This is a genomic window from Candidatus Rhodoblastus alkanivorans (assembly GCF_022760755.1).
Lineage (GTDB): Bacteria > Pseudomonadota > Alphaproteobacteria > Rhizobiales > Beijerinckiaceae > Rhodoblastus > Rhodoblastus alkanivorans.
This window is the reverse complement of record NZ_JAIVFP010000001.1, coordinates 413713-471383: the sequence shown is the minus strand read 5'-3', so window position 1 is coordinate 471383 and position 57671 is coordinate 413713. Positions and strand designations below refer to the sequence as shown.

Annotated in this window: 46 protein-coding genes and 1 tRNA gene (2 of these 47 only partly in view); 26 read left to right on the top strand and 21 right to left on the bottom strand. The window is 60.8% G+C overall.

The features are described from left to right. Positions 1-307 carry the 5' portion of a heme ABC exporter ATP-binding protein CcmA gene (ccmA, locus tag K2U94_RS02155; RefSeq protein ID WP_243065641.1) on the bottom strand. 377 nt of this gene lie to the left of the window's left edge, so only the first 307 of its 684 coding nucleotides appear in the window; its start codon is at positions 305-307; the stop codon falls past the left edge of the window. 162 nt (positions 308-469) lie between these two features. On the opposite strand from ccmA, the gene acnA reads away from it, so the two are divergent. Both acnA and K2U94_RS02145 read left to right on the top strand, forming a co-directional pair. Continuing rightward, positions 470-3196: an aconitate hydratase AcnA gene (acnA, locus tag K2U94_RS02150; RefSeq protein ID WP_243065640.1), complete on the top strand. Its 2727-nt coding sequence runs from the start codon at positions 470-472 to the stop codon at positions 3194-3196. Between the two features lie 328 nt (positions 3197-3524). After that, positions 3525-4046 carry a Cache 3/Cache 2 fusion domain-containing protein gene (locus tag K2U94_RS02145; RefSeq protein ID WP_243065639.1) on the top strand — a complete coding sequence of 174 codons (522 nt, stop codon included), beginning with the start codon at positions 3525-3527 and terminating at the stop codon, positions 4044-4046. 127 nt (positions 4047-4173) lie between these two features. Here the strand turns inward: K2U94_RS02145 and K2U94_RS02140 are convergent, their stop codons facing one another. Next, positions 4174-4833, bottom strand: coding sequence for a septation protein A (locus K2U94_RS02140; protein ID WP_243065638.1), 660 nt, complete (start codon positions 4831-4833; stop codon positions 4174-4176). Next, complete coding sequence (gene ftsY / locus K2U94_RS02135; protein ID WP_243065637.1) at positions 4830-6047, bottom strand: signal recognition particle-docking protein FtsY; 1218 nt, start codon at positions 6045-6047, stop codon at positions 4830-4832. The genes K2U94_RS02140 and ftsY overlap by 4 nt, the downstream gene beginning before the upstream one ends. A gap of 119 nt (positions 6048-6166) precedes the next feature. Here ftsY and K2U94_RS02130 point away from each other — a divergent pair, with 119 nt between their 5' ends. Continuing rightward, positions 6167-6946, top strand: a complete 780-nt coding sequence (locus K2U94_RS02130; RefSeq protein ID WP_243065636.1) for an RluA family pseudouridine synthase — start codon at positions 6167-6169, stop codon at positions 6944-6946. Positions 6947-7023: 77 nt separating this feature from the next. After that, the gene (locus tag K2U94_RS02125; protein ID WP_243065635.1) at positions 7024-8058 is read left to right on the top strand and encodes an aspartate-semialdehyde dehydrogenase; all 1035 of its coding nucleotides are present in this window, start codon (positions 7024-7026) and stop codon (positions 8056-8058) included. A 31-nt stretch (positions 8059-8089) separates the two neighbouring features. Here the strand turns inward: K2U94_RS02125 and K2U94_RS02120 are convergent, their stop codons facing one another. The 3 genes from K2U94_RS02120 to K2U94_RS02110 form a co-directional block, all read right to left on the bottom strand. Next, positions 8090-8452, bottom strand: a complete 363-nt coding sequence (locus tag K2U94_RS02120; RefSeq protein ID WP_243065634.1) for a hypothetical protein — start codon at positions 8450-8452, stop codon at positions 8090-8092. Between the two features lie 50 nt (positions 8453-8502). Continuing rightward, positions 8503-9198, bottom strand: coding sequence for a carbonic anhydrase (locus tag K2U94_RS02115; protein WP_243065633.1), 696 nt, complete (start codon positions 9196-9198; stop codon positions 8503-8505). 775 nt (positions 9199-9973) lie between these two features. Then, on the bottom strand, positions 9974-11260 hold the full coding sequence (locus tag K2U94_RS02110) for a DUF2325 domain-containing protein (protein WP_243065632.1): 1287 nt from the start codon (positions 11258-11260) through the stop codon (positions 9974-9976). 250 nt (positions 11261-11510) lie between these two features. Between K2U94_RS02110 and K2U94_RS02105 the strand changes: the two genes are divergently transcribed. The 8 genes from K2U94_RS02105 to K2U94_RS02070 all read left to right on the top strand — a co-directional run bounded on the left by K2U94_RS02105 (position 11511) and on the right by K2U94_RS02070 (position 19593). Then, a complete protein-coding gene (locus K2U94_RS02105) occupies positions 11511-12389 on the top strand; it encodes an HpcH/HpaI aldolase/citrate lyase family protein (protein WP_243065631.1) in 879 nt (292 codons plus the stop codon). A gap of 72 nt (positions 12390-12461) precedes the next feature. Then, positions 12462-14147 (top strand): hypothetical protein, encoded by a 1686-nt coding sequence (locus K2U94_RS02100; protein WP_243065630.1) that lies wholly within the window; start codon positions 12462-12464, stop codon positions 14145-14147. 69 nt (positions 14148-14216) lie between these two features. Beyond that, on the top strand, positions 14217-15842 hold the full coding sequence (locus tag K2U94_RS02095; protein ID WP_243065629.1) for a heme biosynthesis protein HemY: 1626 nt from the start codon (positions 14217-14219) through the stop codon (positions 15840-15842). A gap of 308 nt (positions 15843-16150) precedes the next feature. Beyond that, complete coding sequence (gene ffh / locus K2U94_RS02090) at positions 16151-17734, top strand: signal recognition particle protein (RefSeq protein ID WP_243065628.1); 1584 nt, start codon at positions 16151-16153, stop codon at positions 17732-17734. Between the two features lie 126 nt (positions 17735-17860). After that, positions 17861-18220 carry a 30S ribosomal protein S16 gene (rpsP, locus tag K2U94_RS02085; protein ID WP_243065627.1) on the top strand — a complete coding sequence of 120 codons (360 nt, stop codon included), beginning with the start codon at positions 17861-17863 and terminating at the stop codon, positions 18218-18220. A 49-nt stretch (positions 18221-18269) separates the two neighbouring features. Next, complete coding sequence (gene rimM, locus K2U94_RS02080) at positions 18270-18785, top strand: ribosome maturation factor RimM (protein WP_243065626.1); 516 nt, start codon at positions 18270-18272, stop codon at positions 18783-18785. A 1-nt stretch (position 18786) separates the two neighbouring features. Beyond that, positions 18787-19479 (top strand): tRNA (guanosine(37)-N1)-methyltransferase TrmD, encoded by a 693-nt coding sequence (gene trmD, locus K2U94_RS02075; protein ID WP_243065625.1) that lies wholly within the window; start codon positions 18787-18789, stop codon positions 19477-19479. 38 nt (positions 19480-19517) lie between these two features. Then, positions 19518-19593: transfer RNA gene (locus K2U94_RS02070), tRNA-Thr, on the top strand. A gap of 108 nt (positions 19594-19701) precedes the next feature. Here K2U94_RS02070 and cobU read toward each other — a convergent pair. The 5 genes from cobU to K2U94_RS02045 form a co-directional block, all read right to left on the bottom strand. Continuing rightward, complete coding sequence (cobU, locus tag K2U94_RS02065) at positions 19702-20229, bottom strand: bifunctional adenosylcobinamide kinase/adenosylcobinamide-phosphate guanylyltransferase (protein WP_243065624.1); 528 nt, start codon at positions 20227-20229, stop codon at positions 19702-19704. 147 nt (positions 20230-20376) lie between these two features. After that, positions 20377-21843 (bottom strand): chromosomal replication initiator protein DnaA, encoded by a 1467-nt coding sequence (gene dnaA / locus K2U94_RS02060; protein WP_243065623.1) that lies wholly within the window; start codon positions 21841-21843, stop codon positions 20377-20379. Between the two features lie 1022 nt (positions 21844-22865). After that, complete coding sequence (gene olsB / locus K2U94_RS02055; protein ID WP_243065622.1) at positions 22866-23813, bottom strand: l-ornithine N(alpha)-acyltransferase; 948 nt, start codon at positions 23811-23813, stop codon at positions 22866-22868. Positions 23814-23977: 164 nt separating this feature from the next. Next, complete coding sequence (locus K2U94_RS02050; RefSeq protein WP_243065621.1) at positions 23978-25672, bottom strand: response regulator; 1695 nt, start codon at positions 25670-25672, stop codon at positions 23978-23980. A gap of 88 nt (positions 25673-25760) precedes the next feature. Beyond that, positions 25761-27299, bottom strand: coding sequence for a YifB family Mg chelatase-like AAA ATPase (locus tag K2U94_RS02045; protein ID WP_243065620.1), 1539 nt, complete (start codon positions 27297-27299; stop codon positions 25761-25763). Positions 27300-27607: 308 nt separating this feature from the next. On the opposite strand from K2U94_RS02045, the gene K2U94_RS02040 reads away from it, so the two are divergent. Continuing rightward, a complete protein-coding gene (locus K2U94_RS02040) occupies positions 27608-29311 on the top strand; it encodes an ABC transporter permease (RefSeq protein ID WP_243065619.1) in 1704 nt (567 codons plus the stop codon). Positions 29312-29332: 21 nt separating this feature from the next. Then, positions 29333-30649, top strand: a complete 1317-nt coding sequence (locus K2U94_RS02035; protein WP_243065618.1) for an ABC transporter ATP-binding protein — start codon at positions 29333-29335, stop codon at positions 30647-30649. 11 nt (positions 30650-30660) lie between these two features. Here K2U94_RS02035 and mutS read toward each other — a convergent pair whose 3' ends face one another. Next, positions 30661-33435 carry a DNA mismatch repair protein MutS gene (gene mutS, locus K2U94_RS02030; RefSeq protein ID WP_425332497.1) on the bottom strand — a complete coding sequence of 925 codons (2775 nt, stop codon included), beginning with the start codon at positions 33433-33435 and terminating at the stop codon, positions 30661-30663. Between the two features lie 228 nt (positions 33436-33663). Between mutS and K2U94_RS02025 the strand changes: the two genes are divergently transcribed. From K2U94_RS02025 to K2U94_RS02000, 6 genes are all read left to right on the top strand, one after another. Next, complete coding sequence (locus tag K2U94_RS02025; protein ID WP_243065617.1) at positions 33664-35949, top strand: NADP-dependent malic enzyme; 2286 nt, start codon at positions 33664-33666, stop codon at positions 35947-35949. Positions 35950-36033: 84 nt separating this feature from the next. Continuing rightward, on the top strand, positions 36034-37275 hold the full coding sequence (locus tag K2U94_RS02020) for an argininosuccinate synthase (RefSeq protein WP_243065616.1): 1242 nt from the start codon (positions 36034-36036) through the stop codon (positions 37273-37275). Positions 37276-37372: 97 nt separating this feature from the next. Next, positions 37373-38698, top strand: coding sequence for a TAXI family TRAP transporter solute-binding subunit (locus K2U94_RS02015; protein WP_243065615.1), 1326 nt, complete (start codon positions 37373-37375; stop codon positions 38696-38698). Between the two features lie 215 nt (positions 38699-38913). Then, a complete protein-coding gene (gene typA, locus K2U94_RS02010) occupies positions 38914-40725 on the top strand; it encodes a translational GTPase TypA (RefSeq protein WP_243065614.1) in 1812 nt (603 codons plus the stop codon). A gap of 56 nt (positions 40726-40781) precedes the next feature. Beyond that, positions 40782-42101, top strand: a complete 1320-nt coding sequence (locus K2U94_RS02005) for an ActS/PrrB/RegB family redox-sensitive histidine kinase (protein WP_243065613.1) — start codon at positions 40782-40784, stop codon at positions 42099-42101. 112 nt (positions 42102-42213) lie between these two features. Continuing rightward, positions 42214-42750: an ActR/PrrA/RegA family redox response regulator transcription factor gene (locus K2U94_RS02000; protein WP_243068785.1), complete on the top strand. Its 537-nt coding sequence runs from the start codon at positions 42214-42216 to the stop codon at positions 42748-42750. A 32-nt stretch (positions 42751-42782) separates the two neighbouring features. On the opposite strand, the gene dnaQ is transcribed toward K2U94_RS02000, so the two are convergent. From dnaQ to K2U94_RS01980, 4 genes are read right to left on the bottom strand one after another with little or no spacing between them, the layout of a single operon-like run. After that, positions 42783-43490 carry a DNA polymerase III subunit epsilon gene (gene dnaQ / locus K2U94_RS01995; RefSeq protein WP_243065612.1) on the bottom strand — a complete coding sequence of 236 codons (708 nt, stop codon included), beginning with the start codon at positions 43488-43490 and terminating at the stop codon, positions 42783-42785. Positions 43491-43523: 33 nt separating this feature from the next. Continuing rightward, positions 43524-44114 carry a dephospho-CoA kinase gene (coaE, locus tag K2U94_RS01990; RefSeq protein WP_243065611.1) on the bottom strand — a complete coding sequence of 197 codons (591 nt, stop codon included), beginning with the start codon at positions 44112-44114 and terminating at the stop codon, positions 43524-43526. Further along, complete coding sequence (locus K2U94_RS01985) at positions 44111-44959, bottom strand: shikimate dehydrogenase (RefSeq protein ID WP_243065610.1); 849 nt, start codon at positions 44957-44959, stop codon at positions 44111-44113. The genes coaE and K2U94_RS01985 overlap by 4 nt, the downstream gene beginning before the upstream one ends. Positions 44960-44990: 31 nt before the next feature. Further along, the gene (locus K2U94_RS01980; protein WP_243065609.1) at positions 44991-45824 is read right to left on the bottom strand and encodes a pyruvate, water dikinase regulatory protein; all 834 of its coding nucleotides are present in this window, start codon (positions 45822-45824) and stop codon (positions 44991-44993) included. 412 nt (positions 45825-46236) lie between these two features. Here K2U94_RS01980 and hemE point away from each other — a divergent pair, with 412 nt between their 5' ends. From hemE to K2U94_RS01960, 4 genes are all read left to right on the top strand, one after another. Further along, positions 46237-47301 (top strand): uroporphyrinogen decarboxylase, encoded by a 1065-nt coding sequence (gene hemE / locus K2U94_RS01975; RefSeq protein WP_425332540.1) that lies wholly within the window; start codon positions 46237-46239, stop codon positions 47299-47301. A 1-nt stretch (position 47302) separates the two neighbouring features. Further along, complete coding sequence (gene hemJ / locus K2U94_RS01970; RefSeq protein WP_243065607.1) at positions 47303-47725, top strand: protoporphyrinogen oxidase HemJ; 423 nt, start codon at positions 47303-47305, stop codon at positions 47723-47725. Positions 47726-47785: 60 nt separating this feature from the next. Further along, positions 47786-49837, top strand: a complete 2052-nt coding sequence (locus K2U94_RS01965) for a M3 family metallopeptidase (protein ID WP_243065606.1) — start codon at positions 47786-47788, stop codon at positions 49835-49837. Positions 49838-49924: 87 nt separating this feature from the next. After that, positions 49925-51595, top strand: coding sequence for an acyl-CoA dehydrogenase family protein (locus tag K2U94_RS01960; RefSeq protein WP_243065605.1), 1671 nt, complete (start codon positions 49925-49927; stop codon positions 51593-51595). Positions 51596-51617: 22 nt separating this feature from the next. Here the strand turns inward: K2U94_RS01960 and K2U94_RS01955 are convergent, their stop codons facing one another. The 5 genes from K2U94_RS01955 to K2U94_RS01935 form a co-directional block, all read right to left on the bottom strand. Beyond that, on the bottom strand, positions 51618-51905 hold the full coding sequence (locus K2U94_RS01955; protein WP_243065604.1) for an RNA-binding S4 domain-containing protein: 288 nt from the start codon (positions 51903-51905) through the stop codon (positions 51618-51620). Continuing rightward, positions 51902-53095 carry a GNAT family N-acetyltransferase gene (locus K2U94_RS01950; RefSeq protein WP_243065603.1) on the bottom strand — a complete coding sequence of 398 codons (1194 nt, stop codon included), beginning with the start codon at positions 53093-53095 and terminating at the stop codon, positions 51902-51904. The genes K2U94_RS01955 and K2U94_RS01950 overlap by 4 nt, the downstream gene beginning before the upstream one ends. 233 nt (positions 53096-53328) lie before the next feature. Then, positions 53329-54483, bottom strand: coding sequence for a CobW family GTP-binding protein (locus tag K2U94_RS01945; protein ID WP_243065602.1), 1155 nt, complete (start codon positions 54481-54483; stop codon positions 53329-53331). Continuing rightward, complete coding sequence (locus K2U94_RS01940; protein ID WP_243065601.1) at positions 54480-55952, bottom strand: D-alanyl-D-alanine carboxypeptidase family protein; 1473 nt, start codon at positions 55950-55952, stop codon at positions 54480-54482. The genes K2U94_RS01945 and K2U94_RS01940 overlap by 4 nt, the downstream gene beginning before the upstream one ends. Before the next feature lie 233 nt (positions 55953-56185). Then, positions 56186-56482 (bottom strand): BolA family protein, encoded by a 297-nt coding sequence (locus tag K2U94_RS01935; RefSeq protein ID WP_243065600.1) that lies wholly within the window; start codon positions 56480-56482, stop codon positions 56186-56188. A gap of 320 nt (positions 56483-56802) precedes the next feature. Here K2U94_RS01935 and K2U94_RS20610 point away from each other — a divergent pair, with 320 nt between their 5' ends. Next, positions 56803-57156, top strand: coding sequence for a J domain-containing protein (locus K2U94_RS20610; protein ID WP_336606144.1), 354 nt, complete (start codon positions 56803-56805; stop codon positions 57154-57156). 205 nt (positions 57157-57361) lie between these two features. After that, a protein-coding gene (cobS, locus tag K2U94_RS01925; RefSeq protein WP_243065598.1) for a cobaltochelatase subunit CobS crosses the window boundary here: on the top strand, positions 57362-57671 show its 5' portion. It continues 686 nt past the right edge of the window; only the first 310 of its 996 coding nucleotides appear in the window; the start codon lies at positions 57362-57364; the stop codon falls past the right edge of the window.

The window sequence follows — 57671 nt, the reverse complement described above, 5'->3', positions numbered from 1 at the left end:
CGGTGAGCGCCGCCTTCAGCCCGTCCGCGTGACCGACATAATGGGCCTGCTCGGCGAGAGGCGTTTCGGACGCGCCGCCTTCAAGCCGAATTTCGCCGCCGCGCAACGGCAACAGTCCGGCCAGCGCGCGCAACAGAGTCGATTTGCCGGCGCCGTTGCGTCCGAGCACGAGCAAGGCTTCGCCCGCGCGCAGATCGAAATCGAGGTCGCGCAGAATCGCGCGTCCGCCGCGTTCGACGCGCAGACCTTGGGCGAAAATCCTTTTCACGGCTTGAGTTTCCGGCGGGCGGGCTTCGGATTGCGGCACAGAATCCTCGTGGTCGGGCGGCGCTGGGCAGGGCTCGTTTCGTGGGCTTCCGGCGAGCCCGCATGTAACTTTTGTTTGTGTAGCCTGCCAGTACAGATTTATCTATAAGCCTCTCATTCGCCCTTCTCGCCCCGCCACACTTTTCTTCGGGATCTCCCTGCGATGGCTTCACTCGACAGCTTCAAATGCCGCAAAACCCTTAAGGTCGGCGCCAAGACCTATCATTATTTCTCGCTCAAGGCGGCTGAGAAGAACGGGCTCCAAGGCATTTCCAAACTGCCTTATTCGATGAAGGTTCTTCTTGAGAATCTGCTTCGCAACGAGGACGGCCGCTCTGTCAGCAAGGACGACATTCTCGGCGTTTGCGAATGGCTCAAGAACAAGGGCAAGGTCGAGAAGGAAATCGCCTTCCGTCCCGCCCGCGTGCTGATGCAGGACTTCACCGGCGTCCCGGCGGTGGTCGATCTCGCCGCGATGCGCGACGGCATCGAAAAGCTCGGCGGCGAACCGGAGCTGATCAATCCGCTGGTTCCGGTCGATCTCGTGATCGACCATTCGGTGATTGTCGACGCCTTCGGCAGCAAGAGCGCGCTCAAGACCAATGTCGACCTGGAATATTCGCGCAACGGCGAGCGCTACAACTTCCTGAAATGGGGCCAGGGCGCCTTTTCCAATTTCTCGGTCGTTCCGCCCGGCACCGGCATCTGCCATCAGGTGAACATCGAATATCTCGCCCAGACGGTGTGGACCCGCAAGGAAAAGCACCAGCCGGCGCGCGGCAAGGCGGTCACGGTCGAGGTCGCTTTTCCCGACACCGTGGTCGGCACCGATTCGCACACCACCATGGTCAATGGCCTTTCAGTGCTGGGCTGGGGCGTCGGCGGCATCGAGGCCGAAGCCGCCATGCTCGGCCAACCGCAGTCCATGCTGCTGCCCGAGGTCATCGGCTTCAAACTCTCCGGCAAGCTCAAGGAAGGCGTCACCGCGACCGATCTGGTGCTGACCGTCACCCAGATGCTGCGCAAGAAGGGCGTGGTCGGCAAATTCGTCGAATTCTTCGGCCCCGGCCTCGACGCCCTGACCCTGCCCGACCGCGCCACCATCGCCAATATGGGTCCGGAATATGGCGCGACCTGCGGCTTCTTCCCAATCGATTCCGAAACCATCGATTACCTGAACAAGACCGCCCGCAAGCCCGCCCGCGTCGCTCTGGTCGAGAAATACGCCCGCGCCCAGGGCCTGTTCCGCACCCGTCTTTCCGCTGAGCCGGTTTTCACCGACACGATTGAACTCGATCTCGCCTCGGTCGTTCCCTCGCTCGCCGGCCCGAAGCGCCCGGAAGGCCGCATTGCTCTGGACGCGGTCGCGTCGGGCTTCGCGGCGGCGATGGAGACCGAATATAAAAAGATCGCTTCGATCGGCGAACGCTACAATGTCGATGGCGAAAATTTCGACATCGGCCATGGCGACGTCGTGATCGCCGCCATTACGTCCTGCACCAACACCTCCAACCCGAGCGTGCTGATGGGCGCGGGCCTCCTGGCGCGCAACGCCGCCGCCAAGGGCCTGACCGTCGCGCCCTGGGTCAAGACCTCGCTCGCGCCCGGATCGCAGGTCGTCGCCGAATATCTGTCCAAATCCGGCCTGCAGAAGTCGCTCGACAAGCTCGGCTTCAACCTGGTCGGCTTCGGCTGCACCACCTGCATCGGCAATTCCGGCCCGCTGCCGGAGAAAATCTCCAAGGCGATCAACGCCAATGGCGTGGTTGCGGCGGCGGTTCTTTCCGGCAACCGCAATTTCGAGGGCCGCGTCTCGCCGGACGTCCAGGCCAATTATCTCGCTTCGCCGCCTTTGGTCGTCGCCTATGCGCTCGCCGGCTCGGTGCGGAAGGATCTGACCAAGGAGCCGCTCGGCCACGACAAGAAGGGCGCGCCGGTGTTCCTGCGCGACATCTGGCCGACGTCGCAGGAAATCCAGGAATTCATCCGCAAGAACGTTACCAAGGCGCTGTTCAAGGCGAAATATGCGGATGTGTTCAAGGGCGACGCCAACTGGCGGCGGGTCAAGGCGCCGCACAGCCAGACCTACGAGTGGGACAACAAGTCCACCTATGTCCAGAACCCGCCCTATTTCAAGGGCATGACCATGGAGCCCAAACCCGTGAAGGATATCGAGGGCGCCCGCGTCCTCGCCCTCTTCGGCGACAAGATCACCACCGACCATATTTCCCCGGCCGGCTCGATCAAGGCGGCGTCGCCCGCCGGCAAATATCTCCAGGCCAACAAAGTGAAGCCGGAAGACTTCAACCAATACGGCACAAGACGCGGCAATCATGAAGTGATGATGCGCGGCACTTTCGCCAATATCCGCATCAAAAACTTCATGCTCGCCGACAAGAACGGCAACGTCCCCGAAGGCGGCAATACTGCCTATTTCCCCGGCGGCGAGGTCATGCCGATCTACGACGCCGCGATGAAATATGAGAAGGCCAAGACGCCGCTGGTCGTCTTCGCCGGGGTCGAATATGGCAACGGCTCGTCACGCGACTGGGCGGCCAAAGGCACCAATCTTCTGGGCGTGCGCGCGGTGATCGCCGAAAGCTTCGAGCGCATCCATCGCTCCAATCTCGTCGGAATGGGCGTGCTGCCCCTGACTTTTGAAGAAGGCACGACCTGGAAGTCGCTCGGCCTCAAGGGCGACGAACTGGTGACCATCAAGGGCCTCACCAATCTGGAGGCGCGCCAGAAGCTAGAAGCCGAAATCACTTATGCCGACGGCACGGTGAAGAAGGTTCCGCTCAACTCGCGCATCCAGACCGCCGACGAAGTCGAATATTACAAGAACGGCGGCATCCTGCATTATGTGCTGCGGCAGCTGGCCGCAGCGTAAACGTCTCTGCTATTTCAGAATCGAGAGCCGCCTGAATTTCCGGCGGCTCTCTTATTTTGACTGATTTTCGAATATCAAATACGTTTTTCCAGACCGGCGGGGAGGATGTTTCCCGCGTGAAAGTTGTTGTCAATCGACATTACTTGCGAAATTGGGTCCTCATAAGGGAACTTTTGACGCCATGCGTCGTTAACCCTAGGTCTGCGATCGCGTGATGATACGCGAAGCAGCGGGTACGCCGCCGGCGTCTATAAGCCCAAAACTTTTTTCCGCGTTGAATGGAGAACAGCGGCCAAACGCCCCGGCGAAAATCCAGGGGAGAAAAGCCATGAAATGGAATTACAGTTTTTTCAGCCTGCTGATGGCCGTGTCCTTTATTGCCGCCGGCGCGCTCCTGCCAGGCTTGAGCGTGGCTCAGGATGCGAAAGTGAAGGCGGCAATGGAGGTTATGAAATCAAAGGCTGAAAATCTCGGTCCTCCCAAAATCGAAGGCTCCGACACCGTGGCGGGCAAGCAGGTTCCAGCGATTTATTTCGGCTCGACCAAGATGAATAATAATTATGACCTGGTTGATGGGGTCGTGATGCAAGCCGGCGGCACGGCCACGATTTTTGTGAAAAGCGGCGCCAACTTTGTTCGTGTCGCTACGAATATCAAAAAAGACGACGGGTCGCGCGCCATTGGAACGGTCCTTGATCCCAAAGGCAAAGCCATCGCATCAATTCAAAAGGATAAACCCTTTTATGGAGAGGTTGACATCCTCGGCAAACTTTACGTGACGGGGTACGAACCAATTCACGATGCGGCAAACCACGTGATCGGAATATATTACGTCGGATACAAGAAATAAATCCACGTCCCGCCGACCCGAGCCGCAATGCGACTCAGCGCGCATTCAAAAAAGACATCGGAGGCGCCGTCCGCGCCTCTTTCGCGTCTCGGAAACGCAACTCGCAACGGCGCCAGGGCGGCATTTTTCAAAAATGCTCCGTATCAGCCTCCGGCTTGATTTCATGCTTTAAAATCAACGGCGTCTGGGCGAGCGCGAAGAGCAAGGTCAGGGGGAGGACGCCGAAGGTTTTGAACTTGACCCAATTGTCCCAGGTCAATGTCAGGCGCAGGATTTCGTTGAGCCCGGCGAGGGCGAAGAAGAACAGGCCCCAGCGGATCGTCAGCTTGCGCCAGCCCGCCTCGTCGAGATGCATCACGCTGTCGAGCGCGACCGGCAGCAAGAGCTTGCCGAAGGCCAGTCCGCCGAGCAAAGCCGCGCCGAACAGGCAATCGACGATCGTCAGCTTGATCTGAATAAAGCTCTTGTCCTGGAAGACGAAGGTCAGCCCCCCGAACACCAGCACTGCAATCGCGGTGACGACCGGCATGATCGGCAAATGCCGGGTCATAATCCACGACACCGCGAGCGCCGCGACCACCGCCGCCATCAAAACCGCTGTCGCGGTCAGAATAGCGGTCTTTTCCGGCGTGATCCCGGGCGGCAGGACAGGCGCTACAATCCAATGAAACAGCGCCGGACGCGCATTGGCGACGAAGAACAGGATGAGCGGCCCTATTTCCAGCGCCATTTTAAGCGTGGGATTGAGCTTGGCCGGCGCCTTGGTTGCGCTCGTTGAATTCGTCATGCGCTTTCACTTTCGAAACCTGCGATCGCGCGGGCGAAATCGCGGGCGGTAAAGGGCTCCAGGTCGTCGGCCTGTTCGCCGACGCCGATGAAATGAACCGGCAACTGAAATTTGTCGGCGATCGCGACGAGAATGCCGCCGCGCGCGGTGCCGTCGAGCTTGGTCATGACCAGGCCGGTGACTCCCGCGGTCTTGCCGAAAATCTCCACCTGGCTCAGCGCGTTCTGGCCGACCGTCGCGTCGAGCACCAGCAGGACCGCATGCGGCGCCTGCGCGTCGACCTTCTTCATGACCCGCACGATCTTTTCCAGCTCGGCCATCAGTTCGGTGCGGTTTTGCAGGCGTCCCGCCGTGTCCATCATCAGGATGTCGACATTCTGCTCCTGCGCGGCCTTGATCGCGTCGAAGGCGAGGCCGGCCGCATCCGCGCCCGTGTCGCGCGCGATGACCGGAACCTTCGTCCGTTCGCCCCAGATTTTCAGCTGCTCGATCGCTGCGGCCCGAAACGTGTCGCCGGCGGCGAGCATCAGCGTCTTGCCCTCGGCGGAAAATTTCGCGCACAATTTGCCGATCGTCGTGGTCTTGCCGGAGCCATTGACGCCGACGACAAGAATGACGAAGGGCTTTTTCTCGCCGTCGATCTCCAGAGGCCGCGCCACGGGAGTCAGCACGCGCTCGACCTCGTCCGCCAGAATGGAGCGCACTTCCTCCGGCGCAATCTGCTTGTCATAGCGCCCCTTGCCGACCAGGGCGGCGATCCGGGTCGCGGCGGCGACGCCGAGATCGGCGCGCACCAGCACGTCCTCCAGATCCTCCAGCATGTCGGCGGAGAGCTTTTTCTTGGTGAAAATATCGGCGACGCCCTGGGCGATCGAGGAGGAAGAGCGCGCCAGCCCCTGCCGCAGCCGCGCCCACCAGTTCAATTTCGGCGGCGCGGGCGCCTCGACGACGGGCTCAGGAACGGGCTCGGGAACAGGTTCAGGAAGCGGCGGCGGTTCGGGCGGCGTGGGTTCCGGCGCCACTTCCGCAATCGGCGTCGGGATTTCCGTCACGGGCGGCGGGGCCTCCGGTGCGGGCGCCGGCTCCACATCAGGCGCGGGAACGGGCCTGGCCTCTTCGACCTCGGGCTTTTGCTCCCAAAAGGCCTCTTCCGCATGCCGCATCTTGAACAGGCGCCCGATGAAGCCGCTCTTATCTTTCGATTCCGCGCTCATGCGCCTCCGTCTCGTCCTGTTCGGGGCCAGCGCCCTTCTCAATTGTGCCGGATTTTGCGATAAACGGTCATGACGGTCGCCGCGCAAAATCCCTCATCTCTCTCGATAGCCTGTCCCGCATGACGCCGGAAGAGATTTATGCGCGGCTGCTCTATCGCGATGGGCTCATTCTGGTTCTCGACAAGCCGGCTGGCCTTCCCGTCCATCGCGGCCCCAAGGGCGGTGAGAATTTCGAACAATATTTTTTTCACCTGCGTTTCGGTTTGCCGCGCGACCCGTCGCTCGCGCATCGCCTGGACAGGGACACCTCCGGCTGCCTGGTGCTGGGACGCCATCGCAAGGCGCTGGAAAAGCTCATGCATCTTTTCAAACAGGGCCGGATCGAGAAGACCTATTGGGCCGTTGTCCAAGGCGGACCAGAACAGAACGAGGGCCTGATCGACCTTCCGCTCGGCCGGCTCGACGCCACGAGGGGCTGGTGGATGAAGGTCGATCCTGACGGCCTGCCCGCGCAAACGCGCTGGCGCGTTCTTGGACGCGGTCACGACAGCGACGGCGCGCCGCTCGCCTGGCTGGAGCTTGCGCCGCTCACCGGGCGCACCCACCAATTGCGCGTTCATTGCGCGGCGCTCGATTTCCCGATCTTTGGCGATCCGATCTATGGCGCCGGCCGCGAACCGGAGGAGCTTCTCCATCTGCACGCCAGGGCGGTCAAAATACCGCTTTCGAATAACAAGCCGCCCATCGAAGTCGAGGCCTGCGCGCCGGACCATATGAAGAAGCGCCTTGCCGCCTGCGGCTGGACGCAAAACTTGGACGACGACACCATCGTTGCGCGCCAGGAAAGGGAAAATGAGCGCGAACGGGCCCGGCTTGAGGCGAAAGTCGAAGGCGACTGAGCCTTGCGACACTGAAGGCGCATTGCCCTAAGCGCCTGCTTGCTGTAGGGAAACGCGCTCAAAATGTGGAGATCAGCATGGGTTACAAGGTCGCTGTCGTCGGCGCCACGGGCAATGTGGGCCGCGAAATGCTGGATATTCTGGCCGAACGCCAATTCCCGGCGGACGAGGTGGTGGCGCTGGCGTCGTCGCGCTCGATCGGCACGGAAGTCTCCTATGGCGACAAGACCCTGAAGTGCAAGCATCTCGACACGTTCGACTTTTCCGATTGCGACATTGCCCTGATGTCGGCGGGCGGCTCCATCTCCAAGGAATGGTCGCCGAAGATCGGCGCGCAGAATTGCGTGGTGATCGATAATTCGTCGGCCTGGCGCTATGATTCCGACGTGCCGCTCGTCGTGCCGGAAGTCAATGCCGACGCGCTGAAGGATTTCCGCCGCAAGAACATCGTCGCCAATCCCAACTGCTCGACGGCGCAACTGGTTGTGGCGCTCAAGCCGCTGCATGACCGTTTCACTATCAAGCGCGTCGTGGTTTCGACCTATCAATCGGTCTCTGGAGCCGGCAAGGAGGCGATGGACGAGCTTTTCGCCCAGACCCGCGCGGTCTTCGTTTCCGATCAGGTCGAGAACAAGAAATTCCCCAAGCGCATCGCCTTCAATCTCATTCCCCAGATCGACGTCTTCATGGAGGACGGCTTTACCAAGGAAGAGTGGAAGATGATGGCCGAAACGAAGAAGATTATCGACCCCAAGATCAAGCTCACAGCGACCTGCGTGCGGGTGCCCGTCTTCATCTCCCATTCCGAAAGCGTCAATATCGAATTCGAGAAGCCGGTGACCGCCGACGAGGCCCGCGCCATCCTGCGCGAGGCGCCCGGCGTGCTGGTGATCGACAAGCGCGAGCCCGGCGGCTACATCACCCCGCATGAGGCGGCCGGCGAGGACGCCACCTATATTTCGCGCATTCGCGAAGACGCCACCGTTGAGAATGGCCTCGCCTTCTGGTGCGTGGCGGACAATCTGCGCAAGGGCGCCGCGCTCAACGCGGTGCAGATCGCCGAAGCGCTGATCAACCGCAAGCTGTTGACGCCGAAGCAGAAGGCGGCCTGAGGAAACATGAAAACAGCGCCGCGCTCCGGCGCTATTTTTCTTTGACCGCCAGCCCGATTTTCTTGGCGAGATAGAGACTGTCGCCCTTGTCGCAGTCGAGCAGATCTTTCGTCCGGTATCGATAGACGTTCCAGGTCGGCGGCGACAGTCCGATCCGGGCGTCGCCGGGATTGTTTCGTGCGACGCGGGCGGCGAGAGCTCCGGAGTCGTCATAGACATAGCCCTCGCGGTAGGACGCGCCGTCCGGCGCCGCGCGGCACGCGCTGAGCCATTCGTGGTAGCGATAGCCGTTGAGGTGGGCCTGCGTGACGTAATAGGCCGGCGTGAGGGCGAGAAAAGACCCCATCGCGATCATCATGACGACCGCCCCGAGCGTCATCGCTGTTCTGTTCATCGCTACGCTCTTCTCGTTCGCCTGCGGCCTGTCCCGGGCTCAAAATTTCGTCAGAAGCGCGGCGTCCTTGCGAACGCTTCCCGATGCGCTTCCGCCGCGACCTGACGGAAGCCGCCGTCGCTGGGGTCCAACGCCATGAGTTCGCCGCCGGCAACGCCGAAATAGGCGCCATGCAGGTTGAGCCAGCCACGTTGTTCGAGTGTGGCGATATAGGGAAAGCTGCGGAGATTGGCGACGCTTTGCCTGATCGATTCCCAGGCCAGCCGTTCCGCCCAGACATGGAGCGGCTCGGTTGACTCGCCGATGCTCTCCGCCGCCGGCGCAAGCAGCTTGATCCAGCGGCCGATGAAATCGCCGGGCGCCAGCGGCCGCATGTAGGGATCGCGCTGCATTTCCGCGAAAGCCTTCACGCCGCCGCATTGGGCGTGGCCCATGACGACGATGTCCTTGACCTTGAGCCCCATCACCGCGAATTCGATCGCCGCCGAGGTGCCGTGATAATCGTCGTTGGGCTTGTAGGGCGGCACCAGATTGGCGACGTTGCGGACCACGAACATTTCGCCCGGGCCGGCGTCGAAGATCAGCTCCGGCGAAACGCGCGAATCGCAACAGCCGATCAACAGAATTTCCGGGCTCTGTCCCCGCTCGGCCAGTTCCTCGAAACGCTCGCGCTCGCGTGGAAAACGCCCGTTGAGGAAGTTCTCGTAGCCTTCGGTCAGGCGTTTTGGCAGTTTCGCTTCGCCCATTGTATCTCCGCTCGGCCGCAACGGCGCCCGTCGAGCGAGTTCTGCCGCATCGTGGCAAAGAGAGCAATCCTTTGCTTTGCCGATCGCGGGCTATCTACTTAGAATAGCTCTAATTAATTGCTTGTCGCTGGAGCGGGCGCCGTCTCATTGTTAGCCTCCCCGCGAAAATGAAGACAAGGTCGTGCGTCGGGGGGGGTCATGGAGACTTTCGGGATCGGCAAAACCAACACCCAGATCGCCTATGACTGGCGCGGCGGTCCATTGGCGCGCATGATCCGGACCCCGCTGCGCGCAGTCGATCTGCATCCCACCCGGCAACGCATCAGCCTCGGGGCTTATTCGGGAAATCGCCCTTTACGGCCAGACCGTTTGGTACGACACCGACACCGGACCGCATGCCCATTATTTCGACGAAGACCGCGAAACGCTCTCGGACGCACCGCGCGACCTGGTTCAGCAATTGAGGATTCAGCCGCCGCCGGGACGCAAGATCGTCGGCGTCGACATCATCGTCCGCCTTCGGGACCAGGCCTGATCCATCCCCGGCGAAGACCTGAGAGCGGAGGCGCCGGGACATTTACGACATCGAACGCGAAAGCCGAAAGACCGACGCCAGAATTCCGGACGCAATTCGCCCTTCCCCGTCTTCCACACCATGGGACGAAGCCGCATTGACGGAAATGGCGGTTGCGCGCCTTTCCGAACATTATGGCGATTTCTGCTCCGAAGCCTGCATAAGAACGCGCTGTCGAACGATCGTCGCCCTGGCCTTGGATTACAATGTCGCTTGGCCTCCGTCCGATGCGCCGATTGCGCGCATGAAGGTGGTGACGCCGGCCGTGCGCAGCGGAACCATCGGCTTGCCGTGGCTCTCACATAATTTCTTGACGTAATCCATGGCGCCGTGGCTGACGCAATTCACTGGAAAGAAGACCTGATCGGCCTGGCGCACAAGCTCGCCTAGCCGCGCCGTCGACTGTTCGATTCCGCCATCGTGATGCAGCAATCGCCCGTTGAGGCCCATGACGAGAGCGCGCAACTGGCAGACCGTCTGAGGCCGGCCGCCGACATAGAGCAAACAGCGTCCGCAAAGATTGTCGCAAGGCGGCTCGTTTCCTTCGACGGCCGGCACGCCGTCGTCACATTGGCCGGATGAAGCCGCCTGCGCCGCCGCGCGCCGTTCGCTTTCGTCGAGACGAGCCCGAAGGCTCTCCAGACCCAGTTCGGCCTTGGCGAGGCTCTTGCGCAATTCGGCCTTTTCCCGATTCGCGGCGATGAGCTCGGACTTGCGCGCCGCGAGTTCCTGCGCCAGGTCGTTGCGCGAAAGGGTTTCCCGCAACCGAAGACATTCGGCGACGAGCGGCTCCTGCGCGCGGAGCTTGGCCCGTAGCGCCCCGAGCTGTTCGCCAAGCGCATTCAACCTTTCATCCCGTTCCGCGACCCGCGCGGCGAGGCGGCGGGCGATTTCGCCGTTTTCGCGGCGAGCTTCGGCTATCGCCCGCGCGTCGCCGCGATTCGAAGCGCCGCACATATGCGACATCATGTGAATCTCGCCATAGACGCGCGCTTCGACGCTCATGGGCAAATTCGGATGAGTGACCAGCGCCCAATATGCGCCCGGGACAAGTCCGCCCTCCACCGCGCTTTCCCAATAGCGCAGGAAAGCCTCCTCGTCGTCCAGTCCACGGCATTTGCGCACAGCGCCTTCGAATTTCGCATCGAGATGTTTGGTGACGGCGCGCGACACCCGATTGTCGTTGTTCATGCGCGACGTGATCAGGCCGTGGATGTCGTAATCCGTCAAACCGTACGGATCCTCAATGAAGCGGCATTTTTTGGCGATCCGCCGCAATTCATTCAAGGTCAGGCATGTGCCGACGATCGAACACAACGACGCGCCGCGAACCTCCCAAATATTCAGCCTCCGCAACGCCGCGGCGCGTCGAAGCGCATGGGATTCGGCGGGCGGCGCCCGAAGCAGGGCGGTCAAGGGCGGGTTGAGCGCATTGAAAGCCGCGGCGGTCAACGCCGCCGGCACGCCGAAATCCCGTTTCTTCGTCATCGCTCGTCCTCTTGCTCGAGGCGAATATCCCCCGCGCCCGGATCGCGGAACAAGCGAATCGGCGTTTCGTAGAATGATTCTAATTATCGGCGAATTGGAAAACGGACCGGCGCGTCGCGCGCCTGACCCTTGCAGCGAAAGGCGCCCGCCGGCGGAAACAAAGTCGGCCGAGGACTGCAAAATGACGATAGCGTGAAAGCCGTGAAAACATTATGGTGCACCGCAAAAGCCTTGCCAAAACGGAGCCGACATGACCTGCCTTCGCCCCCGCCGCAGCGTTCTCTACATGCCCGGATCCAACGCGCGCGCGTTGGAAAAGGCCAAGACGATCGCCGCCGACGCGCTGATCCTCGACCTCGAGGACGCCGTCGCCCCGGACGCCAAGGAGCTGGCCCGCAATCAGGTGACGGCCGCCGTCAAGGCCGGAGGATTCGGTCGCCGCGAAGTCGTGATTCGCGTCAATGGCGCCGCGACCCCCTGGGGCAAGGACGATCTCGTCGCCGCCGCTCTGGCTGGCCCGGACGCCATTCTGCTGCCCAAAGTCTCCTCGCCCGGCGACATCATGCTGACCGCCATGGCGTTGCGCGACGCCGGCGCCCCCGACCACACCCGCATCTGGGCCATGATGGAAACGCCCGTGGCGATATTGAACGCCGATTCCATCGTTCGCACCGCCCTCGATCCGAATTCGCGGCTCGCCGTGCTGGTCATGGGAACCAATGACATCGCCAAGGAAACCCGCGCCCGCCTGACCCCCGGTCGCCAATCCATGCTGGCCTATCTTTCGATCTGCGTCGCCGCCGCCCGCGCGCATGGCGTGGAGATCGTCGATGGCGTCTACAATGATTTTTCGAATGAAGCCGGTTTCCGGGCCGAATGCGAACAGGGCCGCGATCTCGGCATGGACGGCAAGACCCTGATCCACCCCAATCAGGTCGCGCTCTGCAACGAGGTTTTCGCGCCCTCGGAAACGGAGATCGCCTTCGCCCGCAAGATCATTGACGTTTTCGACCTCCCCGAGAATGCGGCGAAAGGCGCGTTGCAGATCGACGGCAAAATGGTCGAACGTCTCCACGCCGACATGGCGCGCCGCACTGTCGCCATAGCCGACGCGATCGCCGTCGTCTGACCGCCGATTGCGGGGTTTCTTTTCCACGGCGCGCGCGTTAGCTATAGGGCTGGCGAGATACCGAGGCGTGGGATGAACGACCAAGACGGCAATAAGACCGAGGCGGGCGAAGCCGAAGCCCAGAAAAGCCCAGAGGAAAGGCAACGCCAGGCGGCGGAAGCGACAGACAAGGCCGGCGACGTCCCTCACGACGTCGGGGCGGAGCCGCCGCCAGACGAATCAGCTCCGCCGGAGCCGAAGGAGCGCGATGCGGCACCCTCCGAGCTTGAAGCCGAGCCCGAGACGCCGCCTGAAGCCGAATCGGCGCCCGCCGAAAGCGCCCCCGAGCCGCCTCCAGAGAAACCGGCGCGCCGGGGCGGCGCCCTGGGGCTGGTCGCCTTTTTGATTGCGGCGGCAGCCGCGGGCGGCGGCGGCTATTATCTCTGGAACGCCTATGTCGCGGCGCCTCCGCCGGCGTCCGAAACGAGCGCCGCGCCGTCCGCGCCCCCGGAAACCACGCCGGCGCCCCAACAAAAGGCCGAGGTCGAAAAGCCGGCCCCATCCGCCGAGTCCGGCGCCACGCCCGCCAGGCAGGCCGAGGCTCCGGCCGAACCAAAGCCGCCAAGCGAAAGCGCGGCGTCCGAGATCAAGCCGGCCACCCCGGCGCCCGCTCCCGAAAATGCCGCTTCGGCGCCCGAGCAGGCCAAAACCGCCGAGACTGAAAAAACGGCCCCATCCGCCGAGCCCGGCGCGGCGCCGGCCGAGGAAGCGGCGGCCCCGACCCAGACGCAACCGCCAAGCGAAAGCCCGGCGTCCGAGGAAAGGCCCGCCGCCCCGCCCGCATCCACAGCCGCTCCCGAAAACGTCGCTTCGGCGCCCGAGCAGGCCAAAACCGCGGAGGCTGAAAAGCCGACTTCATCGCCCAAAACCGGCGCCGCGCCAGGCAAGGAAGCCGAGGCGCCGGCAGAACCAACGCCGCCAAGCGAAAGCGCGCCCGCCGCGCCCGTGACAGAGCCTGCGAAAACGGCTGAAGCCGAAAAGTCCGCCGCGTCCAACGCAGCGAGCGTGGAGACGGCCAGCGCGCTCACGGCGATGGCGACAAAGCTTGCCGCTGCGGAAGCGACGGTCGCCCGGCTGTCGGAGCGGCTTCAGACTGTCGAAACCCAATTGTCCGCTTCGAAGAACGAGGCGCGCGCAACCCTGGCCGCGCGCGAGGCGGGCCCCAGCAATGTGGGCGAAGCCGCTGCCCGGTTGGTGGTGGCGCAAAGCCTGCTCAATGCGCTGCGCCAGGGCGACAATTATTCCGCCCAGATCGACGCGCTACAGAATTTCGGCGCCGAACCCGCCCGGCTGGCGCGGCTGCGCGCCGGCCTGTCCGTCCCGACCATTGGCGCGCTGGCGCAACAATTCGCGGCGCTCGCTCCGAGGCTCGCGGAAGCCGCCGCGCCGCCAAAGCCGACCGCGGAAGCCAAGCCGCAGAAAAATCCGGAAGAATCGATTTGGGCTCATGTCGAAGCGGAGGCGCGTCGGCTGGTGCGCATTCGGCCTGCCGGCGCGCCCGACCAGGACGCGAGCGCCCTCAAGATTCACAAGATCGAGAAGGATCTGCGCGCCGGAGACCTTGCGGCGGCGCTCGCGGACCACGCGCTTCTGCCGGCTCCGGCGCGCTCATTGTCCGACGATTGGGCCGCGGCGGTCCGGGCCCGGCTCGACGCCGAATCCGCCGCCAGGCAGGAAATCGCCGCCGCCTTGCAGAATTTGGCCAAGACCAAAAGCTGACGTTTGCCGTTCCAGCGGCGGCGCGGTAAGGCCCGCCGCCGACGCCATATCCTCATTCGAGTTCCGCCGATGTTCCGCATCCTGGTCTTCCTGTTCATGATTGGCCTCGCCACCGTGGGGCTGGGCCTTCTCGTCGAACAGCCCGGTTCGCTGTCGCTGACCTGGTTCGGTTATCATATCGACACATCGCCGCTCGTCGGCCTCGGCGTCGTCGCGCTGGTTGCGATCGTCGCCTGGGGCCTGATCCGCTTCGTCTTCAATCTGCCCAGCCTGGTTTCTGTCGCCGCGCGCGCCCGCAAGCGCGCCCGGGGGCACGAGGCGATCGCGCGCGGCATTATCGCCGCCGGAGTCGGCGACGTGCACAAAGCCCGAAAAGCCAGCCGGGACGCCAAAAAGCTCGCGCCGCACGAACCGCTGGCGCTGCTGCTGGAAGCCCAGGCGGCGCAGCTTTCGGGCGACCGCGAAGGGGCCGAGCGCGCGTTTCGGGCGATGACCGAACGCTCCGAGACCAAATTGCTCGGCCTGCGCGGGCTCCACGCGGAATCCCTGCGCCGGGGCGACCAGGAGCGCGCCCACGAGATCGCGCTTGAAGCCCAGAACATCACGCCGCTGTCCTGGTCTGGCCAGGCCCTGCTCGACCGCTATACCACCCAGAACGACTGGGACGCCGCGCGCCTCGCCGTCGCCCAGAATCTCAAGGCGAAGATCATCGACTCGGAGACCGCCAACCGGCAGAGGGCGGTCATCGACACCGCGCTGGCGATGGAAGCGGAAATGACCGATCCGGACCGCGCCATCGGCCTGTTGCGCGCGGCCGTCAGGAAAGCGCCGGACCTCGTTCCAGCGACCGCCTTGCTCGCGCGCCTGCTCGCGCGGCGTGGCAATCTTCGCTCGGCGTCGAAACTGATCGAGGCGGCCTATGCCAAAACGCCTCATCCCGACCTCGCCCAGGCCTATGTCGACATGAGGTCTGGCGATTCGGCGGCCGACCGGCTCGCGCGCGCCAAAACGCTTGCAAAATTCGCCCCCAAAGACCCCGAAAGCGCGATGATGGTCGCAACTGCAGCGCTTGGCGCGCGCGACTTCGCCGCCGCGCGCGAGGCGATGACGCCGCTCGTCGCCATGGGCGAACGGCCGACCTCGCGCATGTGCGTCATCATGGCCGAGCTGGAAGAGCGCGAACACAACGCTCAAGGGTTGGTGCGCGAATGGCTGGCGCGCGGCTCGCGCGCGACGCGCGACGCGGTCTGGATCGCCGACGGCCATTGGTCGAAACAATGGGCGCCCGTCTCGCCGGTCACCGGCAAACTCGACGCCTATCGCTGGATGCAGCCCAAGGAAGAGCTGGCCGGCCCAGTCGAGGAGCCGCCGCCCGCCTATGCCCCGCCTCCGCCGCCGCCCGCGCTCGAGGTCGAAGCGCCACGTGCCGAACTCGCTCCGCCGCCGGAAGAACCAGCTGCGCCCGAGCCGGCCCTTCCCGCTCCCGAGGAGAAAATCGAGGATCCGGCCCAGCAGCCGCCCCTCCAAGAGGCGCCCGCTCAAGAGCCGCCGGCACGGCAACCCTCGGCAAAGGAGGCCCCGGCCAAATATCCGCCTCGCCAGCCCAGCGCGCCGGAGCCGGTGATCTTCCCCCTCGCCACGCCGCCGGACGACCCCGGGCCCAAAAAGCAGGAAGCCGAAACCCGGCTCTTCTGACGGCTTAAGCGCGGGCCCATTTGGGTGCGCGGGTCCATGAAGTCGTCATGGAAGACGAAATCGAGCGCCCAACGCAGGCGGCGTCGCTCGCAAGTGTTTGACTTTCCTGCGCGCCAATTTGACTTTCCTGCGGGCCAAGTGTAAAAGCCCGGCTCTCTTTGTGAGACAAGACCTGTCAAGCCGACCCGCGCCGGACGCGGGAGGCCAACGCCCGGCAGCGCGATGCGCCCCCGGGCGCGCTTTGCTTTGCAGGGCTTTTCCGGAAGGGATGGCGGCGGCGGTCCGCCGCATTGAAAAAGGATTACTTCATGTTCGAGGGCCTTTCGGAAAAGCTCTCCGGCATATTCGACAGTCTCACCCGCCGCGGCGCCCTCACCGAGGAAGACGTCGCCGCGGCCATGCGCGAAGTGCGTCGCGCCCTGCTCGAAGCCGACGTGGCCTTGGACGTCGTGCGCTCGTTCGTGGATAAAGCCCGCGCCCGGGCGGTCGGCGCCGAAGTGCTGAAATCGGTCACGCCCGGCCAGATGGTCGTCAAGATCGTCAATGACGTCCTGATCGAGACCTTGGGCTCCGACGCCGAGCCGATCGACCTCAACGCGGCGCCGCCCGTCGCGATCATGATGGTCGGCCTCCAGGGCGCGGGCAAGACCACCACCACAGCCAAGATCGCCAAGCGCCTGACCGACCGCTTCAAAAAGCGGGTGCTGATGGCCTCGCTTGACGTCAAGCGCCCGGCCGCGCAGGAACAACTCGCCGTATTGGGCCGCCAGGTCGACGTCGCCACCCTGCCGATCGTGGCGGGCCAGACCCCGGTCCAGATCGCAAGGCGCGCCGAAGAGGCCGCGCGCCTTCAAGGCTTTGACGTCGTGCTGCTCGACACCGCCGGCCGGACCCATATCGACGAGCCGCTGATGGCGGAAATGGCCGAGATCAAGGCCGCTTCCAATCCCCACGAAATTCTGCTGGTCGCCGATTCACTCACCGGCCAGGACGCGGTCAATCTCGCCAAGAATTTCGACCAGCGCGTCGGCATCACCGGCATCGTCCTGACCCGCGCCGACGGCGACGGGCGCGGCGGCGCCGCGCTCTCGATGCGCGCCGTCACGGGCAAGCCGATCAAGCTGATCGGCACTGGCGAAAAAATGGATGCGCTGGACGATTTCCATCCCCAGCGCATTGCCAATCGCATTCTCGGCATGGGCGACATCGTCGCCCTCGTCGAAAAGGCCGCCGAAACCATCGACGCCGACAAGGCGCAGCGCATTGCCGAGAAGATGCGCAAAGGCAAGTTCGACCTCGACGACATGGCCGAACAGCTGGCGCAAGTGGACAAGCTCGGCGGCCTTGGCGGAATCATGGGCCTTCTGCCCGGCATGGGAAAAATCAAGGAGCAGATGGCCGCCGCCAAAATCGACGGCAAAATGATCGCCCGCCAGCGCGCCATCATTCTCTCGATGACGCCGCAGGAGCGCCGCAATCCCGACATTTTGAAAGCGTCGAGGAAAAAGCGTATCGCCGCCGGTTCGGGCATGAAGGTCGAGGACGTCAACCGCCTGCTCAAGCAGCACCGGACGATGGCGGACATGATGAAATCGCTCGGCGGCGCCAAGCGCGGGCCGATGGCGCAGATGGCGCAAATGTTCGGCCTTGGCGGCGGCATGCCACAGCCCTCGCCCGAGCAGATCGCCGAATTACAGAACAAGTTTGGCGGCGGCGCCGGGATGGGCGCGGGCATTCCGCAAAACCCGCCGCCCGGCGCCTTTGCTCCGAAACCCGGCTTGCCCGCCAACGCGCCCGGGGGGCTGCCGGGCCTCAGCGGACCCAAGCCGCCGGCTGGGCTGCCCGGGCTTGGCGGGCTCTCCGGTCTTAACCCATTCGGGAAGAAGAAATGACTTCAGCCGCGCGGCGCGTCCGCACGGCTCGGAACCTGCCGGATGAGGGGCCGGCTTCGTTCGTTTGATCCATCCGCCCGCCCCTCGGCGAAACCTCCCGCAAGGGATTTACTCAGGAAGAAAAAGATGTCGTTGAAAATTCGCCTGTCGCGCGGCGGCGCCAAGAAGCGTCCCTTCTATCGCGTCGTCGTCGCCGACGCCCGTTCGCCGCGCGACGGCCGCTTCATCGAGAGACTCGGCACTTTCGACCCGCTGGCGCCGAAGGACTCGGAAACCCGCCTGGTGCTCGACGTCGAAAAGGCCAAGGAATGGCTGGGCAAGGGCGCGCAGGCGACCGACCGCGTCGCCCGTCTGCTCGATAGCGTCGGCGCCCTCAAGCGCGAGCCCCGCAACAATCCGCAAAAGGCTCAACCGAAGAAGAAGGCGCAGGAACGCGCCGCTACGGCCGCCGCCGCCGCGGAAAAGGCCGCCGCGGCTTCGGAATGATTTTTCGGGCGCCGCCAGAAGGCGGCGCCCTTTCCTCAAGGGCGCCGGTATGGACGACAAAATTCTGGTCGGCGTTTTTGGCGCGCCCCATGGCGTGCGCGGTGAAATCCGGCTGAAATCCTACATGCAGATTCCGCTGAGCATCACCGAACACGATATGCTCACGGGCGCCTCTGGCGAGACTTACCGACTTCTCGCCGCCCGTCCCCTCAAGGACGACATGCTGGTGGTGCGCGTCAAAGGCGTCGTCGACCGCGACACGGCCCAAAAGCTTACCAATCAAAAACTGTTTCTCGCGCGCAAGAACCTGCCGCCTCCCGAAGAGGACGAATTTTACTGCAACGATCTGATCGGCCTGCGCGCCGAGACCCCTGAGGGCGTTGCTTTGGGCGTCGTGGTCGCAACGCCTAATTATGGCGCGGGCGACATATTGGAAATCGCTCCGCCCGCCGGGGACACTCTGCTCTTTCCCTTCACCCGCTCCGTCGTCCCCGTGGTTGACATCGCCGGCGGCAGGGTGGTCATCGTCCCCCCCGCCGAGGACGACGCTGCGCCGGTCGAATGACATGTGGGCGGCGAGTGTTTTCACCCTTTATCCCGAAATGTTCCCAGGCCCGCTCGGCCAGTCAATGGCTGGGACCGCGTTGGAAAAAGGACTTTGGGCGTTGGAGGCGGAGAACATTCGCGACCATGGCCTCGGGCGGCATCGCGCTGTGGATGACACGCCGGCGGGCGGCGGCCCCGGGATGGTATTGCGCGCCGACGTTCTCGCCGCGAGCCTCGACGCCGGGGTTGCCACGGACGACCCCAGACCTCGTCTGCTGATGAGCCCGCGTGGAACGCCCCTGACCCAGCAAATGGTCCGGGGCTTTTCCAACGGCCCGGGACTGGTGATCGTGTGCGGGCGTTTCGAAGGCGTTGACGAGCGCGTAATCGAAGGCCGAGGCCTCAGGGAAGTCTCCGTCGGCGATTATATCCTCTCGGGTGGCGAGATCGCGGCCTTGACCCTGCTCGACGCTTGCGTGCGGCTGCTGCCGGGCGTGATGGGCAAAGACGAATCGGGCGCGGAGGAAAGTTTCGAGCGGGGCCTGCTCGAATATCCGCACTACACCCGCCCGCGCGAATGGGAGGGCCGGACAATTCCGAACGTGCTCTTGTCGGGCGATCACGCCAAAATTGCGCGCTGGCGGCGCGGACAGGCGGAAAATCTCACGCGCGCGCGGCGCCCCGACCTATTGAACAAGACCGAAGAGGCTTGATCGCGCCTCGCAATCTGGTAAGAGGACCGAACCCTTTCGCCGCAATAGCTCAGCTGGTAGAGCACGTCATTCGTAATGATGGGGTCGGGAGTTCGAATCTCTCTTGCGGCACCACTTTCCTTTATCTGGCCTCGACAGATAGCTGACAAGCCAAATCCTTTCCTACCCGCGCCGCCGCCCAACGTCTGGTTGGCAAATAAAGCCAAGTTTCCGTCGAAATCCTTATTTCAAGGCGATCGGAAGACCTGCCGCGACAAAAGTCACCTTCCCACAGGCGTGAGCGATGTCCTGGTTCATTTTCCCGTGAAGGTCACGGAATGACCGGCCCAAAGGCGTCTCGGGGGCCAGACCCATGCCCAGTTCATTGGAAATCAGAATGATCTTATTCGTAGAACGTTTTATGAATTCGCATAGTTGCGCAATACGCGCTTTCGCCTCGATATTATGAATAACTAAATTGTTCAGCCAAATGGTGAGACAATCTACCACTAAAACCCGCTCATCGGTCGCGTAAGACTGCAAGGCCTCGACCAAGTCCACCGGCTCCTCGACGATCCGCCAGGAGTGATCGCGTTCTTGACGATGCTGTTCGATGCGCGCTTTCATCTCATCGTCAAACGGCTCCGCCGTGGCGATCATCCACTTTTCGCGCGCGGCTTCTTCGGCTAACCGCATGCCGAAGGCTGTCTTTCCCGATCGGGCTCCGCCTAAGACGAGATGAACCAAACATTTTTCATGCGCCTGGTTCATTCACCCGCGATCCTCGACATTTTCAGCCCCAGACATCGGAAAAGAACATAGTCTGTCCCACACGCGGCCAAGGCTGTTTGCGATTCGGCGGCGCCCTGAATGACCCGGCATTCTTTTGCCAAATTCTTGGCGACGCCTTTTCAGGCTTCAGTCGCCGAGCAGCCGCTTCAAAAGGTCGAGTTCCTGACTCAGCCCCATATCCTTTGAGGCCATTTCCTCGATTTTTCTGACCGCATGCAAAACCGTCGTGTGGTCTCGGCCGCCAAACCGGCGGCCAATCTCGGGCAACGACCGCAAAGTCATCGTTTTGGCCAGATACATCGCGATCTGCCGCGGCCGCACCACATTTGCCGTGCGCCGAGATGATAGAATATCTGCGCGGCTTACGTTGAAATGGGTCGCCACCAACTTTTGAATATCTTCGATCTTGACCTTTTTTGGTTCTTTGACACGGATCAGATCGCGAATTGCGGCTTCGGCCGCCTCAAGCGTGAGCGGCGCGCCAGCCAGAATCGTATGCGCCAACAGCCGGTTCACCGCGCCGTCCAAGTCGCGCCCATTCGTGTCGATCAATTTCGTGACCATCGATACGACATTCGCGGTCACATCGAATGCCGGATGCGCTGTTCTTATGCTTTGAATTCGCGCATCGAGAATGCCTCTGCGAAGACCTTCATCCAGAGACTGAATCTCCACGCACAAACCGCCCGCGAAACGCGATTTGACGCGCTCGTCCAGATTTTCCAACTCGTTCGGCGACCGGTCGCCGGCAATCACGACCTGCCGGCCGGAATCGATCAGCGCGTTCAGGGTATGACAAAACTCGTGCTGAATCGTTTTGCCCTGCAAAAACTGCACGTCGTCGATGACCAGCAAATCGATCGAACGAAGGCTATCCTTGAAAGCCATGGAGTTTTGACGCTTGAGCGCCGCCACAAATCCATACATGAACTTCTCGGCCGTGAGATAAATCACGCGCCGCCCGGCCTCCATACCCGCATGCGCGATGGCCTGGATCAAATGCGTCTTTCCAAGACCAACATTTGAGAAAAAATACAACGGGTTAAAAGTAGTTCCCGCTCCGGACGACCCCTCTCCGACCTGCCGCGCCGCGGCAATGGCAAGCTGGTTCGACGGTCCGACCAGAAAGGTTGAAAATCTAAAACGTCCGTCAAGCGACGACCCACCGAAGCTCCCGGCGGAATCGGCTTTCAGCTGATCTTTCCCTGTAGTCGCGGCGCGCTTTGCCTCCACCGCGCCCGGGTCCCTTGCGGCGTCCAAGCCGCGCCGCTCCGCCAGTCCCGTTCCAGGAAGCCGCATTGCCGCTCTCAACTCAAGAGCAATGTCGCGCACGCCTGGGATTTCGGCCGCAATGGTATTACGCAATTTATCCAGATAATGCGCCTGGATCCAGCTCCTCAAGAATTTGGTCGGGACGCTTAAATAAGCGACACCATCAACGATGGTCTCCAACTCCAAAGACTTGAACCACGAAACGTAAATCGCGTCGCCGACCTCGCGACGAAACCGCTCGCAGAACCTTGCCCATAGAGCAGCATCGCCGTCACCGTTGCGATCGTCTTTGTTTACCATTCCGAGTTGTGCTTTCGACATTTTTCTCTTCTTCAGTCAGTGACTCGCCCTCTGCGGGGCTATCGAACCGAATAAATGAAGCAACAAGCACCCGATATCATCGGACACTTTACGACGTTTCTGATTGGAGAATTTCGTTCAATCTATTTTTTATTACTCTCCAAACCGCCTGCCGGCCGAGATCTCAGCCCGCCTCCGACACAACAAGACGCACAAATACCGAACGATCGCGCGACGAACGCTGTTTTTTCTCTATTCATGTCCATCACCTCAGACCATTGGCATTTGCGACCGGCTAAACCACACCCCCTGCCGCGACGTTATGCCTAGTAATACGTAACCTTACTTCAACAGATAACACATTATACGTTCAAGTGTTTACCAAACAATTTCAACGGAAAGCACATATTCGTTGGTATATCAAATAGATATTTAAATCGCGTCCCCCTTCATTATCTTTTGTCTTGAAACCATACACAGGCTCCCCCGGCCACGCAACGCTTCAATTCCGGCGCTGCCGCCCGGTCCCCAATTGCGGCGTCAACGCTCGGCGCGCCGATGGCGTGAATCATCGGAGAGCCCCGAAAAACCGAAACGAAGTAGAAAACCGGTCCAGCGCCTGCCGCCTTGCGCCGTTCTCGGACCCTCGATTCGCGCCCCCCGAGGAACATTGTCAAGTCCTTAAGCAGGAGGCGGTCGCGTCAGCTTTGCCTATAACTAATTGGTTTTTTTTGGCTTTAGGTGCGCGCGTCTCTCTCCCGTCATAAAATTTTGTTGTTCGCGACCGCCAGGGACGAGACAATGATTGTCAATCGTTAAATTGCTTGGTTAACGGCTTCCGGCCATGAGAAGGTTAAACGAGCGCGATTACCAGATAGACGCCATGCCACGACCCGTCACGTCGACGCGAGTGGTCGAAGGCGCCTCCGACGCCGCCGCGGCACACAGGCGGCGCGCTCGGGCGGATCAGCTCCGTCATCCGGTGGGGCTCAAGTCCCGTACATGCCGGTTGGCCAATGGTGCGCGGCTCGGAGAAAACCGTCCTATGACGCGCCACGGGTGAAATCTTCGGGGCCGCCGAAATATTCGATATATCGGCCCTCGATCTCGGCGATGGGCATGACGACAAAAACATCGGTCACGCCAAACTGCCGATCGACAACCGCGCCGTCGCCAAATTTCGCCCCGACACGCATATAGCCTTTTATCAGCGGCGGCAGAGCCGCCAACGCGCGCTTTGGATCAACCGCCGCCCGCGGAAGGCTGTCCATCGCAATGAAACGTTCCGGCAGCGGCCGCACGATCCACTCCGGCCTCGCCTTGGCGAAGTGGTGGAGAAAGCCCAGTTGCGAAGCGAGTCGTGACGGATCGGATCCTTCGAGGCTCGCACAACCGATCATCGCATCGATCCGATGGTGTTTGACATAGGCCCAGATGCCTCGCCAAAGCATTTCGATTGTTTTCTTTCCGCGATATTCCGCTAGAACACAGGATCTTCCAAGCTCGAGAAAGCGTGAATTCGGATGGCGCGCCAGCAGAGGGCCGATATCGAATTCCTGGGCGCTATAAAAACCGAAATGCTTCTGGGCGACTTCCTGTCTCAAAAGACGGTATGCGCCGACAACCTTTGGTTTGGCCTTGCCGAAACGATTGCGGGTGGCATGGTCAATTACCAGAAGATGGTCGCAAACCTTGTCGAAGCGGCAAAGGTCACGGCGCACCAAAGCCGCGGTTGCGTCGGCGGTCGCTCCACCTTCCTGAAAAAAAACCCGATATCGCAAGCGTTGAGCTTTTCGTATTTCGGATTTCCTGGTGGCGAGGCGCAATTCCAGAGAGCCTGACCAGCCGAGGCTCGGACCAAGGCCGGAATGGCAAGATCGAGGCCGCAATCCCGGAAATGAATGGAATTTCCGGGCGGTCCGGTTTGGGGGCTTTTTCGGAAGGAACGGAAACCTCGACGAAAAACCCGCGATCACGGCCAATCCGTTCATGAATGCGTTTCCCGGAATTGCAGACCGGCTCGGTTGTCGCGCGCCCCGCGCGACGGCGATATGCGGAGAATACGACCACTTGGATATAGGGTCGTGGAGCAATAGTCGAACCTCGATACGAAAATATGACAGCGGCGGTTGGAGAAATCCTGGAACGACGGGCGTCATTTCTGCGCGACGGCCCTGACCAGTTCCGCGCTGTCGATGGGTTTGGCCAAAAAGCCATTCATTCCCGCTCCGAGCGCAGCCGCGCGGTCTTCCTCCGAGACATTGGCGGTGAGGGCGATGATCCGCACGGGTTCGGCGCCCGCCTTTTGCTCCGCGGCGCGAATTTGCCGGGTTGCGGCAAGGCCATCGACGCCCGGCATGCACATATCCATGAGGATCGCATCGAATTTCCCGACATTCGCGCAAACGACAGTCACGGCTTCCGCCCCGTCGCAAACCCGCGTCATTTGGGCGCCCAACCGCGTCAACCGCCGGTCGACAAGGAGCGCATTGACGTCGTTGTCTTCCGCCAGGAGGATGGAACGGCCTTCCAGAGGCTTGCCGACGAAAGCGCTTTCCGCTCCGGTCTCACGCCTGTCGTTTGCGCCGCGCCCGCCCTCCAAGCGGGAATAAAGCGAACTGAGCCGCACCGGTTTGACCAGCCAACCGTCGAAATCTTTAATCAGCGCTTCGCCAAAGGCGCGCCTTTCGAAAGGAGAAAAAAGAACGAGATTCTGCTTCGCGCCGCTCGCCCGCGCGGCCGTCACAAGCTGTTGGGTTGCGCGCTCGCCCAATGCGCAGTCTATGATGACCAGATCCACCGCATTTTTCTTGAAATGTTCCAGCGCCGCGGATTCTCCTTGGACGCATTCGACCCGCGCGCCCAGTTCCGCCAGGCGCCGCCCAAGAAATGGGCCGCCAAAAGGCGAATCGGACACGAGAAGAGCCGTTTTGCCGCCAAGGTCGGAAGCAGGGCGCGCAACTGTCGTCGATGGCTCGGCCGGGGGCAGATCGATTTCGAAGGTGAAGGTCGAGCCTTCCGGCCCGGACCGTGCCAACTGCAGTTGGCCGCCCATCAATTCGACAAGAGCTTTCGAGATCGAGAGCCCAAGACCGGTGCCGCCATGCTTTCGCGAGAACGACCCATCGGCTTGCTCGAATTCCTTGAAGATGGCTTCTCGGCGTTCCGCCGGCACGCCTGGACCCGAGTCGCAGACAGAAAAACTGATGCGATCCGCGGATGACGTTTTGAGAACGACCCCTACCCCGCCGCGCTCGGTGAACTTGATCGCATTTCCCGCCAGATTCATGAGAACCTGGCGCAGGCGATCGGGATCGCCAATCACGCGCCGAGGCACGTTACGATCGATTGACGTCGCGATCTCAATTCCTTTGCCCTGCGCGCGAGGCGCCAGAAGCTCCGCCGCGCCCTCGACCAGAGCGGTCAGATCGAAAGCAATCAGGTTCAAATCGAGCTTGCCGGCCTCGATTTTAGAAAAATCCAGAATTTCATCGATCAAGGACGACAGCGACTCCGCGGAACGACGTACGGCGTCGACATAAGACATTTGTTCGGCGGTCAACTCGGTGGCTGTCAGGAGCTCGGCCATGCCAAGGATGCCGGTCAAGGGGGTCCGGACCTCATGGCTGACCGTCGCCAGGAAGCGCGATTTCGCCTCGTTTGCCGCTTCAGCCTTGTTGAGCGCTGAAGCCGCCGCCCTGAGCTCCCACAATTGATCGAGGAGTTCTTCCTTCTCTCGCCGCGCCCGGTCGCGCTCGCGCCACGGCGCCAGGCAGAAGCCCGCGGCCAATAGAGCCGCGACGCTGCCGACGACGGCGGCAAGATGGAGGCTCGTCGCTATAGAAAACATCCCGACAAACGCTTGACGCCGCCTTGCCTCAATCGAGCGAGGACAGCCTTCGCGCAATCTAAGCTATGCCGCTGAATGTTTCGTTTCTTTATTCCGCCGCCTCGCGGCGATCGGAGGCCAGCCGGTAGGATAAAGCTTCCGCAAGATGGGCGCGCGACACTTCGGCCGCGCCTTGAAGATCCGCGATCGTTCGCGCAAGTTTCAAAATGCGATGAAATCCGCGCGCCGATAGACGCAGTTTTTCCGACGCGGCGCGGATCAAATCAATGCCTTTCCCGTCCAGTCGAATGATGGTTTCGACAAGCGCGGCGGGCGCCGCCGCATTGCAGGAAACGTCCGGGCGCCCGATCCGTTCGTAGCGCTCCCGCTGCAATTCGCGCGCGGCGGCGACCCTCGCCGCGACTTCCGCCGATCCCTCCGAGGGCGGCGGCAGAATGAGATCCGACGCGCGGATCGCGGCGACTTCAAGATGGAGATCGATCCGGTCCAGCAACGGTCCGGACAAACGCGCCTGATAGGCTTGAGCGCATCGTTTCGGCTCGCCGCGACGACAGGAATAGCCCGGCTCCAGCGCATAGCCGCATCGACATGGATTCATCGCCGCCACCAATTGGAATCGGGCCGGATAGACGCAGCGATGATTTGCCCGCGAAATCGCGACTTCGCCGGTTTCGAGCGGCTGACGCAGCGCATCGAGCGCCTGTGGCTGAAATTCGGGGAGCTCGTCGAGGAAGAGAACCCCGTTGTGCGCGAGAGAAATTTCGCCGGGCCTCGCATAGGGCCCGCCGCCGACGAGCGCCGGCATGGACGCCGAATGGTGCGGCGCGCGAAACGGTCGGCGGTCGGTGAGCAGTCCGCCCGCAAGCGCCCCCGCGACCGAATGAATCATCGACACTTCAAGCAGTTCACGCGGCGTCAAAGGCGGCAGAATGGACGGCAATCTTGCCGCCAACATGCTCTTGCCCGCTCCGGGCGGCCCATTGAACAAGATATTGTGCCCGCCGGCGGCGGCGATTTCCAAGGCGCGCTTGGCGCTTTCCTGGCCCTTGATCTCGCGCAGGTCCGGCAAAAGCCCACCGGATTCGCGGATCGCCGGCGTCGGCCGGGAAACGACCTGCGTTCCCTTGAAATGGTTCGCCAGTTGCACGAGCGATCGGGGCGCTACGATCGAAATATCGGCCGAGGCCCAGGCCGCTTCCGGCCCGCAGTCGGCGGGACAGATCAGGCCGCGCCCGCGCGCGCTCGCGGCGACAGCCGCGGGAAGGACGCCGGAAACGGAACTGATGGAGCCGTCGAGCGCCAATTCGCCCAAGACCGTATAGCCGTCGAGCGCGTCGAAGGGGATCGCGCCGATCGCCGCCATGACGCCCAAAGCGATGGGAAGATCGTAATGGCTTCCTTCCTTCGGCATATCGGCCGGAGCCAGATTCACCGTTATTCTCTTTGCCGGCAGTGACAGGCCGGAGGCCACCAGCGCCGATCTGACGCGCTCCCGCGATTCGGCCACCGCCTTGTCGCCGAGTCCGACGACATTGAAGACCACGCTCCCGTTGGAGAGCTGAACCTGGACGTCCACGGGATGCGCCTCGATCCCCTGAAACGCCACGGTCGACACCCGAACAACCATTTCGTTAGGCCCAAACTCGAACTTGTTCGTCCGCGATCTCCCGCGGACCCTTGTCATCCGGCCCTCTCGGTCTCGCCCTATAAGGGCGCGATATTACCCGCAAGGCCAACGATCTTCCGTTGCGTCCGTAACAATTGGCGCATCGCGCGCCGAAATCGAAGACATTGGTCGAACTGCAAAAATGTCACAGCTTTGTCATGCGCGATACGCTAATCAACTGGAGTGGTGATCCGGAGCCGCCCCGGTCCCCTTTCCGTAAAAATCGCCCGGGATCAGCGCCGTTGCCAAACGCTTCGCCGTCGACAGCCATGGACCGCGCCTATGCCCCGAATCTTTTTGATTTGGCGGCGCTCGCGCTGGTCATCGGGGCCCTGGTCGCCATTGTCTTTGGGGTCAACCAAACCAACGCCCCATTGACGGTTCTCGACACCGCGCCGATCAGCCTCGACCCCGCCAATCTCCCAGGATATGCACTGCGGACGACGATCCGCATGCTGGCCGCGATGGCCGCATCGCTGGTCTTCACCTTCATTTATGCGACCGTCGCCGCGAAAAGCCGTCGCGCGGAAATGGTCCTGATCCCGATTCTCGACATTCTTCAATCGGTTCCGATCCTCGGCTTTTTGACCTTCACGGTCATTTTTTTCATGAATCTATTCCCTGGCCGCGTCCTCGGAGCGGAATTGGCCTCGGTTTTCGCCATTTTCACCAGCCAAGCGTGGAACATGGCCTTCAGCATGTATCAATCTCTGCGCACCGTCCCCAAGGATCTCGACGAAGCCGCCAAGAGCTTTCATTTGTCCTGGTGGCGGCGCTTCTGGCGTCTCGACGTTCCCTTCGCCATGCCAGGGCTCGTCTGGAACATGATGATGTCGATGTCCGGGGGCTGGTTCTTCGTCGTCGCCTCCGAAGCGATCACCGTGGGCGATACGACGGTGACCCTGCCGGGCGTCGGCTCCTATGTCGCCCTGGCGATCAAGCAGCAAAATCTCGCAGCCGTCGGTTATGCCGTGCTGACGATGCTCGCGGTCATCATTATTTATGACCAGCTTCTGTTCCGCCCGATTGTCGCATGGGCGGACAAATTTCGCTTCGAGCAAACCGCTTCGGCGGAGGCGCCGACGTCCTGGCTGCTCGACCTGTTTCGCCAAACCCGCTTTTTGCGCGCCCTGGCCGACGCCTTTTCAATAGCCGCTGAATCGACGACGCGCGCCCGCCTCCCGATCCCGAAGCTCCCGCAGCTGAAATTGAACCTGAACCTGCCGTCGAAATTGGTCGACGCCATGTGGATGACCATTGTCGTTGTCGGCGCCGCCTGGGCTGGATGGCATGTCGTCGCCTATATCTTCGCCACCCTGCATTGGTCCGATGTTCTCACGGCGGTCGTCGACGGATCCTATACCCTTATTCGCGTGATTGTCCTGATCGCCCTCGCCACCGTGATTTGGGTGCCTATCGGCGTCTGGATCGGGCTTCGCCCCTCGATCGCGGAAAAGGTTCAACCGCTCGCCCAGTTCCTGGCGGCGTTTCCCGCCAATATTCTCTTTCCCGCCGCCGTCGTCCTGATCATTCATTTCAAGGTGAATCCCAATATCTGGCTCAGCCCGCTGATGATCCTGGGAACGCAATGGTACATCCTGTTCAATGTCATCGCGGGCGCGACCGCCTTCCCCAGCGATCTGAAGGAAGCCGCGCGCGCCTTTCATATTACGGGCTGGAAATGGTGGCGCTACGTGATCCTGCCCGGCGTGTTTCCTTATTATATTACGGGCGCGATCACCGCCTCGGGCGGATCGTGGAACGCGGCCATCGTCGCGGAAGTGGCGAGTTGGGGCGACAAGAAATTGACCGCCGTGGGCCTCGGCTCCTATATCGCCAACGCGACCGATGCGGGCGACTTTCACCGGGTCGTTCTCGGCATCGCGGTGATGAGCATCTTTGTCACCCTGTTCAATCGACTGTTCTGGCGCCCGCTTTATGCCTTTGCCGAAAGCCGGCTTAGCTTGGATTAACCTGGGATATCGGAGATCTTTATGGCAGATGTCGCCGAAGCCGGATCCGAATCCGCGCTGATCGATCTCAAGGACATCAGTCGCAACTTCGCCAAGGCGAATGGCGACAAGCTAGTTGTTCTGGAAAACGTCGATCTCACGATCAAGCCGCGAGAAATCGTCGGGCTGCTTGGCCGATCCGGTTCCGGCAAGTCCACCATGCTGCGCATTATCGCAGGTCTCGTTAAACCGTCTGCAGGCACAGCCATGTGCCGCGGAAAGCCGATCGACGGTCCGCCACGCGGCGTGGCCATGGTCTTCCAGTCCTTCGCGCTGTTTCCTTGGCTGACCGTGCTGGAAAATGTTGAGCTTGGCCTCGACGCGCTCGGCGTCGCCAAGGCTGAACAACGCAAGCGCGCTCTCGCGGCGATCGACCTGATCGGCCTCGACGGTTTCGAATCGGCTTACCCCAAGGAATTGTCGGGCGGCATGCGCCAGCGCGTCGGCTTCGCGCGCGCCCTGGTCGTGCACCCAGATCTTCTGCTGATGGACGAGCCCTTTTCGGCCCTCGACGTCCTGACCGCCGAAACCCTGCGCACGGACATTATCGATCTCTGGATCGAGGGCCGGCTGCCGATGAAGTCCGTGCTCATGGTCACCCATAATATCGAGGAGGCCGTGCTGATGTGCGACCGCATCCTCGTGTTCTCGTCCAATCCCGGCCGGATCGCCTCGGAAATCAAGGTCGAGCTTCCCCATCCCCGCAATCGTCTGGACCCGCAATTCCGTCAGCTCGTGGATAGCATCTACGCCCGGATGACTCAGCGTTCCGCGGCGCGTCCTTTGGTCGAAGGCATAGCGGGAACCGGCGTCGGCATGGTTCTCCATCCGATTTCGACCAATGTTCTCGCCGGCCTGATCGAGGCGCTCGCCGCCGCGCCGTTCAACGGCCGCGCCGACTTGCCGGTGCTCGCCGACAAGCTCCAGATGGAGGCCGACGAACTCTTCCACATTGCCGAAGCGCTTCAGCTTTTGCGTTTCGGCGCGCTCAGCGAAGGCGACTTCCTCCTGTCCGACGCCGGCCGCGCCTTTGCCGACCTCGACACCGACGCGCGCAAGAGGTTGTTCTCGCAACATCTCCTGAATTATGTGCCGATCATCAGCCTGATCCGGCGGGTTCTCGACGAACGCCCAAGCCATTCGGCTCCGGCGGCGAGATTCCGCAACGAACTCGAGGACTATATGTCCGAGGGCTATGCCGAGCAGACCCTGAACACCGTCGTATCCTGGGCGCGCTACGCCGAACTTTTCGCTTATGACGAAATGGCGGAGATGTTCAGTCTCGAAAACCCGAATTGAGCCGCGAACGTTCAATCATTCGCGGCTGCCTTCAAAGCGTAAAGCGCTTCGAGCGCTTCCCTCGGGGTCATTTCGTCCGGCTTCAGCATTGCGAGCGCCTGAAGGACCGCAGCCGTTTCCGTCGGATTCGTCGAGGCGGTTTCGCTGCGCGCGAAGAGAGGAAGGTCGGAAACCAGCCGTTCCACCGGTACGTTGCGGTCGGTCCGCTCAAGCTCGGCCAGGATTTCTTTCGCCCGCGCGATCACGGCCCTCGGCAGGCCGGCGAGCTTGGCGACCTGCACCCCGTAAGAACGGTCCGCCGCGCCGCGGGCGACCTCATGCAGGAAGACAACGTCGCCGTTCCAATCCGTGACGCGCATGCACAGGTTCACGAGGCGGGTCAGCCTTTGACCCAAATGAGTCAATTCATGGAAATGGGTCGCAAAGAGCGCGCGCGACCGATTGACCTCGTGGAGATGCTCCATGACCGCCCAGGCGATGGAAAGGCCATCATAGGTCGCCGTTCCGCGGCCGATTTCATCGAGGATGATCAGAGACTTCTGGGTCGCCTGATTGAGGATCGCGGCGGTTTCGACCATTTCCACCATGAAGGTCGATCGCCCGCGCGCGAGATCGTCCGATGCGCCGACGCGCGAAAACAATCGATCAATGAGGCCGATCTTCGCCGCCTTCGCCGGGACGAAAGACCCCATCTGCGCCAGGATCACGATCAGGGCGTTCTGCCGGAGGAAGGTGGATTTGCCCGCCATATTCGGGCCGGTGACGACGGCGATCTTTCCGCCCGGGGCGGAGGAGGCCTTTTTGACTGGCGCGCCGAGATCGCAGTCGTTCGGCACGAAAGCCTCGCCTCGCGACCGCAGCGCCGCTTCGACGACGGGGTGCCTGCCGCCGACGATCTCGAAATCGAGACCATCGTCGACCCTGGGGCGAACCCAATCCGCCTGAACCGCAATTTCGGCAAGCGCGGCGAGGACGTCCACGGCAGCCAGTCCTTTCGCCGCCGCCTCGATCTGGGCCGAGGCGCCTTGCGCCCTTGCCGCGAAATCGTCGAACAATTTCTTTTCGATCGTAACGGCCTCATCGGCGGAACTGGCGATGCGGCCTTCCAGCTCCGCGAGCTCGTTGGTCGAAAACCGCATTGCGCCCGCCATGGTCTGGCGGTGGATGAAGGTCTCGTTGAGCGGCGGCCGCAGCAGTCTTTCTCCCTGCGCCTGAGGCGCCTCGATGAAAAACCCGAGAAAGTTGTTCTGCTTGATCTTGAGCTGCCTGGTCTCCGCCAGATCGCAATAGCGGCCTTGCAAGGCCGCGACCACGCGTCGGCTTTCGTCGCGCAAGCTTCGCGCTTCGTCGAGCGAGGGGTTGAAACCCGATTGAATGAAGCCGCCGGCTCTGCGATCGAGTGGCGGACTCGGCTCGAGCGCCACCGCCAATTCCTCGGCCAGATCGAGATCGACGCCGGACAAAAAAGCCGCCGTCGTGGAGAGAAGGGCTGGCGGCCCGGCGCCGAGCAGAATCCGCCCGCAATCCTGCGCGGCGAACAAGCCCTCGCGCAGCGCCGCGAGGTCGCGCGGGCCGCCGCGATCGATCGCTATGCGCGCCAGCGCACGGGTCAGGTCAGGAACGCCTTTCAGCCGTTCCCGAATATCCTGGCGCAAATTCGCATCGGTGACGAAAAAGGCGACGGCGTCGTGCCGGGCCACGATCTTGTCGAGATCGCGCAATGGCGTGGCGAGCCAGGACGAGAGCATACGCGCGCCGGCCGAGGTCATCGTGCGATCCAGGACCGAAATCAGCGCGCGCGCCCTGGCGCCGGCCATGGTGCGATGCAATTCGAGACTTGCGCGCGTCGAGGCGTCGATCTGGAGACTTTTGCCGATGTCGCCATGGCGGGGAAAGGAAAGGCGCGGCCGTGACGATTTCTGCGTCCGTTCGATATAGGACAGAGCCGCCGCCGCCGCATTGATCTCCGCGCGCGTCAGTGAGCCAAAGCCGTCCAGGGTCGCGACGCCAAAATATTCCGTCAGACCTCGCCGCGCGACATCGCCCTCGCCCGGCGAGCGGCCCAGCGGCGCCACGGGCGCGCCGAAATCGCTCAACATGCGGCTCAGATCCTCGTCGCCGAGAATTGCGTCTGCGGCGACGATTTCTCTGGGATCCAGCCGCGCCAGAAGCGCCGGCAATCCGTCAAGATCCGTCTCGAAAACGTCGAAATCGCCGGTGGAGATTTCGACCGCCGCAACGCCAAACCGCCAATTGGACGAATTGTCGCGCTGCCGGACGAGCGCGACGAAGAGATTGGCCCGCCCAGGCTCCAATAATTGGTCCTCGGTGAGCGTTCCCGGGGTGACGATGCGCACGACTTCCCGCCGGACAACCGATTTTGCACCACGCTTTCGCGCTTCGGCGGGATCCTCGGTCTGTTCGCAGACCGCGACCCGATGTCCGGAGCGGATCAAGCGCTGCAAATATTCTTCTGCTCGTTCGATCGGCACGCCGCACATCGGAATGTCGTCGCCAAGGTGTTTGCCGCGCTTGGTTAAAACGATCCCCAGACATTTGGATGCGATTTCGGCGTCAGTAAAAAACAACTCATAAAAATCGCCCATTCGGTAAAATAAAAGGCAATCCTGATGTGCGGACTTGATCTCCATATATTGCGCCATCATCGGCGTCACTCGTTCAACCGCTTCGCCAGCCTCCTTGCCGTTACTGCGGCCAGGAGTCCGTCCGCGCCCGATTGCTTCGGCGCCCGCGCATTCCCGCTCCCGCACATCTTCAACGTTCATGGCGCCCTCAAAACTGTCGTGAATTCCCGGAAGTTAACAAAAGCATCGTCCTCCCGCACGCCGGATCGGACCTTTAATCGTGATTTTGAACAAATCTCTGCAGGCCGACAGGCGCGCCATCGCCAAAAAATCCGTCTTGTTCGAAAGCAATGCTTGGCGCCGACGATATGGCGCGGCTAAGTTCGCCGCTCGCTGAGAACAGCCAAGACGAATTCCAAGAGCAAATCGATGTCCGAAAAAAAGCCGAGCCGGGGCAAGCGACCGACCTTCACCGAACAGGAAGCGCTGCAATTCCACTCCCGTGGGAGGCCCGGCAAATTCCAGATCGCCCCGACCAAGCCGATGGCGACGCAGCGCGATCTCTCGCTCGCCTATTCGCCGGGCGTCGCTGTTCCGGTGCATGCGATCGCCGAGGATCCCTCCAAGGCCTATGACTACACGACCAAGGGAAACCTGGTCGCGGTGATCACCAACGGAACTGCGATTCTGGGTCTGGGCAATCTCGGCGCCCTGGCCTCGAAGCCGGTGATGGAAGGCAAATCCGTTCTTTTCAAGCGCTTCGCCGATGTCGATTCGATCGATCTCGAGGTCGCGACCGAAGATCCCGACGAATTCATCAACGCCGTGCGCTTTCTCGGGCCGACGTTCGGCGGCATCAATCTCGAGGACATCAAGGCCCCCGAGTGTTTCATTATCGAGGAACGGTTGCGGGAATTGATGGACATTCCCGTTTTTCATGACGACCAGCATGGAACCGCCATCATCGCCACCGCGGGAATGATCAACGCCATCCATCTCACGGGCCGAGACATCAAGAAGACGAAGCTTGTCTGCAACGGCGCGGGCGCTGCCGGAATCGCCTGCCTCGACCTGATCAAGGCGATCGGCTTCGCCCCGGAAAATGTCACCCTTTGCGACACCAAAGGCGTCGTTTATCGGGGCCGCGCCGCCGGCATGAACCAGTGGAAGTCCGCGCATGCGGTGGCGACCGACAAGCGCACGCTCGAGGACGCAATGGCGGGCGCGGACATCTTTTTCGGTCTCTCGGCAAAGGGCGCGCTCACGCCCGACATGGTCAAATCCATGGCGCCCAATCCGATCATCTTCGCCATGGCCAATCCCGATCCCGAAATCACGCCCGAGGACGCGCTCGCCGCGCGGCCCGACGCCATTGTCGCGACCGGCCGATCCGACTATCCCAACCAGGTCAACAACGTTCTCGGTTTCCCCTATATTTTCCGCGGCGCGCTCGACGTGCGCGCCAAGACCATCAATATGGAAATGAAGATCGCCGCCGTTCACGCGCTGGCGCAACTGGCGCGTGAGGACGTGCCCGACGACGTCGCCCTCGCCTATCAGGGCGAACGCCCGCGATTCGGCCGCGACTATCTGATACCCGTTCCGTTCGATCCGCGTCTGATTTCCATCGTGCCGCCGGCGGTGGCGCAAGCCGCAATGGACACGGGAGTCGCCCGCAAGCCGATCATCGACATGGGCGCCTATCGCGCCGAGCTTTCGGCGCGGCGCGATCCCGTGGCCGGTTTGATGCAAACGATCATGGACCGGGTCAAACGGCAGCCCAAAAGGGTCGTATTCGCCGAAGGCGAAGAGGAACAAGTCATCCGCGCCGCCGTCGCCTTCGTCAACCAAGGCCTCGGCTCGGCCATTCTCGTCGGACGCGAGGAAAGAATCGCCGAAGTCACCAGGAGAAATGGCATCGAACTCGACGACAAGCTGGTCGAGATTCATAACGCCCGCATTTCCCAGAAGAACGCCGCTTACGCGCAGATGCTCTACGATCGTTTGCAGCGCAAAGGCTTTCTGATGCGCGACTGCCAGCGCGTCATCAACAATGACCGCAACCATTATGCGGCTGCGATGGTCGCCTCCGGCGACGCCGACGCGATGGTGACCGGCGTAACCCGCAATTTCTCAATCGCGCTGGAGGAAGTTCAGCGCGCCATCGATCCCAAGCCTGGACATAAACTCATCGGCGTCTCGATCGTTCTGGCGCGCGGCCGTCCCGTGATCGTCGCGGACACGGCGATCACGGAATTGCCGGACGCGGAAGATCTCGCCGATATCGCGACCGAAGCGGCGGGATTCGCCCGCCGTCTCGGCTATGAGCCTCGGGTCGCGCTGCTCGCCTTCTCCAACTTCGGCCATCCAGCCGGCGAACGCTCGGCCCGGGTCAAGGAGGCGGTCTGGCTGCTCGACCAACGCCGCGTCGATTTCGAATATGATGGCGAAATGGCGGCGGACGTCGCCCTCAACAAGGAGGCGATGGCGCTTTATCCCTTCTGCCGGCTGACCGACACCGCCAATGTCCTGATCATGCCGGCCTTCCACGCGGCGTCGATCTCGACGAAAATGCTGCTCGAACTTGGCGGCGCCACGGTGATCGGGCCAATGCTCGTCGGCCTGGACAAGTCGGTTCAGATCGTTCAACTCGGCGGCAAGGATTCCGACATCGTCAATATGGCCGCTTTGGCCGCCTTCAACGCGGAACAATGATCATTCGCCCCCGCGAGTCTTCGGGGTTGCGTCAAGCCTCGGCGCGCCTATAGTCCCGCCGATTTTTCACCGGATCGAAACCCAATGTCCAAGCCCTTGAACGACGCCAAAAAGGTCGTCCTCGCCTATTCGGGCGGCCTCGACACCTCCATCATCCTCAAATGGCTGCAAACGACCTATGGCTGCGAGGTCGTGACCTTCACGGCGGATCTGGGACAGGGCGAGGAACTGGAGCCGGCCCGGAAAAAGGCCGAGCTGCTCGGCATCAAGCCGGAAAACATTTTTATTGAGGATCTCCGCGAGGAATTCGTTCGCGATTATGTTTTTCCGATGTTCCGCGCCAATGCAGAATATGAAGGTCTTTACCTGCTCGGCACCTCCATCGCCCGGCCGCTGATCTCGAAAAAGCAGATCGAGATCGCGCGCAAGGTCGGCGCCGACGCCGTCTGCCACGGCGCGACAGGCAAAGGCAATGATCAGGTCCGCTTCGAACTGTCCTATTATGCGCTTGAACCGGACATCAAGGTCATCGCCCCGTGGCGCGAGTGGGACCTGTCCTCGCGCACGGCGCTGATTGAATTCGCTGAGAAACACCAGATCCCGATCGCGAAGGACAAGCGCGGCGAATCGCCGTTTTCCACCGACGCCAACCTTCTCCACACGTCCTCGGAAGGCAAAGTCCTCGAAGACCCGGCTCAGGAAACGCCCGATTACGTCTATTCGCGGACGATCGACCCGGAAAACGCCCCTGACAAGCCGACCTATATCGAGATCGATTTCGAAAAGGGCGATCCGGTCGCAATCGACGGAGAAAGCCTTTCCCCGGCCGCCCTTCTCGCCAAGCTGAACGATTATGGCCGCGCCAACGGCATCGGTCGGCTCGACCTGGTCGAAAACCGCTTCGTCGGCATGAAATCGCGCGGAATGTACGAGACGCCCGGGGGTACGATCCTTCATTTCGCGCACCGGGGGATCGAATCGATCACGCTCGACCGCGGCGCCGCACATCTCAAAGACGAATTGATGCCGAAATATGCCGAACTTATTTACAACGGCTTCTGGTTCTCGCCCGAGCGCGAGCTTCTCCAGACTCTCATCGACAAGAGCCAGGAAAACGTGACCGGCCGCGTCCGGATGAAGCTCTACAAGGGCAATGCCGCCGTCGTCGGCCGCGAAAGTCCCTATTCGCTCTATGATCAGGAACTAGTCACTTTCGAAGAGGGGGCTGTCGCCTATGACCATCGCGACGCGGCGGGCTTCATCAAACTGAACGCCTTGCGCCTGCGCACACTGGCCAAACGCCGGCAAAAAATCGCCAAAAGTTGAGCGCCAGCGACCTCGCCTGACCGATTCGGTCTGGCGACGCCGCAAATTTGACGCGACTATCTGATCTTTCGCTGATCGCGACCCGGGTTCAGGACTGATGTGGCGTCTTTCCCTATTGATATTGGCGGCCGCGGCCGGTCTGGTCGCCGTTGCGACGATCGGGTTTTATTTCTACGAACGACCGACGACGCTGAGGGTCGCCGTTCCCCACGGCAGCGAATATCAGAAACTGCTCGTCATTTTGAACCAAGAATTCGTCCGAAGCCACGAGGACATAAGACTCCGGATCGTCCCGACAACCGACGAAACGGCCGCATCCAAGACGATCAGCGAAGACCACGCTGATCTCGCGGTCGTCCGTTCTGACATTCCGATGCCGACCAATGCCGCGACGGCTTTGATTCTTGCCCATTATTCGGTCGTCATCGTCGCCCCGCCCGGTAAGACATTTGCGAATTTCTCCGAACTCAAGGGACGGACGATCGGCGTCGTCGAGACGGAAATGTCCGGCGAGGCAAACCGGCGCCTGCTTCAGACGATCGAATCGCAATATTCCATCGGGCCCGGGGAAATCAAAGCAATCGGCGTCGCGCCAAACAATCTGGCCAAATTCCTCCGCGGTCGGCAAATCGACGCCTTGTTCGTCTTCGGTCCCTTTGATTCGCCGCAGGTTTCAGGCCCCGTCAAAATCGTTTCGGAAAGCGGCGCCGCATCGGGCGCGCCTGTCTTCGTCCCGATTCTCGAAGCCTCCGCGCTCGCGGAAAGATTTCCTGGTCTCGATGCGACGCAAATCCTTCGCGGCGCGTTCGGCGGTTCGCCGTCGCGACCGCCCGAGAATATCTCGACCATCGGAGCGACAGTAAGGCTCGTCGCCCGCAACGATCTGGATAATTCCACTGTCGGAGAGACGACACGGCTGATTCTGGCGGATCGCGCCCTCGCGGCGGCGACCGTTCCCATCGCCAACCATATCGAGGCTCCGAGCACCGATAAGGGAGAAGTTCTTCCCACGCATCCGGGCGCCGCCGCCTTTCTGGACGGAGAAGAAGAGACCTTTTTCGACAAATACAGCGATATGATCTATATCGGAGCGATGGTTGCGAGCGTCCTCATTTCCGGTCTCGCCACTCTGGCGAGCCGATTGACCGTTTCCGGATTTGCCCGTTTCGATCAATTGATGGAAAAGGCGCTGACCATTCTTAAATCGGGTCGCAAGGCTGACAGTTTGGAGACTCTGGCGAAGCTCGAGATTCAGATCGACGAAATCCTCACCCGGTCTCTCGCGGCGGCGGAAATGCCCAAACTCGACAATCATCAGCTGGCGGCGTTGACCTTGGCCGTTCAGCAGGCGCGCCTTGCGATCGCGGATCGGCGAAGCGAACTTGGCGGCCGGCTTCCTTCGGTCCGGCCACACGACCGATAGCAAGGCGCTTCTTCGAAGGCGACCACGCTTCACAGGTTTCCATCTTTGCAATTTTCCGCTAGATCAGGCGCCAATTGACGAGCCTCTCAGGGATCCTGGCGCCGCCTCGCCTGTCTGCCCGGGTCCGCACCTGGACGCCGTCCCACCCGCATGACGCATAACCAACAGGTTCACGTCGCTTGCCCCCAATTGGCAGGCCAATCTTTCGGACGCCCATGAAACTGCGCAACATCGCCATCATCGCCCACGTCGACCACGGCAAAACGACCCTGGTCGATCAACTTCTCCGCCAATCCGGGGCATTCCGAGAAAATCAGCGCGTAGCCGAGCGCGTGATGGACTCGAACGATCTCGAACGCGAACGTGGCATCACGATCCTCGCCAAGGCGACGTCCGTGGTATGGAAGGACACACGGATCAACATTGTCGATACGCCCGGCCACGCCGATTTCGGCGGCGAGGTCGAGCGCATTCTCTCAATGGTCGATGGCGCGATCGTTCTCGTCGACGCCGCCGAAGGCCCCATGCCGCAAACCAAATTCGTCGTCGGCAAGGCGCTGAAGATCGGTCTCAAACCCATCGTCGCCATCAACAAGGTGGATAAGCCGGACGCCCGCCCCACCGAAGTGATCAACGAAGTTTTCGACCTGTTCGCGGCGCTCGACGCCGACGACGAACAACTCGACTTTCCCATCCTTTATGGCTCGTCGAAGCAGGGGTGGATGTCGGACAGCCCGGACAAGCCGACCTCCGATCTTTCCCCCTTGTTCGATATGGTTCTCGACCATGTTCCGGAACCGAAGGTCGAGGCCGGCGGCTTCCGAATGCTCGGCACATTGCTCGAATCGAACCCTTATCTGGGCCGGATCATCACCGGCCGCATCTTCGCGGGTTCGATCAAGCCGAACCAGGCGGTCAAGGTTCTGGATCGGTTGGGAAATGTCGTCGAACAGGGCCGCGTTTCCAAAATCCTCGCGTTCCGTGGCATTGAACGTCAGCCGATCGAGGAAGCGGAAGCGGGCGACATCGTCGCCATCGCGGGGCTTGAGAAATTCAACGTCGCCGATACGCTGAGCGCGCCGGAGATCACCGAGCCGCTGCAAGCCCAGCCGATCGACCCCCCGACATTGTCCATGACCTTTCTCGTCAATGATTCGCCCCTCGCGGGAACGGAAGGCGACAAAGTCACCAGCCGGGTCATCCGCGACCGCCTCTATAAGGAAGCCGAAGGCAATGTCGCGCTCAAGATCGAGGATTCCCCGGGCTCGGATTCCTATATCGTGTCGGGACGCGGCGAATTGCAGTTGGCGATCCTGATAGAAACGATGCGGCGCGAAGGCTTCGAGCTTGGCATTTCCCGTCCGCGCGTTGTCTTCCAAAAAACAGACGATGGAACTCGTCTTGAGCCGATTGAAGAAGTCGTCATCGACGTCGACGAGGAATTTTCCGGCGTCGTCGTCCAAAAGATGTCGGAACGAAAGGCCGAAATGATCGAAATGCGCCCCTCCGGCGGCAATCGCCAGCGGCTGGTGTTTCACGCGCCAACACGCGGCCTGATCGGCTATCAGGGCGAATTATTGACAGACACTCGCGGCACCGCGATCATGAATCGCCTGTTTCACGATTACGCTCCCTATAAGGGCGACATCCTTGGGCGTCGAAATGGCGTGCTGATTTCGAACGACGCCGGCGAAGCGGTGGCCTATGCGATGTGGAACCTGGAAGACCGCGGGCCCATGATGATCGAGCCCGCCTGGAAAGTTTATCGCGGCATGATCGTCGGACAGCATACGCGTGAGAACGACCTTGAGGTGAATGTCCTCAAGGGGAAAAAGCTGACCAATATCCGTGCCGCGGGCAAGGACGAGGCGGTGAAGCTGACGCCTCCGATCCGGATGACGCTCGAAAAAGCGCTCGCCTATATCGAGGATGACGAACTGGTGGAGGTCACGCCGAAGTCGATCCGGCTTCGCAAGGCCATTCTCGATCCCAACGACCGCAAACGCGCCGAACGCGCGAAAGAATAGGATTTCCTAACCGCCCCGAAGCCGGAACGACCGTGGAAAAAAGGCCTATTTCGCTCATGTTCGGCATCGAAGGCCGAAACTTGCGCATCGAAACGCTGACCCAATTGCGCTGGCTGGCGCTTTTTGGGCAGCTCTTCACGGTCCTTGCGGTCGCCTTCGGACTCAAATTCGACGTCCCGCTGCGTTGGTGTCTCGCCGTCATTGGCGCATCGGCCGTCCTAAATGTTGTTGTCGAACTTTATTTTCCAAGATCGCTTCGTCTCGAAGAACGCCCGGCGATGGCCTTGCTCGCTTTCGACGTTCTTCAACTCTCGACCTTGCTGTTTCTCGTCGGCGGCCTCGACAATCCATTTTCAATTTTGCTGCTGGCCCCCGTCACAATTGCGGCCGTTTCCCTTCGGCCCCGCCAGATCGTCGCCATTGTCGCGCTGGTCCTACTGTGCGCCAGTTTCTTGAGCATTTGTCACTGGCCCCTGCCCTGGTACCGGGAGCAGGCGCTCGAATTGCCGTTGCTCTACCGGCTTGGGCTCTGGATCGCCTTGCTTGTCGCGACTGCCTTCATCTGCACCTATGCGGCTCAAGTCGCGCGTGAAGCGAGAAACCTCAGCCTCGCCCTCACGGCTACGGAATTGGTCCTGGAACGCCAGAATCACCTGTCGCGCCTTGATGGACTGGCCGCCGCCGCCGCGCATGAATTGGGAACGCCGCTCGCCACGATTGCCGTCGTCAGCCGAGAGCTCAGCCGATCGAATATACCCAAAGAATTTTCGGAAGATATCGACTTATTGAATCAACAGTCGCAAAGATGCCGAGATATTCTCAGTCGCATTTCTTCTCTTGCGACAGAGGAACATCCGCAGCTCGAAAATATAAAGTTGCGTTACTGGATCGAGAACGTAATTTCACCGTTTCGGTCACATCCCGTCACGATTGAAATCGACATATCTGGCGATGGAAGCGAACCAGTCGTTACAAGCAATCCTGCTTTAACCTATGGCATAGGCAACTTCATCGAGAACGCGCTTGACTTCGCAGAAACCAAAGTCTCTCTCATCGCAACCTGGACAAGCGAACGCGTGACGATTGCAATTTCGGACGATGGCCCCGGTTTTCCTAATGAAATCCTGGCTCAGATCGGGGAGCCCTATTTGAAGACAAGAATGGATCGTCGCCTGAAGGCCGGTGACGAGGCTGGCTTGGGCCTCGGAATTTTTATTTCCAAAACTCTTCTGGAACGTACGGGAGCCACTCTCCATTTCTCAAACCACGAGGGATCCGGAGCGGTCGTCGAGATCGCATGGAACCGTCAACAGCTGGAAACGGGCTTCAAAAATTCGCTTTCACACTTGTCATCTTTCCCTGAGGATCGTTCATAGACAGATTGAACCAGCTGGCGACGAGCCTACGCGCCGGACCAATCGCGACGAGAGGGAAATCGTGCAGACTGGAGACGAAACCAAAGGCGAGGAAACCAACGAAGCCCGGCTCTTGTTCGAAAAGGACCCTCACCTCCTTATTGCGGATGATGACCGGCCCTTCCTGAACCGATTGGCCAAGGCGATGGCTTCGCGGGGCTTCACCGTGACTATGGCTGAATCCGTCGCCGACGCCCTTTCCGCCCTCCGCACCCAACCGCCGGCTTTCGCGGTCATCGATATGCGCCTGGGGGATGGAAACGGTCTTGACGTGATCACCGAACTCAAATCACGGCGACCCGAAGCCAGAGGGGTCATTTTGACCGGATATGGCAATATTTCTTCCGCCGTGCTTGCGATCAAGCTTGGCGCTTTCGATTATCTGGCGAAGCCGGCCGATGCCGACGAGGTCTTTTTTGCTCTCATGAATGGCGATGCCGCAGCCGTCGGGACGATTCCGCAGAATCCCATGTCGGCTGAACGCGTGCGATGGGAACATATCCAAAGAATTTACGAGCTTTGCGAAAGAAACGTATCTGAAACGGCGCGACGCCTTAATATGCATCGGCGAACATTACAGCGCATTCTTGCTAAACGTGCGCCACGTTAGCAAAATCTATTACAAAAATTTTTATATTTATATCACTTCGATTCTGATACCTCCGTATAACGCGCCCAAAGCGCGGGCGCGCCAAGTTCTTGTACGAGCAAAGCATGAGCCGCGCTCTCGGCGTCCGCCAACGCCAAAGGCAAATCCCGCGGACGTTGCCGCAAGAGAGAGAAGTTGGCCGCGCCCTTGGAAATTTCCCGCCTGACCTGCAAGGTCAATGTCGTCTGCCGGCCTCCCCTGAGTTCCGTATAGACCTCGGCGAGAATTTCCGCGTCGACCAAGGCGCCATGCTTCACGCGGCGGCTTCGGTCGATGCCAAACCTGTTACAGAGCGCGTCGAGCGAATTGGACTGCGCGGGAAACTTTTTTCGCGCCATGGCCAATGTATCGACCACGGGATTTCCGTTCAGAGCGGCGCGGCCGACTCGACGCAACTCCGCATTGATGAACCCCAAATCGAATTCGGCATTATGCGCGACGATTGGATCGCCGACGATGAATTCAAGAAATTGATCGACAATGTCACAAAATTTCGGCTTATCGGCGACCATTTCATAGGATATGCCATGAACTTTAAAGGCAGAATCTGGAATATCGCGTTCAGGATTTACATAAGTATGAAATATATTTTGAGACGGAATTCCATTTAAAAGCTCTATAGCGGCGATTTCAATGATTCTATCGCCCGCATTCGCCTCTAGGCCGGTGGTCTCTGTATCGATGACAATTTCACGTTCCATGACGATGCCTGATCCAATACCATTTATTATGATTCATTTGTCAATTTGGGCAAGAGTTGCGACGATTGTTCGGATTTGCCGTCGCGCCTGTTCGATCCCGAATTGAGTATGGACAATGAATTGCGCGCGTCTTTTTTTTTCCGCGTCAGGCATCTGGCGGCTCAATATCTGGTTCAACTTTATTTCAGTCGTAGAGTCCCTCGACAAGACTCGCTCCCGTTGAATTTTTTCCGGCGCCGACACCACAACAACCGCATCCGCAAGCCGCCAGGTCTCCGTCTCGAACAACAAAGGCGCGTCGATCACAGCGACCTTCGCGCCTTCCCTTCTGTTGTCGAGAATAAACTGGTCTCGCGCGTGGGCGACCATAGGATGGACGATTTTTTCCAATGTCGCCACGGCGCCCGAATCATGCAGCACCAAAGCCGCGAGGCGTTTGCGGTCAATACGGCCATCGACGATGGCGTCTGGAAACCGCTCCGCCAAGCCCTCCGGCGGTTCGCCCGCATAAATCCGGTGAACGCTTTGATCGGCGTCGAAAACGGGAATTCCGAACCTTCGGAATAAGTTCGCCGTCGTCGATTTTCCCATTCCGATAGAGCCGGTCAATCCCAAAACAATCATGATCGAGGCCGTTGCAAGTCCTGTTCGACCAAATCCCGAAGCTCCGACGTCACCTCTGGCCGCAGTCCAAACCATCTTTCGAATGCGGGCGCCGCCTGATGAAGCAACATTCCCAGGCCCCCAGCGACACGAAACCGTCTGCGCTTCGCCTCGCGCAACAGCTCGGTTTCCATCGGCGCATAGACGATGTCATTGACGACGGCGTCGTCCGCCAAATCATCCAATGAGACCTCCAACGGAGGCTTTCCAACCATGCCGAGCGATGTCGTATTGATCAGGAGATTCGCCTGATCGAAATGTCTGTGGCGAACCTCCAATGGGCGTTGCTGGATGGTCCGAAACCCCCAATCGGCGATTTCGTCGGCCAATTGCGACATCCGTTCGCGCGAACGGTTGACGATCGTGAGTTCCGGCGTCCGCCGCTTCGCCAGGCCTGCGATCACCGCCCGCGCCGCGCCGCCGGCGCCAATGACCGCCGCCCGTTGGCAATCTTGGGACCAGCCCGGAACTTCGGCGTCGAGGTTGGCCAGAAAGCCTTCAATATCCGTATTGTCGCCGAAACGTTTTCCGCCCTCCATCCAAATTGTATTCACCGCTTTTGTTTTTCTGCCCGATTCCGTCACCTGCTGACATTGCTCAAAGGCGATCTCCTTATAGGGCAAGGTCACATTGCCGCCGCAAAAGCCTTCAGCCTCGAAACCTGCAAGAAAGGTCTTGATCCGGTCTGCTTCAACCGCTTTTGATACGTATTCTGCAGCAATTCCATATTTCTTCAGCCAGAAATTATGAATCAAAGGGGACCGGCTGTGGCTGATCGGAAAGCCGACGACGAAGGCGCGCTTCATTTTTCACGTATTTCCGGTTGGATGGATCGAATCAACCCTGGGTGATGAATTGCAAGCGATGGTCACGGTAAAGATCCATGATGGCCGCGGCCGTTTCCTCGATGGAACGTCGGGAAACGTCGATCGTCGCCCAGCCCCTTTGTGCGAAAAGCCGACGCGACTGGTTGATTTCGTCGGCGACCGCCGAACGGTCAACGTAAGACGATTCCTGCGTCGCATTCAACGCCAACAGCCGGTTCTGCCGAATCTGCACGATGCGATCGGGCGTCGCGAACAAGCCGATCACCAAAGGATTTTTCAACCTTTCAATATCTCCCGGAATCGGAACGCCCGGAACGATTGGAACATTGGCTGTTTTTATTCCCTTATTGGCGAGATAAATGCTTGTCGGCGTCTTGGAGGTTCGACTGACGCCGAGAAGAACGACATCGGCGCTTTCGAGATCGCCGGAGCTCTGTCCATCGTCATGCATCATAGTGAAATTCAAGGCGTCGATACGTTTGAAATAATCTGAATTCAACACATGCTGGGCGCCGGGTCGCGGCGTCGAAGCCGGTCCCAAATAGGACTGAAAAATTCCCAAGACCGGCGCCAGCACCGAGATTGCGGGCGCGCCGACCTCGGCGCAAGCATGCTCAAGTTTCTCGCCGAGCTCTGAATCCACGAGCGTGTAGAGAACGATGCCCGGCGACGACCGGATGCCGGCGATGACCCGATCCAACTGGTCGTGATTTCGAATGAGCGGATAGATATGCTCGATCGACGCCACGCCTTGATATTGCGCGGCGGCGGCCCTGCTGACGGTGATCAGCGTTTCCCCGGTCGAATCGGACACAAGGTGAAGGTGAAAATAATTTCGCGTCACTGAGGCTCAAATCCTCTTTCCTGGCGAGCGCCTTTTCGTCTTTTCCCCTGATTTCGTCCCTCTGGCTCCATGACTGTGTAAATGTCGGCAGAAGGCGGATAAGTCCGAGCGGGCGGCCAAGTTTGCGAGATTCCACGAAAATTCTCAACAGCCGCCGCAATCCTATCCCTTGAAACAAGCCAATTGTTGAGATTGGGAATTACGGGAATAAGCCCGATCGAATGGTGAATCGGAGCGGCGCAAAGTCCTAAGGATATTGGTAAAAAAATTGTTAACGCCCCATCAACTTTTTTCCCGTCGCCTGTCCCAAATCCGCCCGGCGATTCGGTATGCGTTGTGCGCCCTCTGGAATAAGGCTATTCCCCTGTCTAAAAACAAAAACAAGATTCAAAAGCTCTTTAGGATTTCATTGGTGAACCCTCAAAGCGACCACCTTCCTCCCCTCGTTAGCAAAAAGCCGCTGCTTGCCGTTCTCGACGGAAGTCGGACGACATCGCCACCAATTTGGCTCATGCGGCAGGCTGGCCGCTATCTGCCCGAATATCGCGAGATACGCGCCAAGGCTCCGAGCTTTCTCGACTTCTGCTATTCGCCCGCTTTTGCCGCCGAGGCCACGCTGCAGCCCATTCGCCGGTTTGGATTCGATGCCGCAATCCTTTTCAGCGACATCCTCGTCGTCCCCGACGCCCTTGGACAAAAAGTCGTTTTCGAAACTGGCGAAGGCCCACGTCTCGATCCCCTCACCGATACAGCCGCCATCCGGAATTTGCCGCCCTTGTCCCTGGAGCGTTTGGCGCCGGTGTTTGAAACGATCGATCGCGTTCGCGCGCAACTGCCCGCAGAAACCACATTTCTTGGCTTTTGCGGGGCGCCATGGACAGTCGCAAGCTATATGGTCGCGGGTCGCGGCTCGGCCGATCAGGCCGCGGCGCGCCTTTTCGCCTATCGCGATCCGGACGGTTTCCAGATTCTCATTGACAAGCTGGTCGACGCCTCCATCGAATATCTTTGCGCGCAATTTCACGCCGGAGTCGACGCCGTCCAAATATTCGATTCCTGGGCCGGAATCTTGCCGGCGGCGGAATTTGAACGCTGGTCACTCACTCCGATCACGAAAATCATACAGGGCGTTCGGAAAAGAGTTCCTTATGCCCGGATAATCGCCTTTCCGCGCGGCGCGGCGAGTCATTATCGCGATTTCTGCCGACGCGCCGGCGCGAACGCTCTCGGACTTGACACTGCCGTCGATCCTGCCTGGATCGCGGCGAATGTTCCTGAGAATGTCGTCGTCCAAGGTCATCTCGACCCGCTGGCTTTGTTGGCGGGCGGGACGGGGCAAACCACCGCGGTCGCTGGGATTCTAGAGGCTTACCGTACGCGAGCCCATATTTTCAACCTCGGGCACGGCATACTGCCGGAAACCCCGATCGACCACGTCGCGGCATTGGTCAAGCAAGTGCGATCCTTCGAGGCCTGAAATGTATTTGTGGGTCAAGGCGCTTCATGTCATCGCCATCATATCCTGGATGGCCGGGCTGCTTTATCTTCCGCGGCTTTTCGTCTATCACGCAGACGCAGCACAGGGATCGGGCTGTTCGGAAACATTCAAGATCATGGAGAGAAAACTTCTCTACATGATCATGACGCCAGCCATGATCGTGGCCTGGGTGACAGGATTGTTTCTGGCGATCCAAAGTGGATTTTTTCATTCTCCTTGGTTTCATGCAAAGCTGATTTTTGTATTATTGATGACCTTGACCCATTTTGCGCTCGGAAAATATCAACACGACTTCAAGTTGGACCGCAACAAGCACTCCACCAAATTTTTTCGCGTGTTCAATGAAGTTCCAACGATCTTGATGATTTTCATCGTGGTTTTGGTCGTCGTCAAACCATTTTAGCAAGTAAGCTGGTGTCGCTGCGCGGCTCGTCCTATCCTTGCTCACCCAAAGGAGAACGCCATGCACGCGCCCAATCCACTGCTTGTCGAATGGCGCACGCCTTTCACCCTTCCGCCCTTCGAGGCGATAGAAGCCGGCCATTATCGTCAGGCTTTCGACGTCGCCTTGCGCGAACATGAGAGGGAAATCGCCGCAATCGCGGACAATCCCGCGACGCCGACCTTCGAGAACGTGATCGATGCGTTGGAACTTGCCGGCAAGACGCTCAATCGCGTCGGCGGCGTGTTCTGGAATCTCTCCGGAACCGACTCGACCGAAGAATTGCGGGCGATCGAACGGGAAGTGTCGCCCATGCTTGCGCGACATTATGCCGACATTTCGCTTAATGAACGATTGTTCTCGCGGGTTGCGGCCCTTTATCAAAATCGAGACGACCTGCCGCTGAGCGGCGAACAGGCGCGTTTGCTCGAACTGACCTACAAGAGTTTCGTGCGCGCCGGAGCGCAACTCTCGGGCGCGGACCGGGAGCGATTCGCGGAAACGGCGGAACGCCTCGCAAGTCTCGAAATGAATTTCGCGCAGAACGTCCTTGCCGACGAAGCAAATTACATCATGGAGTTGGAAAAGGACGATCTTTCCGGTTTGCCCAACGAGGCGAAGGCGGTGGCCGCGCAGGCCGCGCAGGCCGCGACGGATCGCCATGCCGCCCATCCCTTCGCTTTGACATTGTCGCGATCGAGCGTCGAGCCTTTCCTGAGCTATGGCGACAGGCGGGACCTTCGCGAGGATTTGTTCAACGCCTGGATCGCGCGCGGGGAGCATGATGGCGCGACCGACAACCGACGCATCATTTCCGAGATCCTCGATCTTCGGCGCGAACGCGCGCAAATGCTCGGCTATAAGACTTTTGCCGATTACAAGCTGGAGCCGACCATGGCCGGCGCTCCGGCGGCGGCGCTCGACCTGCTCGACAAGGTTTGGGCGCCGGCGCGCGCCAGGGCCGGGGCGGAAGCCGCCGCCCTTCAGAAAGTCGCCGACGCCGAAGGCGCAAATTTCACAATAGCCGCCCATGACTGGCGTTATTACGCGGAAAAGCTGCGGTTGCGGAAATATGACATCGATCAAAGCGCCCTTTCCGCCTATTTCCAGCTCGAAAAGATGATCGAGGCGGCGTTTTATTGCGCGGAGCGCTTGTTTGGATTGCGTTTCGTTTCGCGGACGGATTTGCCGACCTATCATCCTGACGTCCGGGCGTTCGAAGTTCTCGATCGGGACGGACAGCATCTGGCGATCTTTTTTGGAGATTATTACGCCCGGGCCGGCAAACGTTCCGGCGCCTGGATGTCGAATTTTCGCAATCAGCGAAAATTGGGGGGCGACATCCGTCCTGTCATCGTCAATGTCATGAATTTTTCCAAGCCGCTTCCGGGAACCGCGACCCTGCTGTCCCTCACGGAAGCAACCACCCTCTTTCACGAATTCGGGCATGCCTTGCATGGGATGCTGTCGAACGTCGTCTATCCCTCGATGAGCGGGACGGCGACGCCCACGGATTTCGTGGAATTGCCCTCGCAGCTCTTTGAGCACTGGGCCCTTCGTCCGGAAATCCTGCAGAAATTCGCCCTTCATCACGAAACGGGGGCGCCCATCCCGCAAGACATGATCGATCGCATTATTGCAGCGCGTCATTTCAATCAGGGATTCGCGACCGTCGAATATTGTGCTTCGGCCTATGTCGATTTCCTGCTGCACTCTCGCGCCGATGCGCCTGAGGATGTCGTCGGCGCCGAAAAGGAAATTCTGCGCGGCGTCGACATGCCATCGGAAATCGTCATGCGTCACCGAACACCGCATTTTTCTCATATTTTCGCGGGCGACGGCTATGCGGCGGGCTATTACAGCTATTTATGGTCGGAAGCGCTCGACGCCGACGCCTTCGCGGCGTTCGAAGAGGCCGGCGATATTTTCGATCCCGCGACTGCCGGTCGCTTGCGGGATTATGTCTATGCGGCGGGGAATCAGCGCGATCCGAACGAAGCCTATCGCCTGTTCAGAGGCCGCAAGCCGGAATTCGGCGCGCTCCTGCTAAAGAAAGGCCTGACCGAAGCTTAAGACTTATTGCACTGCGTCATCGAGGCTGGCAAAAAAGGCCCTTCAGCGAATTTCATCTCGCCGGTTCAACCGGATCAGGAGACATGCATGACGCAGGCCGCCCAAGCGATCGCCACAGAGGAATTTTTTGAGCTCGGCCGTGAGGTTATCGAGGCTGTCGAAGGGCTGTATGAAAAGGCTGTCGCGAGCGTTCGCGCCCAGGTTACCGAGAACGGAAAACTGTCGAACGCAGCGATCGAGCGCGAGCAGCATGCCGCGCATGGCCTTGCCTGGTTCGCCACTTACGTCGAATCCCTTCGCGAAATGCTTGCTTATGGCGAAAGGATGCAGGCCGAGGGGCGTTACGGGGAAACCGAGGATCTGTTGACCCGGATCGGCGTCGGCGAATATCTCGCCCAGGTTTTCGGCGGCATTCCGATGAGCCAGGGCGAGTTTGTCCGGCTGGGCGATTTCGGCTTGAGCGCCGAGACCATCGCTCTCGCCCGCACGACGGCGACCGAGAAGCTGATCGCCGCCGGCAATATTGCGCCAAATCGCGCCCGGCTGGTCGATCTCGTGGACCACGCGGAGGCCTCGGCGACAGTCGGCTCGCCGGGGTTGGACGAGACCTTGGAAGCGATACGCGAGGAAATTCGTAAATATGCCGAGGCCGAGGTCGTTCCCCACGCGCATGAATGGCATTTGAAGAACGCCTATATTCCGCTGGAGATCATTCAGGGGCTCGCCGATCTCGGCGTTTTCGGTCTGACCATTCCCGAAGAATATGGCGGCATGGGCCTTGGCAAGGTCGCAATGTGCGTGGTCACGGAGGAGCTTTCGCGCGCCTATATCGGCGTCGGCTCGCTCGGCACGCGTTCGGAAATCGCGGGCGAACTGATCCTGGGCGGCGGCACGGCGGAACAAAAGGAAAAATATCTGCCCAAGATCGCGTCGGGCGAAATCCTTCCGACTGCGGTTTTCACCGAACCGAACACCGGCTCCGACCTCGCTTCGTTGCGAACCCGCGCGGTTCGCGAAGGCGACAAATATGTCGTCAACGGCAACAAGACCTGGATCACCCATCCGGTGCGCGCCGATCTGATGACGGTTCTAACCCGCACCAATCCCAGTGAGCCGGGCTATAAGGGCCTTTCGATGCTTCTCGCGGAAAAGCCGCGCGGCGACGACGCCAATCCTTTCCCAGCGAAAGGCATGTCCGGCGGCGAAATCGAAGTGCTCGGCTATCGCGGCATGAAGGAATATGAAATCGCCTTCGACGGTTTTGAGGTTCCGGCGGAAAATCTGCTTGGCGGCGTCGAGGGACAGGGGTTCAAACAGCTGATGCAGACTTTTGAAGGCGCGCGCATCCAGACCGCGGCGCGCGCCGTGGGCGTCGCGCAATGCGCCATGGAATTGGCGCTTCGCTACGCCAAGGAGCGCATCCAGTTTGGCAAGGCCCTGATTCACTTCCCCCGCGTCGCCGACAAGGTCGCGATGATGGCGGTCGAGGTCCATATCGCGCGGCAGATCACCTATTTCGCGGCTAGGGCGAAGGATGAAGGCAAGCGCTGCGATCTGGAGGCGGGTCAGGCCAAGCTTCTGGGCGCGCGCGTCGCCTGGGCGGCCGCCGACAACGCCCTGCAGATCCATGGCGGCAATGGCTTCGCCCTGGAATATCCGGTCTCGCGCGTGCTCTGCGACGCGCGCATCCTCAATATTTTCGAGGGCGCGGCGGAAATTCAAGCGCAGGTCATCGCGCGGCGGCTGTTGGAGAGCTGATTGCCAACGGCGCCGCGTCGCTTCAGCCATCCGGCGTCACGCCGTCCGGGTCGATGGCGCGATAGAGTTTCGACGCTTCGGCAAAGGGTCCCCGGCGTTCGGAAAAGCCGAGAACCTCCAGTACGAGGACGCGACGGGACAGGGCGATCGTGACGATATCGCCCAATGCGACGAGTTTTGCCGCCTGTTGGGCGCGATTGCCGTTGATTCGCACATAGCCGCTGGTCACAAGCTCCGCCGCCGCCGTGCGGGTTTTCGCGACGCGCGCATGCCAAAGCCATTTGTCGAGGCGCTGGCGTGGATCGGTCACCGTCTTTGGTTCCTCGAGCCTATGATTTTCTGGGCTTTCGTCCGGAGCGATTTGGCGCGGTCACGGAGCCAGCGGCGGAACCGCTCGCGGACTGCCGCGCGACGCAAGGCCAGCTCTCCGCCTGGACAGCATGAGATCAGGATATCGGCGAAAGGCTCACGCTCGCGCCAAATATGATCGATCATCGGATGGTTCGGAATGGCGCAGGAATCGACACGCCGCAGCCGCGGATCGCGCAAAAGGGCGTCCGTCATTTGCATCGCCAGCAGCACGCCCGGCGAGAGGGTGGCAAAGTCTTCATCGTAAGCTGTTTTCCAGAAAAAGGTCTGGTCGGCGTCAAGCAGCAGAATATTGCTGGCGACGATCCGTTCGCCGCAGGCGAGCCAATAAATCCTGCATTTCCCTTCGCGCGCCAATGTTCGCGTCATCGTCCGCGCGAAGGCGGCAAGTTCGGGGCGGGCAAGAAAAGCGCCGCCATGGCGGCCTTTCCAGCCCTTGGCCTCCAGCGCCAGAAACAATTCCAGTTGCCGGTTGAATGCCTCGCCGCCATCTGCGACGCCGAACGAAACGCTTCCGCTCTCGTCGAGGCGTCGCAACTGGCGTCGCAGTTCCTTCCTTTTTTTCGCGGGAATGGGCCAGGCGGCTTCTCCCTCGGCCGCGGTCGCGTCGAGCGCGGCGCGCTGATATTCCGCCGCATATTCGACGGCGAGGCCTTGCCGTCCAGCATAATCGGCGATGAGGGAATACAGCGGGCCACGTCGCCTTAACTGTCTGAGCGCCAGAATGGGAGCATGGCCGCCCTCGGCCCGCAAATGACCCACGATCGCATTGAGACAGCTTGCGGCGTTGGCCCGGTCGAGCAGGGGCGCGCCGAGACAGGAATAATCGTGGCGCCAGGTTTCGTATGGCGCTCCGGGCGCTCCGGGCGCGACGATCGGCCAAAGCGCCATCAGGCGCCCCGACGCGCCCGCCGCCGATTTTCGCCAAGCCAACAGGAAGCGCAGATTTTTTGGGCGCCTCAAATGTTGCAGAAAGGGCAGGGCGAAGCCCGGTTCGAGAAAGACATTGCGCTCAAGCCCGCGCGCCGCAAGGTCCCTCCATTCGGCTTCATGCCGGCGCAATTGGTCGAAATCGACATTCTCGATCAGTAGCGGACTTATCGCGTCGGACCGATCGGCTTGGGAAGCCAAGCCGTCCCTATTGGTCCCGGTCGGATATTTACCCGGGCTTCGTAGCTGCGGGTCGCGCCAGGCTGGCTCTAGTCCGAGAAAATGTGTCACACCTGTTTTGCTCCCGGTCGTGGAGGCGTCTCAAAACGAAGCTCTTTGGCTCGTTTCGGCACGATTCGCCTTTGACGCGACCTAATGAGCTCTATGAATCAACCTCCGCGCCAAAAGCGCGACATTCTCGACCTGCACAGGGATCAGGCGAGCAATCCGCCCCGCGAAGGCGTCAGCGGGCTCTCGGCCAGCGCCTGGCCATCGGGGCGATCGATGCGCAGGTCGCCTGCGAAGGCCTCGTAAAGACCCTGAACGAATTGCGGGCTCATCTTGTCGACGATGAACACGATTCTCGTCCGGTGATCGTCGTCGGGCCAGGCGTCGAGACGCACCGGCGGATGAAAGACGTGCTGCACCCCATGAATGACCAAGGGCCGGTCCCGGTCATCGGCCAATGCGATGATTCCTTTCACGCGGAGCAGATTTGGTCCGTGGGCGTTGCGCAGAATTTCCAGGAAAAGATTGCAGGACGAGGGTGAAAGAGGCCTTTCGCCGACCAGGACGAAGGCGCGAATCGATTCGCCGTGCCGGTTGACGTCGTGCGCGTTACCTTCATGCGACAAATGATCTTCATGCGCATGGGCGGCGTCGGCCAGGGCTTCGGCGTTGAGCCAACGCGCGACGTCCGGAGCTTTGGTTTCCGGGTTGTAGAGGCCAAGGCCGAGAAGCTGACTGGCGTTGAAATCCTTCGGATCGTCGAGCCGTCGGGCTCCGGGGTTGATCCGATCGAGCTTTTCGAGGAGGCGCTCAAAGGCGCGTCTATCCTCGCCAGATTGGACCAGATCGATTTTCGACAGCACGAGACGATCCGCCATGGCCGCCTGGCGCAAGGATTCCGGATGATCCTCCAAGGTCGCCGCGCCGTTGATCGCGTCGAGAACGGTCACGACGCCGTCGAGACGGAAGCGCAGCAGCAGATAGGGATGGCTCATCAAAGTGTGCAGAATCGGCGCCGGATCGGCCAGGCCCGTCGTTTCGATCAGGAGCCGGTCGAAGGGTGGTATCCTTTCATTGTCGAGTCGCCGGAGCAGACCCTCGAGCGCGTCGATGAGATCGCCGCGCAGGGTGCAGCAAAGGCAGCCTGACGTCATCATGACCATGTCGCCGTCGATCCTTTCGACGAACAAATGGTCGAGGCCGATCTCGCCGAATTCGTTGATGAGAACCACGGCGCGCGCCAGCGCGGGATCGCGCAGAAGGCGGTTCAACAGGGTGGTTTTGCCGGCGCCAAGGAAACCCGTGAGAATGGTTGCCGGAATTGGCGGCGGCGGCCGGCGATCGGACGGCGAGGCGCTCAATTCTTTTTCGCCTGCTTGTCCGCGGCGGCGGAGCTGTGGGCGTCCTTGTTCTGTTTTTTCGCCTTGGTATGGGTCTCGGATTTGGCGTGCGGGTGGGAGCCGGCGGCTTTTTTGGTTTCCGTTTTCTTGGCTTGCGCCTTCGTGGTTGTCGGTTTCCTGGCTTCCGCCTTTTTCTTGCCTGCGCCCGCATGTTTTGCGGCGTGCTTGACCTTGGCGCCGCGATGCATGGAGAGCGCCTTCGGGTCCGGCTGAATCGGCGTCGGGGCCGCGGCATGTTCCGGCGCTGGCGTCGTATAGGCGATCGCTCCGATCGGCGTATTGGCGGGGCGCGGTCCGGCGATCGGACCCTGGTAGCCGGGGGCCTCGCCGACGTAAACAGGCGTGGGATCGAAGACGGGACGCGGGAGCGCCGCTATCATCGCGCCCGCGCCGGGCACGGGCGGCGTCGCGCCGGGCGCGGTTTGGATCGGGCTGTTGAAATCCTCGCTTTCGGCCTCAAGAACGGCCTTGGGGCTGCGCCCGCCGCAGATTTCGGCGTGCATATCGGGCGGCCCCCCGCCGACCGAGGGCAGGTCGGCTGCGGGCTCGCCAAGCTGGTTCGATGCAAAGGCGCGATCGAGGAGATCGGCCGCATGGCCGGTGCGAATCCTGGCGGTGAGGTCGCCCAGGATCACGACGATGACTTTTCGCCCGCCGCGCGTCGCGCTCGCGACCAGATTGAAGCCAGCGGCGCAGGTGAAGCCGGTCTTCATGCCGTCGGCGCCCGAATAGCGCCCGATCAGACCGTTGTGGTTGGGAATCACCCGATCACCGAGTTTCATCGCCCCGATGTCGAAAAGCCCGGCGTATTGCGGGAAGTTCACCAGCAGCGCGCGGCCCAGAATCGCCATGTCGCGCGGGGAAGTGTAATGGTTGGGATCGGGGAGGCCGTTGGGATTTGCGAAATGCGAATCGCGCATGCCGAGCTTGGCTGCGGTTTGGTTCATTTCATCGGCGAAAGCCTCGACGGAGCCGGAGACGCCCTCGGCGACGGTGACGGCGACGTCGTTCGCCGATTTCACCATCAGCATTTTCAGCGCATTATCCAGGGTGACGAGCGAGCCGGGGGCGAAGGCCATTTTTGAAGGCCTCATGCTGGCCGCCCGCGCGGATACGATCAGCGGCGTGTCAAGCGAAAGACGTCCCTGCTGAACCGCCTGGAGGGCGACATAGACCGTCATCAGCTTGGTGACCGAAGCCGGAAACCAGCGATGAGTGGCGTCGCGCGATTCGATGACGCGTCCGGTCGCGACGTCGATCGAGATGAACGGCGGCGGCGTGTAATGGACGGGAGCCGAGGCGACGTGCGCGTGACCTTTCGCATGTCTGTGGCCCTGCCTGGCGCTCGCGATGGAGCCGCCGTCCAGAAGGAATAAGGCCGCGGCGCAAAGGCCTATCGTCAGCCGGAATCGATGAGAATTTGAAAACATCGTCGTCTCTGCGCCAAAAGGCTAGGTGCGCCCAGCCCGGGTTGCGGTCGTGGAAGGCAAGCGAATGCTTTTGAAATCGATCCTTCTCGCCTGGCGAACATAAGTGAGGGGATCGACCTTCTTCTTGGAGTTACGAGGTTCAGGAATTGCTGAATGACGGACTTGAGCGCGCCATTCAGCACGTTAACCCCACAACATGGCTTTGAGACGCTTTTATGTCCGGGGCGGGCGATTCATTCGCCCGGCGCCTTGACGTCGAGCGCCAGCGCATGAACGCCTCCCGCGATTTCTTCGGCGAGGAGATCGTTGACTGCCCGGTGACGATCGATTCGGCTTCTGCCGGCGAATTGCGAGGAGATCATGCGGATGCGGAAATGGGTTTCTCCGCCATGTCCGGCGCCGCCCGCGTGACCGGCATGGCCGGCGTGTTGGTGCGATTCGTCGACCACTTTCAGGAATTCGGGCGCGAAGGCGGCGGAAAGCTTCGTTTCCATGCGTTCGCGGACGGTCGGTTTGTTCAAGGGCTCCATCGAGAATTCTCCTTCGGCGGTTGGGCGCGATCAGGGCTTGTCAAGATATTTAATCTTGCGCTCGTTCTTGCTCACAGGCCCCCTTCAACCCTATTCTGAATGTCATGGATTTGAATTCCCCCATTTTTGACCGGATCAGGACGCGACGCAACACCGCTGCGGCGCAGCCCAATTCCGTCGGCCAGCGATGTCAGCATCCGGGATGCCAGGCGGCGGGAGAATTTCGCGCGCCGATGGGCCGTTTGCGGGAAGGTCAGTATTTCTGCTTCTGCCTCGACCATGTCCGGGAATATAACGCGACCTATAATTATTTTAACGGCATGAGCGATGATGCCGTGCTTCTCTACCAGAAGGAGGCGCTGACCGGGCATCGTCCGACGTGGAAAATGGGATCGAATCACGCCGATTCGACGGACCGGCGGTCTCCCAACGCGTATGGCGCCAAGGCCAGGCGCGCGACGGCTACGGCGCCGCGCCATGGTGTCGTCGTGCTCAAGGCTTTGCATGTTTTGGGGCTCGACGACGATGCGCGGCGGGACGAGATCAAGGCGCGCTACAAGGAACTGGTCAAGAGATTGCATCCGGACGCCAATGGGGGCGATCGCTCCAATGAAGGCCGCCTGCGGGAAATCATAAATGCCTACAATGTATTGAGATCATTTCGCGCGGTATGAGCCGGCGAGGGGCGGGGCGCGCGGGGAAAGTCGCCTGTTCCTGCCCTTGTGGCCTTCCGCATCGCGGGTTTATCGTTGGACGTAGAGAATTCGAGGCGCGCGCGGCGATCGATTTGAGACTGCGGGTGACGATTCGGCCCTGACAATTTGACTTAAATCCGCCGCCGCCGCGCATCGGTGCGGCCGGCGCGGAAACGGAGGTTCGATGCAAGCTGTGCTTTCCACGGGATCCATCTCTCGCCTGCCGGACAAGACCATTTCGGTGCGAGAAGTCTTCGGGATCGATTCCGACATGAAGGTCCCCGCGTTCTCCGAACCGGATGAACATGTGCCCGAGATCGATCCGGACTATCTGTTCGATCGAACAACCACTTTGGCCATTCTCGCCGGCTTCGCTTATAATCGCCGAGTCATGGTCTCGGGCTATCATGGCACGGGCAAGTCGACTCACATCGAACAGGCGGCGGCGCGCCTGAATTGGCCCTGCGTGCGCGTGAACCTCGACAGCCATGTTT

Excerpts from the sequence above, each read along its gene's own strand:
- acnA (WP_243065640.1), top strand. The coding sequence starts at position 470 with ATGGCTTCACTCGACAGCTTCAAATGCCGCAAAACCCTTAAGGTCGGC.
- K2U94_RS02145 (WP_243065639.1), top strand. The coding sequence starts at position 3,525 with ATGAAATGGAATTACAGTTTTTTCAGCCTGCTGATGGCCGTGTCCTTT.
- K2U94_RS02140 (WP_243065638.1), bottom strand. The coding sequence starts at position 4,833 with ATGACGAATTCAACGAGCGCAACCAAGGCGCCGGCCAAGCTCAATCCC.
- ftsY (WP_243065637.1), bottom strand. The coding sequence starts at position 6,047 with ATGAGCGCGGAATCGAAAGATAAGAGCGGCTTCATCGGGCGCCTGTTC.
- K2U94_RS02130 (WP_243065636.1), top strand. The coding sequence starts at position 6,167 with ATGACGCCGGAAGAGATTTATGCGCGGCTGCTCTATCGCGATGGGCTC.
- K2U94_RS02125 (WP_243065635.1), top strand. The coding sequence starts at position 7,024 with ATGGGTTACAAGGTCGCTGTCGTCGGCGCCACGGGCAATGTGGGCCGC.
- K2U94_RS02120 (WP_243065634.1), bottom strand. The coding sequence starts at position 8,452 with ATGAACAGAACAGCGATGACGCTCGGGGCGGTCGTCATGATGATCGCG.
- K2U94_RS02115 (WP_243065633.1), bottom strand. The coding sequence starts at position 9,198 with ATGGGCGAAGCGAAACTGCCAAAACGCCTGACCGAAGGCTACGAGAAC.
- K2U94_RS02110 (WP_243065632.1), bottom strand. The coding sequence starts at position 11,260 with ATGACGAAGAAACGGGATTTCGGCGTGCCGGCGGCGTTGACCGCCGCG.
- K2U94_RS02105 (WP_243065631.1), top strand. The coding sequence starts at position 11,511 with ATGACCTGCCTTCGCCCCCGCCGCAGCGTTCTCTACATGCCCGGATCC.
- K2U94_RS02100 (WP_243065630.1), top strand. The coding sequence starts at position 12,462 with ATGAACGACCAAGACGGCAATAAGACCGAGGCGGGCGAAGCCGAAGCC.
- K2U94_RS02095 (WP_243065629.1), top strand. The coding sequence starts at position 14,217 with ATGTTCCGCATCCTGGTCTTCCTGTTCATGATTGGCCTCGCCACCGTG.
- ffh (WP_243065628.1), top strand. The coding sequence starts at position 16,151 with ATGTTCGAGGGCCTTTCGGAAAAGCTCTCCGGCATATTCGACAGTCTC.
- rpsP (WP_243065627.1), top strand. The coding sequence starts at position 17,861 with ATGTCGTTGAAAATTCGCCTGTCGCGCGGCGGCGCCAAGAAGCGTCCC.
- rimM (WP_243065626.1), top strand. The coding sequence starts at position 18,270 with ATGGACGACAAAATTCTGGTCGGCGTTTTTGGCGCGCCCCATGGCGTG.
- trmD (WP_243065625.1), top strand. The coding sequence starts at position 18,787 with ATGTGGGCGGCGAGTGTTTTCACCCTTTATCCCGAAATGTTCCCAGGC.
- cobU (WP_243065624.1), bottom strand. The coding sequence starts at position 20,229 with ATGAACCAGGCGCATGAAAAATGTTTGGTTCATCTCGTCTTAGGCGGA.
- dnaA (WP_243065623.1), bottom strand. The coding sequence starts at position 21,843 with ATGTCGAAAGCACAACTCGGAATGGTAAACAAAGACGATCGCAACGGT.
- olsB (WP_243065622.1), bottom strand. The coding sequence starts at position 23,813 with ATGAACGGATTGGCCGTGATCGCGGGTTTTTCGTCGAGGTTTCCGTTC.
- K2U94_RS02050 (WP_243065621.1), bottom strand. The coding sequence starts at position 25,672 with ATGTTTTCTATAGCGACGAGCCTCCATCTTGCCGCCGTCGTCGGCAGC.
- K2U94_RS02045 (WP_243065620.1), bottom strand. The coding sequence starts at position 27,299 with ATGGTTGTTCGGGTGTCGACCGTGGCGTTTCAGGGGATCGAGGCGCAT.
- K2U94_RS02040 (WP_243065619.1), top strand. The coding sequence starts at position 27,608 with ATGGACCGCGCCTATGCCCCGAATCTTTTTGATTTGGCGGCGCTCGCG.
- K2U94_RS02035 (WP_243065618.1), top strand. The coding sequence starts at position 29,333 with ATGGCAGATGTCGCCGAAGCCGGATCCGAATCCGCGCTGATCGATCTC.
- mutS (WP_425332497.1), bottom strand. The coding sequence starts at position 33,435 with ATGAACGTTGAAGATGTGCGGGAGCGGGAATGCGCGGGCGCCGAAGCA.
- K2U94_RS02025 (WP_243065617.1), top strand. The coding sequence starts at position 33,664 with ATGTCCGAAAAAAAGCCGAGCCGGGGCAAGCGACCGACCTTCACCGAA.
- K2U94_RS02020 (WP_243065616.1), top strand. The coding sequence starts at position 36,034 with ATGTCCAAGCCCTTGAACGACGCCAAAAAGGTCGTCCTCGCCTATTCG.
- K2U94_RS02015 (WP_243065615.1), top strand. The coding sequence starts at position 37,373 with ATGTGGCGTCTTTCCCTATTGATATTGGCGGCCGCGGCCGGTCTGGTC.
- typA (WP_243065614.1), top strand. The coding sequence starts at position 38,914 with ATGAAACTGCGCAACATCGCCATCATCGCCCACGTCGACCACGGCAAA.
- K2U94_RS02005 (WP_243065613.1), top strand. The coding sequence starts at position 40,782 with ATGTTCGGCATCGAAGGCCGAAACTTGCGCATCGAAACGCTGACCCAA.
- dnaQ (WP_243065612.1), bottom strand. The coding sequence starts at position 43,490 with ATGGAACGTGAAATTGTCATCGATACAGAGACCACCGGCCTAGAGGCG.
- coaE (WP_243065611.1), bottom strand. The coding sequence starts at position 44,114 with ATGATTGTTTTGGGATTGACCGGCTCTATCGGAATGGGAAAATCGACG.
- K2U94_RS01985 (WP_243065610.1), bottom strand. The coding sequence starts at position 44,959 with ATGAAGCGCGCCTTCGTCGTCGGCTTTCCGATCAGCCACAGCCGGTCC.
- hemJ (WP_243065607.1), top strand. The coding sequence starts at position 47,303 with ATGTATTTGTGGGTCAAGGCGCTTCATGTCATCGCCATCATATCCTGG.
- K2U94_RS01965 (WP_243065606.1), top strand. The coding sequence starts at position 47,786 with ATGCACGCGCCCAATCCACTGCTTGTCGAATGGCGCACGCCTTTCACC.
- K2U94_RS01960 (WP_243065605.1), top strand. The coding sequence starts at position 49,925 with ATGACGCAGGCCGCCCAAGCGATCGCCACAGAGGAATTTTTTGAGCTC.
- K2U94_RS01940 (WP_243065601.1), bottom strand. The coding sequence starts at position 55,952 with ATGTTTTCAAATTCTCATCGATTCCGGCTGACGATAGGCCTTTGCGCC.
- K2U94_RS01935 (WP_243065600.1), bottom strand. The coding sequence starts at position 56,482 with ATGGAGCCCTTGAACAAACCGACCGTCCGCGAACGCATGGAAACGAAG.
- K2U94_RS20610 (WP_336606144.1), top strand. The coding sequence starts at position 56,803 with ATGAGCGATGATGCCGTGCTTCTCTACCAGAAGGAGGCGCTGACCGGG.